57 protein-coding genes and 1 pseudogene (1 of these 58 running past the window's edge) are annotated in these 57,671 nt (G+C 42.9%); 31 read left to right on the top strand and 27 right to left on the bottom strand.

Translation table 11 applies throughout. The annotated features are described in order from the left end of the window. From BM232_RS12835 to BM232_RS12810, 6 genes are all read left to right on the top strand, one after another. A protein-coding gene (locus tag BM232_RS12835) for an endonuclease/exonuclease/phosphatase family protein (protein WP_091715414.1) crosses the window boundary here: on the top strand, positions 1–19 show its 3' portion. The gene continues 737 nt to the left of window position 1, outside the view; 19 of the gene's 756 nt are visible here — the last part of the coding sequence; the start codon falls outside the window, past its left edge; its stop codon occupies positions 17–19. 6 nt (positions 20–25) lie between these two features. Beyond that, positions 26–421 carry a YkvA family protein gene (locus tag BM232_RS12830; RefSeq protein WP_091715412.1) on the top strand — a complete coding sequence of 132 codons (396 nt, stop codon included), beginning with the start codon at positions 26–28 and terminating at the stop codon, positions 419–421. 109 nt (positions 422–530) lie between these two features. Next, positions 531–809 carry a YrhK family protein gene (locus BM232_RS12825; RefSeq protein WP_091715410.1) on the top strand — a complete coding sequence of 93 codons (279 nt, stop codon included), beginning with the start codon at positions 531–533 and terminating at the stop codon, positions 807–809. A 26-nt stretch (positions 810–835) separates the two neighbouring features. Beyond that, entirely contained in the window at positions 836–1,720 is an 885-nt protein-coding gene (gene gluQRS, locus BM232_RS12820) for a tRNA glutamyl-Q(34) synthetase GluQRS (protein WP_091715408.1), read from the top strand. Positions 1,721–1,818: 98 nt separating this feature from the next. Next, positions 1,819–3,693 (top strand): methyl-accepting chemotaxis protein, encoded by a 1,875-nt coding sequence (locus BM232_RS12815; protein ID WP_091715406.1) that lies wholly within the window; start codon positions 1,819–1,821, stop codon positions 3,691–3,693. A gap of 99 nt (positions 3,694–3,792) precedes the next feature. After that, positions 3,793–5,097 (top strand): YbaY family lipoprotein, encoded by a 1,305-nt coding sequence (locus tag BM232_RS12810; RefSeq protein ID WP_091715403.1) that lies wholly within the window; start codon positions 3,793–3,795, stop codon positions 5,095–5,097. A 12-nt stretch (positions 5,098–5,109) separates the two neighbouring features. Here BM232_RS12810 and BM232_RS12805 read toward each other — a convergent pair whose 3' ends face one another. Together BM232_RS12805 and BM232_RS12800 are read right to left on the bottom strand one after the other, a co-directional pair. Beyond that, entirely contained in the window at positions 5,110–8,274 is a 3,165-nt protein-coding gene (locus tag BM232_RS12805) for an efflux RND transporter permease subunit (protein WP_091715401.1), read from the bottom strand. 61 nt (positions 8,275–8,335) lie between these two features. Beyond that, positions 8,336–9,511: an efflux RND transporter periplasmic adaptor subunit gene (locus tag BM232_RS12800; RefSeq protein WP_091715399.1), complete on the bottom strand. Its 1,176-nt coding sequence runs from the start codon at positions 9,509–9,511 to the stop codon at positions 8,336–8,338. 284 nt (positions 9,512–9,795) lie between these two features. Between BM232_RS12800 and BM232_RS12795 the strand changes: the two genes are divergently transcribed. Next, positions 9,796–10,443, top strand: coding sequence for a TetR/AcrR family transcriptional regulator (locus BM232_RS12795; RefSeq protein ID WP_091715396.1), 648 nt, complete (start codon positions 9,796–9,798; stop codon positions 10,441–10,443). A gap of 4 nt (positions 10,444–10,447) precedes the next feature. On the opposite strand, the gene thpR is transcribed toward BM232_RS12795, so the two are convergent. Genes thpR through BM232_RS12775 form a run of 4 tightly spaced genes read right to left on the bottom strand, consistent with a single transcriptional unit; the run spans position 10,448 to position 13,550 of the window. Continuing rightward, positions 10,448–10,960, bottom strand: coding sequence for an RNA 2',3'-cyclic phosphodiesterase (thpR, locus tag BM232_RS12790; RefSeq protein WP_091715394.1), 513 nt, complete (start codon positions 10,958–10,960; stop codon positions 10,448–10,450). Positions 10,961–10,969: 9 nt separating this feature from the next. Continuing rightward, a complete protein-coding gene (locus BM232_RS12785; protein ID WP_245752944.1) occupies positions 10,970–12,397 on the bottom strand; it encodes a diguanylate cyclase in 1,428 nt (475 codons plus the stop codon). Positions 12,398–12,414: 17 nt separating this feature from the next. Continuing rightward, a complete protein-coding gene (yaaA, locus tag BM232_RS12780; RefSeq protein ID WP_091715388.1) occupies positions 12,415–13,185 on the bottom strand; it encodes a peroxide stress protein YaaA in 771 nt (256 codons plus the stop codon). A 44-nt stretch (positions 13,186–13,229) separates the two neighbouring features. Continuing rightward, complete coding sequence (locus tag BM232_RS12775) at positions 13,230–13,550, bottom strand: DUF4389 domain-containing protein (protein ID WP_091715385.1); 321 nt, start codon at positions 13,548–13,550, stop codon at positions 13,230–13,232. Positions 13,551–13,697: 147 nt separating this feature from the next. Between BM232_RS12775 and BM232_RS12770 the strand changes: the two genes are divergently transcribed. The 3 genes from BM232_RS12770 to BM232_RS12760 all read left to right on the top strand — a co-directional run bounded on the left by BM232_RS12770 (position 13,698) and on the right by BM232_RS12760 (position 17,816). After that, positions 13,698–14,222, top strand: a complete 525-nt coding sequence (locus tag BM232_RS12770; protein WP_091715383.1) for a TRAP transporter small permease subunit — start codon at positions 13,698–13,700, stop codon at positions 14,220–14,222. After that, positions 14,222–15,529: a TRAP transporter large permease gene (locus tag BM232_RS12765; protein WP_091715381.1), complete on the top strand. Its 1,308-nt coding sequence runs from the start codon at positions 14,222–14,224 to the stop codon at positions 15,527–15,529. The genes BM232_RS12770 and BM232_RS12765 overlap by 1 nt, the downstream gene beginning before the upstream one ends. A gap of 163 nt (positions 15,530–15,692) precedes the next feature. Then, the gene (locus BM232_RS12760) at positions 15,693–17,816 is read left to right on the top strand and encodes a TonB-dependent siderophore receptor (RefSeq protein WP_245752943.1); all 2,124 of its coding nucleotides are present in this window, start codon (positions 15,693–15,695) and stop codon (positions 17,814–17,816) included. Positions 17,817–17,867: 51 nt separating this feature from the next. Here BM232_RS12760 and BM232_RS12755 read toward each other — a convergent pair. The 3 genes and pseudogenes from BM232_RS12755 to efp all read right to left on the bottom strand — a co-directional run bounded on the left by BM232_RS12755 (position 17,868) and on the right by efp (position 20,423). Further along, positions 17,868–18,806 (bottom strand): annotated as a pseudogene (locus tag BM232_RS12755) (GGDEF domain-containing protein). Between the two features lie 58 nt (positions 18,807–18,864). Beyond that, on the bottom strand, positions 18,865–19,845 hold the full coding sequence (gene epmA / locus BM232_RS12750; protein WP_091715377.1) for an EF-P lysine aminoacylase EpmA: 981 nt from the start codon (positions 19,843–19,845) through the stop codon (positions 18,865–18,867). A gap of 8 nt (positions 19,846–19,853) precedes the next feature. After that, complete coding sequence (gene efp, locus BM232_RS12745) at positions 19,854–20,423, bottom strand: elongation factor P (RefSeq protein ID WP_091715374.1); 570 nt, start codon at positions 20,421–20,423, stop codon at positions 19,854–19,856. 51 nt (positions 20,424–20,474) lie between these two features. Between efp and epmB the strand changes: the two genes are divergently transcribed. Then, positions 20,475–21,482 (top strand): EF-P beta-lysylation protein EpmB, encoded by a 1,008-nt coding sequence (gene epmB, locus BM232_RS12740; protein WP_091715371.1) that lies wholly within the window; start codon positions 20,475–20,477, stop codon positions 21,480–21,482. Here the strand turns inward: epmB and BM232_RS12735 are convergent, their stop codons facing one another. The 14 genes from BM232_RS12735 to BM232_RS12670 all read right to left on the bottom strand — a co-directional run bounded on the left by BM232_RS12735 (position 21,483) and on the right by BM232_RS12670 (position 35,489). Beyond that, positions 21,483–22,640: a citrate synthase gene (locus BM232_RS12735; RefSeq protein WP_091715369.1), complete on the bottom strand. Its 1,158-nt coding sequence runs from the start codon at positions 22,638–22,640 to the stop codon at positions 21,483–21,485. A gap of 110 nt (positions 22,641–22,750) precedes the next feature. After that, positions 22,751–24,016, bottom strand: coding sequence for an NAD(P)/FAD-dependent oxidoreductase (locus BM232_RS12730; RefSeq protein WP_091715365.1), 1,266 nt, complete (start codon positions 24,014–24,016; stop codon positions 22,751–22,753). A gap of 324 nt (positions 24,017–24,340) precedes the next feature. Then, positions 24,341–25,297 carry a lipoyl synthase gene (gene lipA / locus BM232_RS12725; protein WP_091715363.1) on the bottom strand — a complete coding sequence of 319 codons (957 nt, stop codon included), beginning with the start codon at positions 25,295–25,297 and terminating at the stop codon, positions 24,341–24,343. Continuing rightward, on the bottom strand, positions 25,294–25,908 hold the full coding sequence (gene lipB, locus BM232_RS12720) for a lipoyl(octanoyl) transferase LipB (protein WP_091715361.1): 615 nt from the start codon (positions 25,906–25,908) through the stop codon (positions 25,294–25,296). Before lipB ends, lipA begins: the two co-directional genes overlap by 4 nt. A 5-nt stretch (positions 25,909–25,913) precedes the next feature. After that, positions 25,914–26,189: an HP0495 family protein gene (locus BM232_RS12715; protein ID WP_091715358.1), complete on the bottom strand. Its 276-nt coding sequence runs from the start codon at positions 26,187–26,189 to the stop codon at positions 25,914–25,916. After that, complete coding sequence (gene dat / locus BM232_RS12710) at positions 26,186–27,034, bottom strand: D-amino-acid transaminase (RefSeq protein ID WP_091715356.1); 849 nt, start codon at positions 27,032–27,034, stop codon at positions 26,186–26,188. The genes BM232_RS12715 and dat overlap by 4 nt, the downstream gene beginning before the upstream one ends. A gap of 5 nt (positions 27,035–27,039) precedes the next feature. Beyond that, positions 27,040–28,188, bottom strand: coding sequence for a D-alanyl-D-alanine carboxypeptidase family protein (locus BM232_RS12705; RefSeq protein WP_091715353.1), 1,149 nt, complete (start codon positions 28,186–28,188; stop codon positions 27,040–27,042). 23 nt (positions 28,189–28,211) lie between these two features. Beyond that, positions 28,212–29,042, bottom strand: coding sequence for a septal ring lytic transglycosylase RlpA family protein (locus BM232_RS12700; RefSeq protein WP_091715351.1), 831 nt, complete (start codon positions 29,040–29,042; stop codon positions 28,212–28,214). Beyond that, positions 29,039–30,016 (bottom strand): lytic murein transglycosylase B, encoded by a 978-nt coding sequence (mltB, locus tag BM232_RS12695; protein WP_091715349.1) that lies wholly within the window; start codon positions 30,014–30,016, stop codon positions 29,039–29,041. The genes BM232_RS12700 and mltB overlap by 4 nt, the downstream gene beginning before the upstream one ends. Then, positions 30,013–31,143, bottom strand: coding sequence for a rod shape-determining protein RodA (gene rodA, locus BM232_RS12690; RefSeq protein WP_091715346.1), 1,131 nt, complete (start codon positions 31,141–31,143; stop codon positions 30,013–30,015). The genes mltB and rodA overlap by 4 nt, the downstream gene beginning before the upstream one ends. Further along, the gene (gene mrdA, locus BM232_RS12685; protein WP_091715343.1) at positions 31,136–32,989 is read right to left on the bottom strand and encodes a penicillin-binding protein 2; all 1,854 of its coding nucleotides are present in this window, start codon (positions 32,987–32,989) and stop codon (positions 31,136–31,138) included. The genes rodA and mrdA overlap by 8 nt, the downstream gene beginning before the upstream one ends. A 7-nt stretch (positions 32,990–32,996) precedes the next feature. Continuing rightward, the gene (gene mreD / locus BM232_RS12680; RefSeq protein WP_091715341.1) at positions 32,997–33,476 is read right to left on the bottom strand and encodes a rod shape-determining protein MreD; all 480 of its coding nucleotides are present in this window, start codon (positions 33,474–33,476) and stop codon (positions 32,997–32,999) included. Further along, entirely contained in the window at positions 33,460–34,362 is a 903-nt protein-coding gene (mreC, locus tag BM232_RS12675; RefSeq protein ID WP_281248304.1) for a rod shape-determining protein MreC, read from the bottom strand. Before mreC ends, mreD begins: the two co-directional genes overlap by 17 nt. Positions 34,363–34,442: 80 nt before the next feature. Then, entirely contained in the window at positions 34,443–35,489 is a 1,047-nt protein-coding gene (locus BM232_RS12670) for a rod shape-determining protein (protein WP_091715336.1), read from the bottom strand. 121 nt (positions 35,490–35,610) lie between these two features. Here BM232_RS12670 and gatC point away from each other — a divergent pair, with 121 nt between their 5' ends. The 11 genes from gatC (at position 35,611) to mutM (ending at position 45,642) form a co-directional block, all read left to right on the top strand. Further along, positions 35,611–35,898 carry an Asp-tRNA(Asn)/Glu-tRNA(Gln) amidotransferase subunit GatC gene (gatC, locus tag BM232_RS12665; RefSeq protein WP_091715333.1) on the top strand — a complete coding sequence of 96 codons (288 nt, stop codon included), beginning with the start codon at positions 35,611–35,613 and terminating at the stop codon, positions 35,896–35,898. A gap of 18 nt (positions 35,899–35,916) precedes the next feature. Next, on the top strand, positions 35,917–37,371 hold the full coding sequence (gene gatA, locus BM232_RS12660) for an Asp-tRNA(Asn)/Glu-tRNA(Gln) amidotransferase subunit GatA (RefSeq protein WP_091715330.1): 1,455 nt from the start codon (positions 35,917–35,919) through the stop codon (positions 37,369–37,371). Positions 37,372–37,475: 104 nt separating this feature from the next. Continuing rightward, a complete protein-coding gene (locus BM232_RS12655; RefSeq protein WP_091715327.1) occupies positions 37,476–39,107 on the top strand; it encodes an acetolactate synthase large subunit in 1,632 nt (543 codons plus the stop codon). A gap of 6 nt (positions 39,108–39,113) precedes the next feature. Further along, entirely contained in the window at positions 39,114–39,611 is a 498-nt protein-coding gene (locus BM232_RS12650; RefSeq protein WP_091715324.1) for a TlpA family protein disulfide reductase, read from the top strand. Positions 39,612–39,736: 125 nt separating this feature from the next. Then, positions 39,737–39,973 (top strand): 50S ribosomal protein L28, encoded by a 237-nt coding sequence (gene rpmB / locus BM232_RS12645; protein ID WP_007146527.1) that lies wholly within the window; start codon positions 39,737–39,739, stop codon positions 39,971–39,973. Between the two features lie 11 nt (positions 39,974–39,984). Next, positions 39,985–40,140 (top strand): 50S ribosomal protein L33, encoded by a 156-nt coding sequence (rpmG, locus tag BM232_RS12640; RefSeq protein WP_007146528.1) that lies wholly within the window; start codon positions 39,985–39,987, stop codon positions 40,138–40,140. Positions 40,141–40,885: 745 nt separating this feature from the next. Continuing rightward, positions 40,886–41,827: an ABC transporter ATP-binding protein gene (locus BM232_RS12635; RefSeq protein WP_091715321.1), complete on the top strand. Its 942-nt coding sequence runs from the start codon at positions 40,886–40,888 to the stop codon at positions 41,825–41,827. Then, entirely contained in the window at positions 41,820–42,563 is a 744-nt protein-coding gene (locus BM232_RS12630; protein WP_177207332.1) for an ABC transporter permease, read from the top strand. The genes BM232_RS12635 and BM232_RS12630 overlap by 8 nt, the downstream gene beginning before the upstream one ends. Next, the gene (locus tag BM232_RS12625) at positions 42,563–43,936 is read left to right on the top strand and encodes a GldG family protein (RefSeq protein WP_091715316.1); all 1,374 of its coding nucleotides are present in this window, start codon (positions 42,563–42,565) and stop codon (positions 43,934–43,936) included. The genes BM232_RS12630 and BM232_RS12625 overlap by 1 nt, the downstream gene beginning before the upstream one ends. Beyond that, complete coding sequence (locus BM232_RS12620) at positions 43,933–44,817, top strand: DUF4340 domain-containing protein (protein WP_091715313.1); 885 nt, start codon at positions 43,933–43,935, stop codon at positions 44,815–44,817. The genes BM232_RS12625 and BM232_RS12620 overlap by 4 nt, the downstream gene beginning before the upstream one ends. Before the next feature lie 6 nt (positions 44,818–44,823). Beyond that, a complete protein-coding gene (gene mutM, locus BM232_RS12615) occupies positions 44,824–45,642 on the top strand; it encodes a bifunctional DNA-formamidopyrimidine glycosylase/DNA-(apurinic or apyrimidinic site) lyase (protein WP_091715310.1) in 819 nt (272 codons plus the stop codon). On the opposite strand, the gene BM232_RS12610 is transcribed toward mutM, so the two are convergent. Further along, on the bottom strand, positions 45,643–45,939 hold the full coding sequence (locus BM232_RS12610) for a c-type cytochrome (protein ID WP_091715308.1): 297 nt from the start codon (positions 45,937–45,939) through the stop codon (positions 45,643–45,645). Between the two features lie 72 nt (positions 45,940–46,011). Here BM232_RS12610 and rluD point away from each other — a divergent pair, with 72 nt between their 5' ends. The 9 genes from rluD to BM232_RS12565 all read left to right on the top strand — a co-directional run bounded on the left by rluD (position 46,012) and on the right by BM232_RS12565 (position 55,270). Then, positions 46,012–46,974 carry a 23S rRNA pseudouridine(1911/1915/1917) synthase RluD gene (gene rluD, locus BM232_RS12605; RefSeq protein WP_091715306.1) on the top strand — a complete coding sequence of 321 codons (963 nt, stop codon included), beginning with the start codon at positions 46,012–46,014 and terminating at the stop codon, positions 46,972–46,974. Positions 46,975–47,101: 127 nt separating this feature from the next. Then, entirely contained in the window at positions 47,102–48,655 is a 1,554-nt protein-coding gene (locus BM232_RS12600; RefSeq protein WP_245752945.1) for a glucan biosynthesis protein G, read from the top strand. Next, positions 48,655–50,769, top strand: coding sequence for a glucans biosynthesis glucosyltransferase MdoH (gene mdoH, locus BM232_RS12595; protein WP_091715300.1), 2,115 nt, complete (start codon positions 48,655–48,657; stop codon positions 50,767–50,769). Before BM232_RS12600 ends, mdoH begins: the two co-directional genes overlap by 1 nt. 26 nt (positions 50,770–50,795) lie before the next feature. After that, positions 50,796–51,590: a metallophosphoesterase family protein gene (locus tag BM232_RS12590; RefSeq protein ID WP_091715298.1), complete on the top strand. Its 795-nt coding sequence runs from the start codon at positions 50,796–50,798 to the stop codon at positions 51,588–51,590. Next, entirely contained in the window at positions 51,580–52,488 is a 909-nt protein-coding gene (locus BM232_RS12585; RefSeq protein WP_091715295.1) for a diacylglycerol/lipid kinase family protein, read from the top strand. The genes BM232_RS12590 and BM232_RS12585 overlap by 11 nt, the downstream gene beginning before the upstream one ends. Beyond that, on the top strand, positions 52,485–52,946 hold the full coding sequence (locus tag BM232_RS12580) for a DUF4112 domain-containing protein (protein WP_091715292.1): 462 nt from the start codon (positions 52,485–52,487) through the stop codon (positions 52,944–52,946). The genes BM232_RS12585 and BM232_RS12580 overlap by 4 nt, the downstream gene beginning before the upstream one ends. A 31-nt stretch (positions 52,947–52,977) precedes the next feature. Next, complete coding sequence (locus BM232_RS12575) at positions 52,978–53,136, top strand: YqaE/Pmp3 family membrane protein (protein ID WP_007146542.1); 159 nt, start codon at positions 52,978–52,980, stop codon at positions 53,134–53,136. 154 nt (positions 53,137–53,290) lie between these two features. Next, positions 53,291–53,857, top strand: a complete 567-nt coding sequence (locus BM232_RS12570) for a glycine cleavage system transcriptional repressor (RefSeq protein ID WP_091715289.1) — start codon at positions 53,291–53,293, stop codon at positions 53,855–53,857. Between the two features lie 39 nt (positions 53,858–53,896). Next, positions 53,897–55,270 carry a PFL family protein gene (locus tag BM232_RS12565; protein ID WP_091715288.1) on the top strand — a complete coding sequence of 458 codons (1,374 nt, stop codon included), beginning with the start codon at positions 53,897–53,899 and terminating at the stop codon, positions 55,268–55,270. A 26-nt stretch (positions 55,271–55,296) separates the two neighbouring features. Here the strand turns inward: BM232_RS12565 and BM232_RS12560 are convergent, their stop codons facing one another. The 3 genes from BM232_RS12560 to BM232_RS12550 all read right to left on the bottom strand — a co-directional run. Continuing rightward, positions 55,297–56,355 (bottom strand): acyltransferase family protein, encoded by a 1,059-nt coding sequence (locus BM232_RS12560; protein WP_091715285.1) that lies wholly within the window; start codon positions 56,353–56,355, stop codon positions 55,297–55,299. A gap of 102 nt (positions 56,356–56,457) precedes the next feature. Then, positions 56,458–57,348, bottom strand: coding sequence for an acyltransferase family protein (locus BM232_RS12555; protein WP_091715282.1), 891 nt, complete (start codon positions 57,346–57,348; stop codon positions 56,458–56,460). Further along, a partial coding sequence (locus BM232_RS12550) for an integrase core domain-containing protein (protein ID WP_143092295.1) occupies positions 57,345–57,671 on the bottom strand: 327 nt, incomplete at its 5' end. The genes BM232_RS12550 and BM232_RS12555, both read right to left, overlap by 4 nt.

The following is a 57,671-nucleotide window of genomic DNA, read 5'->3' as shown; positions in this document are numbered from 1 at the left end:
TGCTTTTGACTTACCTTAAGTTAAAATGACTATCAGCGAGAAGCTCAAAAAGTGGGCATCGTTATTAAAAAACCAACTCACAGCTTTATATATCGCTTACCAGCGGCCTGATGTGCCCCTGCTAAGTAAAATAATTATTAGTATCGTTATAGCGTATGCCGTCAGCCCGATTGATTTGATTCCTGACTTTATTCCCATCGTGGGCTGGCTGGATGAACTGCTACTGTTACCGATTGGCTGCTGGTTAGCGATTCAATTGATACCGGAAAATGTCTGGCAGGATTGTCAGTTAAAAGCACAGCAGAACCCAATTCAGCTTCCGCATAACCGCTGGATCGTATGGGCTATTATCATAGTTTGGTGTTTGCTTACTGTTTGGCTGCTATCGGTTGCCTGGCCACACTTTGAACAGTATTTCTAAGACCATATAGACTTGCAGGAAGTATGTAATTTTCATTTAATGATACGCATCCAGCTGTATCAACAGTTGCCTTATCTCTGAAAAAAAACCGTCTTTAACTGAGGTCAAAATGTCTGAGTCAACAAAACTCGATAGCCCTATTACCTTCACAATAGGACATGAACAATTACAGATCCGTCGACGCTATGAAGTAGCCAGTATTTTTAATGATTTTCTGATCGCTCTCTGGTTTTTGGCTGGTAGCATTTTATTCCTTTTTCCAAGCTATGAGACTGCTGCTATTTGGTTTTTTATTATTGGCAGTTTTCAGTTTTTATTACGCCCCTCTATACGTTTAGCATCACATATTCACCTGCAACGTATCCCTGAGTCTGAGTGGGAAAAGTAGTCAACCGTTAACAATATCATTCCACTATGAACGACTATATTGGACGCTACGCTCCTTCCCCAACCGGCCCTCTCCATTTTGGTTCACTGGTCACCGCCGTTGCCAGCTATCTTGAGGCTAAAACACAGTCAGGCAAGTGGTTATTACGCATGGAAGATCTGGATAAACCCAGAGAAATGCCGGGAGCAGCTGACGATATTTTACGCACCCTCGAGGCTTATGGTTTTGAATGGGATGGTGAGGTCGTTTATCAAAGTGAACGCAGTGATCTTTATCAAGCGTATCTTGAAAAGCTTAAAGACCAACAACGTGTTTATCCCTGTAACTGTAGCCGCCGCGAAATTGCCGATATCGCCCATGCAGGTCTAGAGGGGCCTGTTTATCCCGGTTACTGTCGTGATGGTCTGTCATCTGAACGGCAACAAATTGCCTGGCGTCTTCGGGTGGATAACGATCATCTGGTTTTTACCGACAAGCTTTATGGAGACATCCATCACCATTTGCAGACTGACTTTGGTGACTGTGTATTAAAACGTGCTGACGGCCTTTTTGCCTATCAATTAGCCGTTGTCGTTGATGATGCCGAGCAAGGTGTCAATCATATTGTCCGTGGTGCAGACTTATTAAACTCCACCAGTCGTCAGATTTATCTACAGCAACAACTGGGACTAATCACACCTCATTATTGTCATATTCCCCTTGTCAAAAATGTCCAAGGCGAAAAGCTAAGCAAACAAACCGCCGCGCCAGCTATCGCTATCAATGATGCATCGGAACAGCTAATAAACGCACTTTGTTTTCTGGGATTTGATGTATCAGCACTGTCTCCGGATATGAACGTCTCAGCTATTTGGCAATGGGCTATCAAACACTGGCAACTTATTGTCACTAAAAAGAAAATAATGAAATAAGTATCGAAAAAAACTAATGAACCACTGAGTTGAACCGTTAACGTGGATACCTTAACGATGGAAATGAATTACTCATATATTTTCAAGGGAAAAATTCCATGATCAATCAACTCACAGTCAAAAAGAAGCTCTTCATTTTGTCGATATTGGTCGGCGTCACAATACTGGTGATGATTATTCTTGGGCAGGTATTCCTATCCAAAATTATTCACTTAGAAACGGCCTCTCACGAAGCGGTGAAATTAGAAACGAATATGTTGATGTTACGTCGACATGAGAAAGACTTTCTCAAACGACTTGATTTGAAATATCAGGACGAATTTCATAAAACCCATCAGATTTTTCTTAGTAATCTTGACCAGCTCTCTCAGTCACTGAACAAGCTTGGTCAATCGCATGAATCCGTCGACGCACTGCATGATGTGCTGCTTGAATATGGGGCAAAGTTTGATGAAATTGTGGCCGTTGAAAAAACCATAGGACTAACACCAACCGATGGTTTGTACGGCAATCTTCGTAAAGCAGTACACCAGGTTGAAGAAACCATTAACAGCTTTAACGATGATACGTTACTGGCCGCCATGCTGATGCTGAGACGCCATGAAAAAGACTTTATGCTGCGTTCAGATACTAAATATGTCAGTAAATTCGAAGAATCCTATACTGACTTTAATCGTCGTATGGAAGATAGTTATATCTCCTTAGATATGAAAAAACAGATCCGCGATGAAATGGAAATATACCGTGCTGATTTTCTGTCTTTAGTGAAAGGATATGAAACACGCGGCATGACTTCTGACTCAGGCTTACTGGGTGAATTACGTAGCACTATTCACCAAAGTGAAGGTGAACTTGATACGCTTGAACAGCATATTAGCAGCGAAATCCCTAAAGCGATTCGAAATGCAGAAATCACTGTATTTGTTATTGCATTGGCACTGGCAGCATTAATTCTATGGCTTATCAGATTATTGAGCCAAAGCATTATTATCCCACTTCATAAGCTGTCTGAGACAATGCAAGAAGTCGAAAAAAATCGTGATTTAAGCTTACGTGTTAATGATAGTGGTAAAGATGAAATCGCCGAAATGGCACACTCCTTTAACTTGATGACAGCCTCATTTCAGAAACTGATTCAGCAAGTCATGACTTCTGCTCTCACCGTCAGTGCCGCAGCAGAAGAACTTTCTGTGGTCGCTGAGCAAACCAAAAAAGGTGTTATCAACCAACAAAGCAGTAGTGAACAAGTTGCCACTGCCATGAATGAAATGACAGCAACTGTGCAGGAAGTCGCACGTTATGCTGCTGAAGCTGCCAATTTATCTAAAAGCTCAGATAGCGAGACCAGTCAGGGACAGATGTTAGTCAAAGATACGATTGACTCTATTAAACAATTAGCTGACCAGAGCTCGACAAATGCCGATGCGATTAAAAACCTGCAAGCTGAAAGCGAAAATATTGGCACCGTGTTAACCGTGATACAAAGTATTGCTGAACAGACCAATTTATTAGCCTTAAATGCTGCTATTGAAGCTGCGCGTGCTGGCGAGTCTGGACGAGGTTTTGCTGTTGTTGCAGATGAAGTCAGAACGTTGGCCCAGCGCAGTAAAGAGTCTACAGAAGAAATTAAAAGCATTATTGAACGTTTGCAGACAGAAGCTAATCAGTGTGTTGCTGCTACCATAAAAGGTAAAGAATATGTGGAAGCGACAGTCACTAAAGTTGGGGCAGCTGGGGTGAGTCTGACGACTATTTCTGAAAGAGTCAGATCGATTATGGATATGAATACGCATATCGCCAGTGCTGCCGAAGAGCAGAGTGCGGTTGCTGAAGATATTAACAAAAATGTCAGCCATATCGCTCAAGTAGCGGAAGAAAATGCAGAAAGTACATCGCAGACAACAGAAACCAGCCTGGGGCTTGCTGGACTTGCAGCAGACTTGCAAAAGCTGATCAGTCAGTTCAAAGTCTGACATAACAATGCGTCAAGGATGACGACTATCAACTGTGGCATTACAGTACTGGTTCACATTATGATGCATACTCAGGATTAATATTCAGGATGACATGTTATGCCCTTGTACCGTTTCTTCATATTTGTGTTAATCAGCCTGACGGTGGCTGCATGTGATTCAGATTCGGCTCAACAAACACTCAAACAACAACAATTGAACATTAGTGGTCAGATAAGTTACCGCGAACGAATTGCTATTCCTGATAAATCCCAACTCATCATTAAACTGGAAAATATCACCAGTGCACAAAAAAATGGTGAAACCATTGCCGAAAAAACGATATCGCTTGGCAATCGCCAGGTGCCCCTCGACTTCCAGTTACAGGTGTTTAAGGATCAGCTGAATAAAGATGAAAATTATGCACTGCGTGCCTCTATTCAAGATAAAGATGGGGAATTACTCTGGACTACCGATGAACTCCACCTGATTCCTGTTGATACCGATCAGGTATCGCTGGGTGTGCTCAATCTGATGAAGATTGAAGAGCCAGAAAATGACAATAACCACATAGTGATGTTTCAGTGTGGTGAACAACAGATCAAAACTGTGATCAAAAATGAGTCGATGCAACTCAAAATGAACGATGATTTGTATCTGCTATTTCAAGTGCCCACCGCCTCAGGTGCCAAGTACCAGTCCAAAGATAAATTAGTGAGCTTCTGGAATAAAGGGCATCAGGGAATTCTGACCATTGCTGATATGAGCTGGAGTCACTGTACAGTGGTTAATCAGGATCAAGTAGAACAACTGCCATTTCGTGCTCAAGGTCACGAGCCGGAATGGTCACTTTCTGCCACTTATGATCAAGTGATTATGACGTGGGATGAAGGTCAGAAACAGAGCGTACTTGCAGAAACTGAACTGAATACTTACCACACCGGTTTTGAACTAAAAGCCTACTCTGACACCCGTTATATCAAAGTAGAAACCTTGGCTACCTTATGCCGTGATGATATGTCTGGGTTACCCTACCCTTATCAGGTCAGTGTTCGTCTGGACAATCTCGATTTTCATGGTTGTGGAGGTCACAGTCGCGATTTACTCGTCGGACAGGAATGGGTAATTCAGGACTTAAATAAACGTGGTGTAATTGATTTTTCACGGTTAACGATGTCATTCGATGATCAAGGCCGTTTATCAGGCTTCACCTCATGTAACCAATACAGCACCGCTTATGAGTTTAATGAACGCCTGGATATCGCCTCTGCAATTACTACGCAAAAAGTGTGTCCGGTCGCGATTATGAATCAGGAAAAATTATTTTTGTCGATCTTGGCCGATGTAGAATCACTGGATATCAGCATAAACGGCGCTTTGATTTTGAAAACAGCAGACGGGCGGACGATAACCGCCCGTCGCTGATAAAGCCGGGCTTTATTTTATTACCACATGATTGTGACTGTGGTAACGGCGTTTACCTTCCAGCTTCCTTAACATCACATAGAAAACCGGGGTAAAGAACAAGCCGAAGAATGTGACCCCGAGCATGCCTGAGAAAACGGTGACACCAATATCGTTACGCATTTCAGAACCTGCACCGGTAGATAAAACCATCGGTACAACCCCCATAATGAACGCAAAGGATGTCATCAAAATCGGTCTTAAACGCATACGACTGGCTTTGATTGCCGCTTTGACTGTTTCCATACCATCGATTTCAAGTTCTCGTGCAAACTCAACTATCAAGATGGCATTTTTACTGGCTAGCCCCGCCAGCACAAAGAAACTTATCTGGGTGAAGATATTGCTATCCCCATCAGTTAACCAGACACCTGTTACCGCTGCCAGAATAGATAATGGCACGATGGTAATGACCACCAGCGGCAAGATAAGACTTTCATACTGCGCAGCTAACACCAAGAACACCAGTAACAAACATAATGGGAAAATAAATAAAGCCGTATTCCCACTAATAACTTGTTGATAGGTTAAGTCAGTCCATTCAAATTCCATTCCCGAAGGCAATGTTTTCTTCAGGATCTCACTAATCGCATCTTGTGCCTGACCACTTGAATAGCCAGGAGCGGCATTACCATTCAAGTCAGCAGCCAGATAACCATTGTAGTGAGCGGCACTTTCCGGACCATAGCTTTCTTCCATTTTCATTACGCTACCCAATGGCACCATCTCGCCTTTGTTATTACGCACTTTTAAATTCAAAGCATCATCCGGTGCATTACGATAATTAGAATCCGCCTGAGCAATAACCTGATAGGTTCGACCAAACTGGTTGAAATCATTGATATAAAGTGACCCAAGATAGATCTGCATGGTGTCAAAAATATCTTTGATATTCAGTCCAAGTTGTTTGGCTTTTGTCCGATCTAAATCAGCATAAAGCTGTGGTACATTAATTTTATAGTTTGAGTAAACGCTGGTCAGCGCCGGACTTTGCCATGCCTGTCCCTGCACTTGAGCGACTACTTCAGCCAGCTTTTCATAGCCTAAATCTGCACGATCCTCAATCTGTAATTTAAACCCACCTGTGGTACCTAAACCCCGGACCGGTGGTGGTGGGAAAATCGCAATAAAGGCTTCTTCCACTTGGGCAAATTTAGCTTGTAAACGCCCGGCAATAGCTGCCGCAGATAAATTCGGTGAAGTACGTTTATCAAACGAATCCAAGCTGACAAATACAATCCCTGCACTTGGACTATTGGTAAAACCATTCACTGATAAGCCAGGAAACTGAACAGCACTTTGAACACCAGGCTCACTCAAGGCAATGCGTCCCATTTCCTTGATAACCTCTTGTGTACGCGCTAAAGAAGCACCATCTGGTAACTGGGCAAAACTGATTAAGTATTGCTTATCCTGTGCAGGTACGAAGCCTTTTGGCAGGATATTCAGACCATACACCGTCATACTCAACAAAATGATATACATAAATGACATGATGACTTTATGTTTCAGTAAGCCTGCTACTGAACCGGAATAGCCATTCGATGCTTTTTTAAATGTCTTATTAAAGATGTTAAAGAACCAGCCAAACAGAAAATCCATGATTCTGGTCAGTCTGTCTTTAGGCTCATCACGCCCCTTTAATAATAAAGCGGATAGAGCTGGACTCAAGGTCAGTGAGTTCACAGCAGAAATCACTGTGGAAATCGCAATCGTTAAAGCAAACTGCTGATAAAACTGTCCTGTCAGACCACTAACAAAGGCAATAGGTACAAACACTGCCACCAGTGTCAGAGAAATAGCCACAATCGGGCCACTGACCTCACGCATAGCCTGATAACTGGCTTCTAGAGGGGATAAACCGTTCTCGATATTCCGTTCAACATTTTCTACCACCACAATGGCATCATCCACCACGATACCTATGGCCAGCACCAGCCCGAATAACGACAAGGTATTGATCGAAAAGCCAAACACATGCATCAGCGCAAATGTACCGATAATCGAAACCGGCACAGCCAATAAAGGAATTAATGAAGCACGCCATGTCTGCAAGAACACCACGACAACAATAACCACTAATACCAGCGCTTCCAGTAAGGTTTTAATTACCGCATGAATAGAATCACGTACGAATACCGTCGGATCGTATACCACGCTGTAGTCGACCCCTTCCGGGAAGTTCTTTTTCAGCTTGGCCATAGTGTTGCGAATATTGTCTGAAATCTCGATCGCATTGGCACCAGGTGACTGGAAAATAGGAATAGCCACAGCAGGCTGGTTATTTAATAATGAGTCCAAGCTAAACTCTGCCGCCTGAAGCTCCACTCTGGCTACATCTTTCAGACGTGTTACCTGACCATCACTACCCGCCCGAATAATGATATTGCCGAACTCTTCGGGTGATTCCAGTCGCCCTTTTGCATTGATAGGTAACTGCACATCAACGGGTTCGGTCATTGGTGCACCACCAATTGTACCTGCAGCGACCTGGACGTTCTGATCTTTGATGGCTGCCACGATATCCATGGCCGTCAAGCCACGTTCAGCGACTTTTTCAGGGTTAAGCCAAATACGCATAGCATAGTCACCAGAGCCAAACAGACGAACCTGTCCTACCCCTTCAACTTTCGCTAATTCATCTTTGACATGAAGCACAGCGTAGTTACGCAGATACAACTCATTATAACGTTTATCCGGAGACGTTAAATGCACTACCATCGTCAGGTCAGGTGAGCTTTTTACCACCGTCACACCCAGTTGTCGGGTCACCTCAGGTAAGCGTGGTGTTGCCTGAGTTACACGGTTTTGCACCATTTGTTGAGCAAGATCCGGATCGGTTCCAATCTTAAAGGTTACCGTCAATGTCATTCGACCATCTGAGGTCGCCTGAGAAAACATATAAAGCATGTTTTCTACACCACTTAGTTGCTCCTCTAGTGGTCTGGCAACCGTCTCAGCGATAACTTTAGGGTTGGCCCCTGGAAATTGTGCATTGACGACAACAGAAGGTGGCGATACTTCTGGGTACTCGGAAATTGGCAACTGAAACATTGACAATAAACCGGCAATAAAAATAAGCGTGGATAAAACACCTGCAAAAATGGGCCTATCCACAAAAAACTTGGAAATATTCATTGCGTTCCTTCGTTACGCTATAAAGCGATTGAACATACTGTCAGAGTGTTACATGAACAGCTTAATCATCTGTTTCGGACATGGGTTTGGGTGAAACAACCATATCTGCTCTGATATGTGAAAGACCATTTACAACCACTCTGTCACCGGCTTTTAATCCTGATAACACAATACGTTTACCCTGATAATGTCCACCAAGTACCACGCCTTGATAGGTCACTTTGTTTTCATCATTAACAACAAAAACAAACTTCTTATCCTGGTTAGTACCTATGGCACGGTTTGGTATTAACAATGCTTCTTCCTTGTTGGCAGAACCCACTTCAATGTTGGCATACATACCCGGAGTCAATGCACCATCTTTATTATCGAAAATAGCACGCGCACGTATGGTGCCACTGTCGATATCAAGTTGGTTATCCAAAGAATAAATATGTCCCTGATAAACCACACTTTTATCTGCTGCAAGTGTCATATCAACAGGCATTTTTTGCATGTCCTTATTATTTCTCATCATTTTGATATAAGTTTGCTCATCAATATCAAATTCAGCATAAAAACGGTCATCGGCAACAATCGTGGTTAATACTGGCGCACTCGGTGCTGTTTCAATAATATTACCTACCGTTAACTCAGCACGGCTGACACGGCCAGCAAACGGAGCACGGATATAACAATAGTCGAGGTTAAGTTTTGCTTGTGAAACGGCGCTCTCTGCTTCACTAATAGCAGCGATTGAAACCTGAGATTCATTTTTTGCCGCATCAAACACACTCTCTGACACTAATTTATCTCGAACCAGTTTTTGTGTACGAGCCAGCTCATCTTTAGCCAGAGTTGCTTTAGATTTAGCTGATGCCAATTTTGCTTCTGCACTAGCTAAAGCGGCTTTATATGGACGGGGATCAATCACAAACAGTAGTTCATTCTTATCGACTAATTGGCCATCCTCGAATAACACTTTCTGAAGTTCGCCACCGACTAAGGGTTTAATATCCGCTTTATCTACAGCAGTTAAGCGGCCAGAAAAATTGGTCCAGATACGGACTTCTTCCGGTTTTAGCGTGATGACCTCAACTACTGGTGGTGGCGGTGTATTGGGTGCAGCTGCCTGAGTCGCTTTCCCATCTTCTTTTGCATAGGTCATATATGCCGCCCCAGCCGCAAGACAGACAAGAATAAAGATGATGAACTTTAACCAGCCACGACTTTGACGGTTTGATGATACTTCAGACATGGAAATCTCCGTGAGCCAGACAAGCCTGGCAGGTCCTTGATAAAACTATCCTGAGCAGGATAAACCGCAATAGAATACATACCGACCGGTATGTTAGTCAATATGACTGAGGAAAATAGTCAACTTTTCCACAAGTTTTATATAAAACAAGGATCTAAACCATAAAAATAGTAAGTCATCTTAGCTAAAGTATGATTTCATCTTGGATATATTCTTGTAAGAAACTTGTCACACAAACCGAGCGGTATCTATACTATCTTATTACATAAATGGTTTATTAAGAAATGTCTGTCACAGAAACTCGTGAAAAGCTCTTGACAACAGCATTGGAGCTGATTTGGCAAAGCAACTACAATTCCGTTGGCGTTAATGATATTTGTCGCCAGGCAGGTGTTACCAAAGGTGCGTTTTATCATCACTTTGACTCTAAAGCATCCTTATTCTGTGAAGCAGCAGGTTATTACTGGCAAGTCATAAAAACCGATCTGGATGCTGTTTTCTCCCCTATCAACTCCCCGCTACAACAACTTGAGAATCTCATCGAGTTTGTTTTCAAATCAAAAATCAGTACACGTAATAAACCGATACCAGGCTGCCCCTTCTTCAATGCCGGAGCGCAAATTGGTACTGATGATGAGAAGGTTTTAGAAGCCTTACGCTCTTTGTCACAAACGGCTATCAATTATGATATTGCACTGGTCAAAGCGCTGGCAGCGGCTGGTTATCTTAACTACAAAACCGATCCGGAAAGTTTAGGCCGTATGATGTACAACTACATTCATGGTGTGATGAGTTTTGCACACCTTCAGCCTGATATATCAACAGTGAGAAAAGATCTGCCCGAGGGTTTGTATCGCCTTCTCGGTATAAAAGAAGAATACTGGTTCACGGAATCAGCTACCTGGAATATTGAACCCGTGTTAAGTAAGTAATTTATCAGCTAGGCAGTGGCCAACTTTCTAAAACACGATACTCGACACCGTCAGTGGTGGATATCGACTCTACCAAAGCAAACCGTTCAGCTGATAACCGCACTGGCTTAAAAGTCATATCTGGTCGGTATTTTGCTTTTCTTGCTAAGGTTATATGTGCACGAAATGGACGTGTCTCTCTTGTTATCGGTAAGCCTGACATCATCCTATTTAGTGCATTCACTAAATGATACAAAGAAGAAGGCTGTTTCTGACAAGTCAGACATAACACCTTAGGTTTTCGCCAATAATCCAACTCGTTAAACTCAAGCGATATTGGGAATGAACGGATACTTTTGGCTCTATCAAGTAAGGTCACGACAATATGATCTTCAACATTACCCACAAAAAACAATGTCATGTGAAAATTAGACGGCTTTAATTTTCTTAATCCAGGCTGCTCAAATTGATCGGACAAGTAACTAAACCTGCTTCGTATATCGTCATCAGGCCATAATGCAAAAAAAACGCGTCTCATGCTCAGAATTTAAAACACAATGGTTTTATTTCTTCCCAGCTCTTTAGCACGATATAAAGCCATATCTGCCCGTTTGATACATTCATCTACCGATTCATTTTTATTATATTCTGTCACACCAAAACTCGCGGTGATATTCCCCGGTTTCAGACCAAAATCTGCATCTGCAATGAGTTGTCGCATATGTTCTGCTACCGCCTTAGCACCTGCATTATCGGTCTCAGGACAGATAATCAAGAACTCTTCCCCGCCCCAGCGACCAACGATATCAGTATCACGCAAGTTGTCAGATAACATATCTGCAATTTTTTTGATAACCTCATCCCCAACCACATGGCCATGGGTATCATTTACTTTTTTGAAATAATCAATATCAATAATGATCACAGAAAACTGATGCTGATAGCGATGGTAGGTCTGCAAAGCTTCCTGAAACGCTTCATGCAGATAATAACGATTAGGTAATCCGGTTAACTGATCATTTTTTGACATATGAACCAGCTTTTTATTGACCGCTTTTAGCTCAGTATTATGTCGATGGATAACACGATATCGGTATAGAGACAGCATGAGTATGATGAATAAACCAGCAAGCAATTTCCATAACAAACTGTAGTCAGCATCATATTGCAGTTGGACCGACAGCCAGTTATTCAGAATTTGTTGACGCTTCTCCTCACTTGTTGCATCGATCACCTTGTTATAAATCGACAATAACAAAGGAAGATCTTTACGAACACCAACAGACATATTGTAGTGTTCAATAAGCACACCACTAATTTTCAGATGAGAAATACCATGTGCCAGCATTTGATAATTGATACTTGGCACGGTATCAATAAAAGCGAAAGCCATGCCTCTCTCAACAAGTTTCAGTCCTTCAACAGCGCTATTTACTTCGACAATATTCAATCCGGGATAATTGTTCTTGATAAGTTTTATAGCGGCATAGTCTTTAACCATGACAAACTTTTTATCTTTCACCTGAGCTAAATTAATAATAAACGGAATATCAGGATGAGTAGCTAAGGCAAGTGAATAACTTATATAGGGATTTGTGACAGATAGATAATCACGTCTTTCAGGTATATCCTGAGCGCTTGATAGCACATCACATTTTTTTTCTCGGATAAATTTCAGTGATTCATCCCAGCTACTTGTTTTCACCAGGACAACAGGTTTGCCTATCATTTCAGACCATACCTGGTGAAAACTCGACATGATGCCAGTGTACTGACCATATTTATCTATACCTTCATACGGCATCCAATCAGGATCAGTACAAAGATGGATCTCGTCGAGTTTATCAAGGAAGGTTTGCTCTGACGCTGTCAGATTAAGTATTTGTTGAGCATACAACGGAGCTGAAACTGAGATACAACTACACAGCAGCAGTAAAAACTGCAAACCCACCTTCATCTTCCTTGATAATCTCATATCATTACATCATCGAATCATTCATGGTTACGAATAAAAACCCACTCATCTTTTTTCGACATATCGGCGCTATAACGATAACCATCTGTGTCAAAATCCTTGATTCTATCAGGATCTTGTATCTGATGTTCAATGATATAGCGGCTCATCATACCTCGTGCTTTTTTGGCATAAAAACTGATCATTTTGTACTGACCGTTTTTCCAGTCTTTAAACACAGGGGTAATAATTCGTGCAGTCAGCTTTTTTGCTTCCACGGCTTTAAAATATTCATTTGAAGCCAGGTTTATCAGCACGTCATCTTGTAGTGATTCTTCAGCCTGTAATGATTCACGAATCTCGCTGCCCCAGAATGAATACAGATCCTTACCTTTTGCACTTTCTAGTCTGGTCCCCATTTCCAGACGATATGGCTGAATCAAATCTAATGGTTTTAATACACCATAAAGGCCAGACAGAATTCTGAGATGCTGTTGAGCAAATGCCAGCTGTTTTTCATCCAGGGTCTCAGCCTCCAATCCGGTGTATACATCACCTTTAAATGCTAAAACTGCTTGCTTAGCATTCTTCAAATCAAAGGGAGTACTCCACGATTCGTACCTGGCTACATTTAACCCAGCCAATTTATCACTGAGCTTCATCAGACTGGCAATATCAGCCACATTCAACTTACGCAGCGTATCAATGAGTTGTTTTGATTGAGTCAAAAACCGGGGTTGTGAATGAGTTTGTGTGGTTGGCGGCGTTTCAAAATCCAGGGTTTTCGCCGGAGAAATAACTGTCAGCATAAATTTTCCTGCTTAATTCAAAAAGATAAATAAGATTCTAGAGACTAATTAATATCATCTTGCTGAGATTTCACCTCAGTTGAAAAAGCATTGCCCTTCCAATCGTTGAATGGAAAAGGACGTTGCTCGCTGGTATAGGTTAAAAATGCCACAACACGATAGACGTATTGAGACAAATCCGCTGCAAAATCAGCAATATCGTGGTTTGGCTTACCAGTAAACAAGGCAAACAATAACTGCACAAAAACCACCAGCCAAACCACCATCATGCTCAAATAGAGAATGATGGCAAATAACACCATATATATAATCCGTGTCCATTGATTTTTATTACTAATATTTTCTTTTAATTGTTCATTATCCATATCTTCTCTCCTTATATTACCCGTAGATAAACTTTATCACTTCCAGTTTTATCTGAGTAAACGCATTTCATTTATCTATTGAAACTAGAGCTAAAACGATATTTGTGGGACACTTATTTAATTGTGACAAAGATAAATTAAATCAACATGAAGACACTTCTAGAGCCCATCATTAACGGCATTGAATACTTTATTGATCTGACCGGGCGAGCTGTCTCATGGTTGATCCTGGCGATGGTTCTGCTTATTTGTTATGACGTAGCCATGCGCTATTTATTCAATTATGGCTCTGTGGCACTACAAGAACTGGAATGGCATTTATTTGCGCTAGTTTTTTTACTCGGCGGTGCTTACACCTTGCGTCATGACGCGCATGTCCGCGTTGATATTTTCTATCAGAGTCGATTTGTTTCTGATTTAGGGCGAGCTTGGATATCACTGTTGGGAACACTCCTCTTTTTATTCCCATTTTGCATAATGATTGTGCTGACTGCCTGGCCCTTTGCTGAAAATGCTTTTTATTACAATGAAGGCTCACCCGACCCCGGAGGTCTCCCCTATCGTTTCATTCTCAAAGGCGCGATATTAGTCGCCTTTGTTTTGATCATGCTGCAAGGTGTTGCTGACGTACTTAAGAACTTGAAAATCATCTGCAACAAGGAGTCCAAATAATGGAATATTGGGCTCTCGCCATGTTTCTGGTGTTATTTTCACTGCTGTTAATTGGTTATCCAGTCGCTTTTACATTAGGTGCTATAGCTCTTGGTTTTGGCAGCATCTTTTTAGGCTTTGAGTTTTTTAGTCTGTTACCGCTCCGTATCTGGGGCGTTATGACCAACTTTACTTTACTCGCTGTACCGCTTTTTGTATTTATGGGGGTGATTCTCGAAAAATCTGGTATCGCAGAAGAGTTACTGGATACCATGGGCCGCTTGTTTGGCTCTCTACGTGGCGGATTAGCTATTTCGGTGGTTGTTGTAGGTGCACTTCTCGCAGCAACAACAGGGGTGGTTGGCGCTTCTGTGGTAACAATGACCGTTATCGCTTTACCATCAATGTTAAAGCGTGGTTATTCACCCGCTTTAGCCAGCGGTACGATCGCTGCCTCTGGTACCTTGGGACAGATTATCCCACCCAGTATCATTCTGATTTTATTAGGTGATGTGGTCGGCGTGCCAGAAGGTGAATTATTTATGGCAGCGGCTGTGCCAGGTGCGATGCTGATTCTGGCTTATATACTGTACGTAGTCTGGACAGCATGGCGAAACCCTGACGCTGCACCAGCAGTAAAAGATATCGATAGTCAGTCAGCCAATCTATTGTTCAGTGTGATTAAAAGTCTGTTGCCACCATTATTATTGATTCTGGCGGTCTTGGGTTCTATTTTCTTTGGTATCGCCTCGCCTACAGAGTCGGCTGCGGTTGGTGCTCTCGGTGCTATCGTACTGGCTGCCATGCATAAACGTATGAATATAAGTAACTTACGTGAGGCGCTTCAACGTACTACCCGATTAACCAGTATGGTATTTATTATCTTTATTGGTGCAACTGCATTTGGCCTGGTCTTTGTTGGTATGGGTGGTGACAACCTGATTCTTGATTTATTTACGGCTCTACCCGGTGGTAAGTGGACATTTTTAATCGTCAGTATGCTGCTCATTTTCTTCTTGGGTTTTTTCCTGGACTTCATTGAAATTTGTTTTATCGTAGTTCCGGTTATTGCGCCAGTTGCTCTTCATATGGGTATTGACCCATTATGGTTTGCCTTATTGATTGCATTAAACTTACAAACCTCATTTCTGACGCCACCTTTCGGCTTTTCATTGTTTTATTTAAAAGCCAGTGCACCACCTACATTAAAACTCGACTCCATTTACCGAGGTATTATGCCTTTTGTCATCATACAAATAGTGGTTTTAGGTTTAATCATTGCGTTTCCGCAAATTAGCCTGTGGCTACCCGCACTTATGTCCAAATAAGCTATGGTGCAGAGATATAGCTTTCCACCGCTATTCTCTGCACCTCTCGCCTATAAGCCGCTATAACTCACCGTCATCAGCCAATTCATCATGATTTATGATTGTAAACTTTTATTAAAAACTCTATATTGTTAATAATAACTATTAACATTTAGATTAAAAAATGAAACCAATAACTCCCGTACTTTGCCTGAGCTGTGGCTTATTCTCTTTTCAATCGGTAATGGCTGAAGATAACTCCGCTTCTTTATCAACCCTTGTTGTAACAGGTCAACAAACACCCTATATCCGACTCTCGGAAACAGCGACCAAAACCGACCAAGACTTATTAGACACGCCATTCAGCGTCAATATTGTTAACCAAAACTTCATTCAGGATTTACAAGCTGAAACACTGGCTGATGTGTATCCATATGTTGTAGGGCTCAGTCAATCTGGCAACATCGCCAACAGCTTCACCTTACGCGGGCTATCTTCCAGCTTACAGAATGTGCAGATTGATGGTTTACCGGGTCTTGCTTCACGCTTTGGGTCGCCTTCCACTGCCAATATCGAACGCGTCGAAGTACTCAAAGGTCCAGCTTCTGTGTTGTATGGATTGATGGAACCGGGTGGACTAATCAATATCGTCACGAAAAAACCACAGGCAGAATCTCAAACCAGTCTCAGTTTCAGTGGCCGTAGTTATGCTTCCAGTGACTCCGGATTTGGCTCGGATGTTGGTGGCACATTTACCTATGACTCTACCGGAGCATTAACTGAGGATAAGGATTTACTCTATCGCTTTATTGGCAGTGTCGAAAATATTGATTCCTTCCGTGATGGCGTCAATGATAATAATGTGTATCTCTACCCCACCCTTTCCTATCAGATTAATCCAGATATGAATGCCACCATCGGCATGGAATATATTCGTGAACGCCGTGATGACGACGATGGCCTGGTTGCAGTCAATAACGATATAGATCAGACCGCTTCACTCTCCACTCGCTATCAAAGGGATGGTGATTCAAGTAATGATGATGGCCTGGCGTTATTTGGCCGTCTGGAAAACCAGATTAATGACAGCACGCTATTCCGGCTCAACCTGAGAAGTGTCTATCATAAAGATGACCGCGAACTCTATGAAAATAATAAAGTGAATGATGCTGCCACAACATTAACGAGACGCGACCGTTATCAAGTTAATAAACGCCAATACCATTTCTTTGATGCCAATCTGTCCCATAAGTTTGAAACGGGTGAGTTATTCCATAACACGCTGATTGGTATCAATGGCGGTTTTGAACGTTCTGATTTTGACAGAAAACGTTTTGGTTCCGTGATAATACCAGACATTAATGTATTTCATCCTTTGTCTAACAGCGGTACACCAAAAGCCCTAAAACCTAGCACCCACCGCATTACCGATGATTACAATTTAGGTCTGTATGCACAGGATACAGTTGAGCTGAATGATTATGTGTCAGTGATGCTGGGTGGGCGGTTTGATACACAGCGAACACGCTATACTGAAAAAGATGTCGGTAAACCAGACAAATTTGAAAAACAAAATACCAAAAAATTCTTGCCTCAAGCTGGCCTTGTTTTCAGGGCAACAGATGAAGTATCACTCTATATGAGTCACTCTGAATCATTTACTCCCAACAGTATTCAAAGAAGAAATACCGATGGCAAAAGTTTTGATCCAGAGTTAGGTAAACAAAATGAGTTTGGCATTAAAGCCGCCTTATTGGATGACAGACTGAACTTCACTGCATCCAGCTTTAAAATCACCAAAACCAATATTACTGAAAAAGATGACCTTAATAAGGAATACAAATTAGTAGGCGAACTGGAAAGCAAAGGCACAGAGTTTGAAATACAGGCACTGCCCATCGAAAACTGGCAGATTCGTATAGGTTACGCCAACACTGACTCATTCATCTCCCATAGCCTTGAAAGTAAAACAGAGGGTAATAGAAATGCCTTTGCTCCCAAACATAATGGCTTTATCTGGACACGATACAATATTCCTAAGCCTGTCTGGGGTGGCAATGTCGGCACCTCATTGGGACTAAACTATCAATCTTCACAATACACCAGTTCGGATAAAGCAACTCGGGTTGAGCTGCCAAGTCATACACGTGTCGATCTGGGATTTTATTACGATATCAAGCAATATCGTTTTGCTTTAAATATCGAAAATCTGTTTGATGAAACCTATTACACAGGTGGTTCGAAAGATACAATAATTTATCCTGGTGATCCGCGCTTAATCACCTTGTCGTTTAAAACTACCTTATAAAGACAGTTCTGAACCGCTTAAACAGGTTTGAAAGCCTTAGCTCAAATCTGTTTAGGCGGCTTGTATACAATTGCGTCCTGACTCTTTTGCACGATACAAAGCCTGATCCACTCGCTCTGCAAAATCGACCATCTGATCGGTTTGACCTGGAATGATGGTATCGATGCCGATACTAATTGTTAACAATTATGAAATCTCAGATCCCTCATGGCTAATTTGTAATTTCATTATTAATTGCTGGCAGCGCTCAGCAATTTTTACAGCAGCGGCTGCATCGGTTTCTGGCAGTAACATTACAAATTCCTCACCGCCAAAACGGGCAAAAAAGTCTCTGGAGCGGGTGGCTGCAGTGGATAGCGTCTGAGCTACCTGTTTAAGACAATCATCTCCCTGAATATGGCCATAACAATCGTTATATTGCTTAAAATAATCAATATCAATAAGCAATATCGAAAGCGGTTGTTGGTGGCGACTGGCTGTCATCCACTCTTCTTCGAAGACGCGATCCAGCATACGTCGGTTAGGTACGCCAGTCAGACCATCTTGAAAAGACAACTCTTCCAGCTCTTTTTGTAGATCCAGCAACTTTTGTTCAGTTTCTTTGCGTTCAGTGATATCAAACATAAAACCAATTAACGCTTCCACTTCACCCTGCTGGTCTCTGACCACATGTACAACATCACGAATCCACACATAATGACCATCTTTAGTCATTGCCCGATAATCGGCTTCGTGATCAACACCCGCTTTTGATTGTGCAACACAAAAATCAACCACCCACTGTTGATCTTCTGGATGCATTCTTTCAGCCCATTCATTGACCGTTTCCCAACTTTCTGGTGTCCAGCCTAATAACTTCTCAATTTGTGGTCCGATATAGGAAAACTGCATGGTTTTCCAGTCAATGCGCCAAGGAATTGCCTTGGTTGACTCTAATAATGTTTTATAAACGTCATTGTCCTGAGAAATAGAAGTACTATTACCACTCACTGGTATCATCCTTTTATCAAAACTCTTTATCGAGCAGCATCTAAGAAGTTCTTAGTCATTAACTCTGTTCAAATCTAAAACTGGTGACATCATTAATATCTTTTACACCCAGCTTTAACATCAACAATCTATCGACACCGATAGCTACCCCGGTACAAGCAGGCAAACCGGAATTGATAGCTGCCATTAAATGCTGATCAATTGGCATCGTGGCTTTACCTTGCTGTTGTCGGATAAGATTATCTTCTGTAAATCGCTGACTCAACTCTTCTGCATCCAGACACTCATCATAGCCATTCGCCAGTTCCAGTCCTTGTGCATAAACTTCAAATCTGGCCGCGACAGTGTTTCCATCTTCTGAACGATGTAATTTTGCTAATTGTGCCTGCGAGGCAGGAAAATCATAAATAATATATGGGCAACCGGATGATGCTAACTGCGGTTCAATTAACTCGCTCATTAATAGTTCAAGCCAACCATCTTTATCAGCTTGCCAGTCTTCAGGAAGGCTCGTTAATCTGGACATGGCAAGTTGTTTAAGTTGCTGTTCACTGACAGTGCTGACATCAATAGCGAGGTACTCAGAAAACACCTGCTGATAGCTCATCTTAATCGCCGCAGGCAACGCCACGACGCTTTGTAATAAGTCATCTACTTCAGCCATAAGCTGATGATAACTCAGGCTCGGTCGATACCATTCCAGCATCGTAAACTCAGGAGAATGATGTCTGCCCTGCTCACCATTACGAAACACTTTTGCGATCTGATAAATATCTCCCAGACCAGCAGCTAACAGCCGCTTCATCGCAAACTCTGGTGAGGTCTGTAAATAACACGGTGTTTTCTGACCACCTGCCGCAATGTATTGCGTAGTGAAGCTATCCAGATAAGGCGCTGTTGGTGCCGCATGAGAAAGGATGGGTGTGTCGACTTCCAGCACATCTCGCTGATAAAAAAAACGACGGATCTCAGTCAGAAACTGAGCCCGTCGTTTTAAATGATCCAGACTTGCAGAAGGTTGCCAGTCTTTATCGTACATATTGGGATTTAGTCTTTTGCGCGTTCAACATAGGATGAAGAGCGAGTATCGACTCTGAGGACTTCACCAATTTCAATAAACAGAGGAACACGAACAACCGCACCTGTTTCCAGTGTCGCTGGTTTACCACCGCCACCTGAAGTATCACCACGAACACCCGGATCGGTTTCAACAACAGCCAGATTAACGAAGTTAGGTGGTGTCACCAACAACGGTGTGCCATTCCATAATGTCACGGTGTAGACATATTGCTCTTTCAACCAGTCTTTACTTTCACTGATAGCATTTGCGTCGGCACCATATTGTTCAAATGAAGTTGGATCCATGAAATACCAAAACTCACCATCAGTGTAGGAGTATTCCAGGTCGGTTTCGATAACGTCAGCGCTTTCAACGGTATCACCAGATTTAAACGTCCGCTCATTCACTCGGCCAGTTTTCAAGTTACGGAACTTAACACGATTAAATGCTTGGCCTTTACCTGGTTTTACAAACTCGTTTTCGATGATGCTGCATGGATCACCATCAAGCATAAACTTCAGGCCGGATTTGAATTCATTTGTACTATAACTTGCCATCTTAACCTCTTTTAGGGGACGATCTTCGCTTGCTTCAAAATAAAAGCCACTATGATACCGCAAACCACCACCGTAAAGACAAAACAAAACTGGCAGCACTCACTCGCCAACGCAGTCAATGATGCTGAGCAATTATTAGCGCTATTAGGGCTTAGCGGACAACTATCAGCGATTGATAAAGACAAAATACGTCAGTTTCCTGTGCGCGTTCCGCTCAGCTATATTAAAAAGATGCGCTACGGTGATGTAAGCGATCCCCTACTTCGTCAGGTCTTTCCTTTGATTGATGAAGGTTTTCAAGTCGAGGGGTTTCATAGTGATCCAGTAGGTGATCATTTGGCCGTTAAGTCGCCCGGCATTTTGCAAAAATATCAGGGACGGGCTTTATTACTGATGACAGGTGCCTGTGCTATTCATTGCCGATATTGTTTTCGTCGTCACTTTCCTTATTCAGAAAGTAATCCACTTGCCGGTCAATGGCAGCAATCGTTGGATGTATTAAAAGCCGATGCATCCATTACTGAAGTTATCCTCAGTGGCGGCGATCCATTGTCTCTAAGTGATGAAAAGCTGAATACTGCGATAAGTGATCTAAATAAGATATCCCATTTAAAACGACTACGAATTCATACCCGACTGCCAGTGGTATTGCCAGAACGTATCACCGGCTCACTATTGGCCTGTCTGCAAAATACCCATCTGAAAGTGGTGATGGTGATTCATGCTAATCACGCCAATGAAATTGATGAAGAAGCTGCACAGGTGCTGAATGACTTAAGGCAAACTGGCGTGCAATTACTCAATCAAACGGTCTTATTAAAAGGTATCAACGATAGTGTAGACGCATTGGCCACATTGAGTGAACGCTTAAATGAAGTCGATGTGCAGCCTTATTACCTGCATTTACTGGATAAGGTGGCAGGTGCTCATCATTTTGATGTGGAAGAAAAAACGGCTGTGAATTTGATTGAGGAGTTGAGAAATCAATTACCTGGCTACCTTGTGCCCCGTCTGGTACGTGAGCAACAAGGTGAAGCCAGTAAAACGGTAATTAGTTAATTACCGTTCTTCGATAGGTGTGTAGTCACGCATATCACTACCGACATAGATTTGTGTCGGTCTATAAATGCGGTTATCAGAAATTTGCTCACGCCAATGCGCTAACCAACCTGCTGAACGCGCTACAGCAAATAAAGCGGTAAATTCATCTTCCGGAATACCCATTTCGCTATAGAGAATGCCTGAATAGAAATCAACATTCGGGTAAACACCTTTATGTCCCAAACGATCAGCACACACTTCTTCCAGTTTTAAGGCAGTATCGAACATATCATCAAGATGACCACCACGCTCTGCGACTAACTGTTCAACCAGTTTATGCAGAATCGTCGCCCGCGGATCTTTGACCTTATACTCACGGTGACCCATCCCCCAGATCACTTCTTTATTCTTCAGCTTCTCATCAACCCAACTTTCGACATTCTTCGGTGAGCCGATTTCTTGCAGCATGCCAACAACACGTTGATTAGCGCCGCCATGTAACGGGCCTGACAAGGTACCGATGGCAGCTGAAATAACGCTGTAAGGTGTGGCTAATGTGGAGCCTGCAACGAGTGCAGCAAAGGTAGAAGCGTTTAAGGTATGTTCTGCATGCAGAATCAAACACACATCCATAATTTTTGCCATTAATGGATCCGGTTCTTCACCGTTAAACATGTATAACAGGTTTTCTGCAACTGACAGATCGTGTTTTGGATTGACTGGGTCCCAGCCATTACGAATGTGTTCCCACATCGCGACCAAGGGTGCCATTTGCGCGATGATATTCACCGTCATATTACGCACGTAATCGAGGTCTTCACAGCTATTGGCATCTGTCAGACATTCCGTTCCCGGATAGAACATCCCCAGACTGGATACCGCTGTTTGTAGCATATCCATAGGATGGCCGGTATGGGGGAAATGTCGCATCATCTGACGGATATGATATTTGATGCGGTAATTGTCTTTTAACTGTTGGGAAAAATCGTTTAATGCTTTCTTAGTTGGTAATTCACCATCTAATAAAAGCAAGGTGGTCTCTTCAAATGTACTGTTTTCAGCAAGAGTTTCGAGGGGATAACCTCGATAACTCAGTATGCCTTTTTCACCATCAATAAATGAAATGGCTGACTTTGTTGCGGGTACACCTTCCAGGCCTGGTAAAAAATCACTCATCTACAACCTCATAATTATCTTGATGGTGGAGATTATCGGAAAAGCTGGCATTATACTGCATTGCAGATACAGCAGCATCACCGATGTTGTTAACTACTGATTTTATGGGGTTATCTGAGAATATCTGACCAGATATTATGTGCCCACGCATCGGCAAACTCGCCTTCTAACAACGTAGGTACTGCTGTTATTCCCCCACCTGGCATCACCGCCATTTTCTCCGTCTTTGGATCATATCTGAATACAGCCGCGACATGGCCTGCTTTTTCTCCGTCTGTAAAACTATAACAGGTATTGCCAAATACCGGTTCAGGTTCGACTTCCTGCTCATGTAATAATGCGATAACCGCCGCAGCACAGACTTTTGCCTGCACATTCGCAATATGACCCGATTTAGGTAAGGTCGATGCCACTGCATCACCTATGACGTGAACATCCTTAACTGCGGTTGACTCATAAGTTCTGAAATCGACTTCACACCAGCGTTTATCCACATTAATCACACCGGCCAGTTCAGCGACCTTACCGGCTCGCTGTGGCGGTATAACATTCAATACATCGGCCTGAACACTATCAAATACACTCTCGATGGTTAGGGTATCAACATCAATATTTTCCACACCATTACTAGGTTGATACTCAATAATATCAGCATACAGATCATCCCAAACACCTTTAAACAAGGCTTTCTTAGAGACAATATCACCATTGGCATCAAGGATAATTAATTTGGCTGTGGGATTATGTTGTTTTAAAAATAAAGCGATTTGGCAAGCGCGTTCATAAGGGCCGGGGGGACAACGAAACGGCGCTTGTGGAATAGTCATCACCACTTTGCCACCTTTAGGCATGGCTTTTAACTGCTCATGCAACAACTGTGTTTGCGGCCCGGCTTTCCAGGCATGAGGAATTTTAGTCTCAACAATCTCCGGCGTGAGCATGCTTAACTGGTCATAAATAAAATCAACACCAGGGGCAACGATAAGGCGGTCATACTGAACCACTGTGCCATCATCAAGACGCACATTTTTATTATCAACATCCACCGCATTTACCGTGGCCTGAATCATCTTTACACCGTAGTGAGAACTCAGGGCATGATAATCAAAGGTCAATTGCTGTAGGGTTCGGTGACCACTTAATACGAGATTACTTTGTGGGCAGGAAACAAAAGCCGTTTTTTTCTCAATCAGAATCACTTCAAGGTCCGGCGACCACATGCGTATATATTTGGCAGTAGTGGCGCCAGCAAAGCCACCACCAATAATCACAACACGTCTCTGTTGTTTGTTTTTTGCCGTAGCTATCCCAGAGAAAATAGCCAATGAACTTGCAAGCACAGTTGTTTTAATAAATGCCCTACGCTTTTCTTGCATGACCTCTCCTTACTTTATGTCTTACCAGAGAAGTCAGATACAATCGATAACGCGAATTTACCTTACCAAACTGGCATCAAACCTAACACTAATAAGCGCTGATACTTTAATGACAATCATTCTTCAGAAAAAGTCATAATCTCATATAAAAGACAATCATAGAAATCTTAATAAAGGACAATAAAATCCTTTCATTCCAATACGCCACATCATCCAGTGCAGGCCAGCATCCAGCCGAAGCATTAAACTTCAGCTAAGGTTTTGATATCAAAAACCACGGTATACAGCTCTTCTTAACAGTCTATAAACACATCAACTCAATGATTAAGAGACATGCTCACCCTGTGCCTGTAAATCAGCATGATAAGAAGAACGCACCATTGGACCACTGGCGACATGCTCAAAGCCCATTTGTTTGCCTGCCACAGCTAGTTCATCAAATTCGGCTGGCGTGATAAACCGTTCAACCGGTAAATGATGCATGCTCGGTTGCAGGTATTGCCCTAAAGTGAGCATACGACAACCATGATCACGTAAATCCTGCATCACTTGTTTGACTTCATCTATGGTTTCACCCAAGCCCAGCATCAAACCAGATTTAGTCGGTACATCAGGATGTATCTCCTGAAAACGTTTGATTAAATCCAGTGACCACTGGTAGTCAGAGCCAGGTCTGACCGCTTTATATAAACGTGGAATACTTTCCAGATTATGATTAAAAATGTCGGGCGGGCTTTGCTTGAGAATATCCAGCGCCACATGCATCCGACCACGAAAATCTGGCACCAGTACTTCAATATTAGTTTGTGGTGACTGCTGACGAATTTCATCAATACAACGGACAAAATGTGCCGCTCCACCATCACGCAAATCATCACGATCAACAGAGGTGACGACAACGTGCTTTAGTTGCATGGCAGCAATAGTTTTGGCCAGATGCGCTGGCTCATTCTCATCAAGCGGATAAGGACGACCATGAGCCACATCACAAAACGGGCAGCGACGGGTACAGATATTCCCCATAATCAGAAAAGTCGCCGTACCATGAGAAAAACATTCGCCTAAATTAGGACAAGCAGCTTCTTCGCATACCGTGTGTAGCTTATGTTCGCGAAGCATATCTTTAATATGTTTCACTTTTGGATCGGCATGTGATTTTGCCCGAATCCATTCTGGTTTACGCTTTGGCTTGCTTGGCTCAATTTTTATCGGAATACGGGAAACCTTTGATTCGCCCTTAAGAGCGCGAACGTCTCGTCTTCCGTCTACTGTTTCAGTCATGCATTATTTCCTAATTGTGTCAGTTGCTGAAAAGCGGACACAAATTGTTGTTTCGCTTCTGTCATTGTTATATCAATGCCCAGCGATCTCATATCAATTACTTCCATGCCGGCATAGCCGCATGGATTAATGTAGCTAAATGGTGTTAAGTCCATATCAATATTCAAACTGACGCCGTGATAACAGGAGCCACGTTTGACACGTAAACCCAGTGATGCAATTTTGCGTTCGTTGACATAAACACCAGGAGCATCTTGTCTGGCATAGGCATCAACACCATATTGCGAGAGCATATTCACCACAGTCTGCTCAATATAAGTGACCATCTGTCTGACGCCAATTCCTGCCCGTCGCAGATCAACCAGCGTATACACCACCAGTTGCCCAGGACCATGATAGGTTACCTGTCCGCCACGATCTGTGGTCACAACAGGAATCGCAGATTCCATCAAAATATGGGTAGGATCACCATTTGCCCCTTGGGTAAAGACTGGATTGTGCTCAAGTAACCATAAGGCGTCTTCTGTGTCAGCCTGTCGCTCGAGCGTGAAGGACTGCATGGCATCCACTGTTGGCACATAGTCAACCAGCCCCAGATCGTTAATCTGCATGAAGGCTAAAGTACGTATTTGATGGCGTCGTGATCACTTAAATCCTGATAGATCGCATCGAGCTGAGGTTTACTTGTTGCTCTTATGGTCACGGTAATCGATGTGAATTTACCACCAGAACTTTGTTTCTGGCTGACCGCTCCTTCAGCAATATCATCAACATGACGTCTGACAATTTCGACCACAATGCTATCAAGTTCTTCACTGGTCTCGCCCATGGCTTTGATAGCAAAGTCACAGGGAAATTCTAATAATGTTTCTTGTTGTTCTTGTTCACTCATTTATTCGCCTCCAACTTATCACGTTGGTAAAGTTCATCTAGTTGCTGCCAGATAGGTCCCGGAATTCCTAGCCCTACAGGCTTATCATCCAGCGTCGTTACCGGCAATAACTCTCGCGTTGAGCTACTAATCCAAATCTCGTCCGCCTGGCTTAGTCTGGCTGCAGTCACCGATTCTTCTTTGTATGGAATATTCGCCTTTGCGGCCAGCTCTAGTACAAAGTCACGGGTGATGCCAGGTAACACCGTATTATCTTTTGCAGCGGTGTAGATAACACCATCAAACACAGCATAACTATTACTGGCAGAACCTTCCGTCATCACACCATCACGAATCAAAATAGCTTCACCAGCACCCTGCTCATGAGCCTGCTGTCTCAGCATGGTGTTTGGTAACAAAGCTATGGCTTTAATATCGCAACGCTGCCAGCGAATATCGTCAACCGTGATCGCTTTAATCCCTTGTTCTTTATATGATTCGGGCACCGAATTAAGCGGGTTGCTCATCATAAATACAGTCGGCTTAACACCTTCCGGGAAGACATGTTCACGCGGCGCTACACCTCGTGTTACCTGCAAATAAACGGCCTGATTATCGCTCTCATTCTGCTCAATCAGCTGGGTGATTAATTGTGTCCAACGCGCTTTATCAAACGGATTGTTTAAATGAATACCATCCAGACTATTTTGTAGTCGGGATAAATGTGCCTGTAAACGAAAAGGTTGACGACCATAGACAGGGATTACTTCATAAACCCCGTCACCGAATAAAAAGCCCCGGTCATAAACGGATACCTTTGCCTGCTCAGCAGGCAAAAAAGTATCGTTTAAGAACACAGTTGCCATGGAGTTTAGCCCCAAATCCACAACATGATTTCATCAATCAGGCGACGCCACCAGCTACCTTGTTCAACATCATTTAAGGCCACTAATGGTTGTTTTGCTACCACTTCATCACCAAGACGAATATCCACTTCGCCCAAAACTGTACCGGCTTTAACGGGTGCAATAACCGGTTGTTGAATATTGGTTGTCGCTTGTAACTGGTCATACTGACCACGTGGCACGGTGACAGATAACGGTTTAGCCAGACCAAGTGATAACTGATCCGTTGCGCCTTTCCATACTTTAGTATCAATAATGCCAGTATTGGTTTTATATAACTGATGTGTTTCAAAGAAACGGAAACCATAGTTCAGTAATTTTTGTGTTTCCTGAGCACGGGCATTTTCACTGCGTGTGCCTAAGACCACAGAAATCAAACGCATATCACCACGTTTCGCTGATGCTGCAAGGCAATAACCGGCTTCTTCTGTGTGACCCGTTTTTAAACCATCAACACTATTATCACGCCATAACAGCTTGTTACGGTTATGCTGAGTAATGCTGTTATAGGTATATTCTTTTTCTGAATACCATTCGTAATGTTCTGGGAAATCACGAATCAAAGCGGCTGATAAAATCGCAATATCATGAGCTGTTGTGTAGTGATCAGGGTCAGGCAAACCCGTGGCATTCATATAGTTGGTGTTGTACATGCCGAGCTGCTGAGCATACTGATTCATCATCTGTGCAAAGGTTTCTTCACTACCGGCAATATGTTCAGCTAAAGCGACAGCCGCATCATTACCTGACTGCACAATCATACCGCGCATTAATGATTCCAGACTGACCTTGGTATTCACCTCCATAAAGCTGCGTGAGCCTTGCATACGCCAGGCTTTTTCACTGATCAGCACTTCATCATCCAGATGAATATTGCCTGCATGCAGTTCATGAGACACCACATACGATGTCATCAGTTTGGTAATACTTGCCGGTGGTAATTTTTCATCTGCATTTTTTTCAGCAAGGATTCGACCACTGTCATAATCCATCAAAATATAGGATTTTGCCGCCACAGTTGGTGGCGTTGGTTGGGGTGTAATGGCGCCAGCAAAAACCTGCGTAAATGCAAATAAGAAGGACAGAAATAAAACAACTTTCGTGTTTTTCAGCATATTAACTCTCTGAATCTAAATGTTTAATCAATAACAATGTGCGAATTGGGAAACCCAAGACTAGTTAATTTCGTTGCAAGGCTATCACCCTGTTCAACGTTACTTATTGGCCCTATACGCACACGATATAAGGTTCCCTGCGAACTACTAAAAGGCGTAATCGTAATTACCCCTGTCACCTCATGCTGTAATTTCCGTTTAATTTGCTCAGCACGACTCAGGCTACTAAAAGCCCCCACTTGCAGAAACATTTCTGCTGAGCTTATCGACTTTACCGAGGCTGTCACCTCAGGTGAAGGCGCTTTGGCTGGCTGTGTGACACTGGCTTTACCCGGTGTTGTCAGCGCACGAATTTCAACCAGTCCCGTTCCCTTTGCGATGATGCCGAGTTTGGTTGCTGCACTATATGATAAATCAATCAGACGGTTTTCGTGAAATGGACCGCGATCATTGACCTTCACAATCACTTTTTTGCCATTTTCAAGATTAGTCACTTCAACATAGGTCGGCAAAGGCAAAGTCTTATGTGCTGCCGTCATTTTGTACATATCGTAAATTTCACCACTCGAGGTTCTGCGTCCGTGAAATTTAGTGCCGTACCACGAGGCGATACCTTTTTCATGGTAGCCCTCAGCACTGCTTAGTGTGTAATAGTTTTTACCTAATACTTTGTACTGACGTGGATTACCATATTTACTTAAGGGTTCGTTTTTAGGAACGGCATCAGTCACATTGCTGAGATCTGGAACACGTGTCGGCGCTTTATCTTGCTCAACAACGCCAACACCACCTCCACAAGAACTTAAAAGACCGATCAGCAATAACAGCCCTGCGCGGTGTAACACCAACCTCATTTTGTATTATCCATTTTTTCTCGAATAGCTTGTGCTAATTGATATACAGCCATGGCATACATTCGGCTGTGATTGTAACGGGTAATCGCATAAAAATTTTGCCGACCTAACCAATATTCTTCGCCGTCCGGTTGCGTTAATCCAATAACGGATAACACATCATCACCTTCTGGCACCTGTGACAGCGAAAAGCCGGCTTGCTCAAGCTGCTGCCGTGTAAATGCGGGCTTAAGATCATTCGCCAACATAGCTTCTGGAAGCGGTTTAGTCGCTTGAGTACGATGCACAATCGACTGACCAGCAACCCAGCCATGTAACTTCAAATAATTGGCAATACTACCGATAGCATCGGTTGGATTGGTCCAGATATCACGATGGCCATCGCCGTCAAAATCAACAGCATAAGCAAGGTAACTGCTTGGCATAAACTGCCCGAGCCCCATGGCACCAGCGTATGAGCCTATAGGCTCAAGCTCTGATATTTTCTCTTCATGTGTCAAAACTAAAAACTTTTCCAACTCACTACGGAAGAACGGGCTGCGTGGTGGATAACGGAAAGCCAAGGTCGATAAGGCATCAATGACTCGATAGCCACCCATATGCTGACCATAACGGGTTTCAACACCTAATATTGCGATAATGATTTCAGCAGGCACACCGTACTGTTGTTGAGCTGCTTCCAAGGCTTCTTTATGTTGCTGCCAAAACTCATAGCCGCCATTAATACGCGAATCAGTAAGAAAGATATTCCGGTACTCGTACCAGGGTTTGCTCTTTTCAGCCGGTCTGGAGATGGCTTTAAGAATGGCATCCTTCACTTCGACCTGGTCAAAGACATTTTCTAACTCAGCACGCTCAAAACCGTGTTTGGTGACCATTTCATCGATAAATTGCTCGACGTCGGGCAATTGGTCATTGGCTTGCAGATTAAGACTGGCAAGCAGCAGCAAAGAACTGAATAGCGTTTTTTTCACGGTGACATCATCCTTCGGTGAGTATGAATAGACATCAGGATACCGAAGCCTGCCAGCAGGGTCACCATTGATGTTCCCCCATAACTGATCAAGGGCAACGGCACCCCTACAACTGGTAACAATCCCGTTACCATCCCAACATTAACGAACACATAGACAAGGAAAGTAATAGAAATACTTCCTGCCAGTAATCTAGCAAAGCTGCTTTGTGCCTGACTGGCAATATACAGCCCTCTGCTAGCAACCAGTAAATAGATAAATAATAAAATGGCGACACCGATCAGACCGAACTCTTCTGAGATAACCGCAAAGATGAAATCGGTGGATCGTTCAGGCAAAAATTCGAGATGTGATTGTGTCCCTTGCAACCAGCCCTGACCAAATAAGCCACCAGAACCAATAGCAATTTTGGACTGGATAATATGGTAGCCAGCACCCAGAGGATCATTTTCCGGATTTAAAAAAGTTAGTACACGACGCCGCTGATAGTCGTGCATGAAATACCACAATACCGGTGCAGCAGAGGCACTTGCCACTAAGAAGCCAATGATAATTTTCCAGCTTATGCCGGCTAAAAACAGTACAATCAATCCTGAACTGGCAATCAGAATCGCCGTGCCCAGATCCGGTTGTTTAGCGATTAAAAACGACGGTAAACCTATCAATATCAAACCGCATAAAATCCGCCATGCTGATGGTGGCAGAGGACGTTCAGCAATATAAGTTGCAATTAAGATAGGTACGGCTAACTTGATGATTTCTGAAGGCTGGAAACGAAAGAAACCCAGATTAAGCCAACGTTGTGCGCCTTTGCCTTCATGACCAAATAACAACACCGCAATCAATAAAATTAAACCAAAGCCATATAACCAATAGGCATTATCCCGCAGCCTATCCGGATCAATTTGAGCAATCGCTATCATCACGGTTAAAGCCATACCCATCCTGACCAGCTGTCGCAGAATGATGCCAAAGTCCTGTCCACCAGCACTAAACAACATCATTAGTCCGGCCCCGAGCAACACCAGCAGGCCAAGCAATAACAAAGGATCGATATGGAAGCGTCTCAGTATCGATGACAATTGCCATTGATGAGATTTCCTTCCGTCACTTAGCAAGCTACTCATCGACTTTAAGTCCAAAATATTGTTGAATTAATTTTCTGGCAATTGGCGCAGCCACTTTACTACCGCTACCACCATTTTCGACGACCACCACCACGGCAAACTCTGGCTTATCTGCTGGAGCAAAAGCGATAAACAAAGCGTGATCGTGCAGCTTTCGCTCTAAAGTTTCAGCATCGTACTCTCCATCCTGAGCGATACCAAATACCTGAGCAGTCCCCGTTTTACCGGCCACTTTGAACGGCATATCTTTTCCGACGGATCTGGCTGTGCCTCGCGCGCCATGAATGACTTCAACCATGGCCTGCACCACATCTTCCCAGTTCTGACTGTTTTGCATCGGCAAGTTGTTCATGATCTCGCTATTTCTGAGATTCATATCTGCTTGCCCGGCAGGACGGGTTGCTCTCACTACCTGTGGTTGCATTGAAATACCACGCATAGCGAGTGTTGCAGTAGCATGAGCCAACTGTACTGGCGTGGTTTGGTTAAAGCCCTGTCCAATACCAGAAATCAAAGTCTCACCTGGGTACCAGGCCTGATTCCGGCTGGCACGTTTCCACTCACTGGAAGGTGATAGGCCTTCACTTTCATTAGGTAAGTCAATACCGCTTCGATGGCCAAAGCCAAAATAGTCTAAGAAGTTATGTAAGCGATCAATACCTAATGTATGTGCCAGATCATAGAAGTAGACATCACAGGATTGTGAAACGGCGTCTTTCATATCCACCATGCCATGACCATAACTCTTCCAGCAACGATAGCGATGGCTGCTGCCCGGCAAGCTATACCAGCCAGGACAATAGGTTTTAGAATGTACATCCACTACGCCAAGCTCTAAGCCTGCAAGTGCAACAAAAGGTTTTAACGTTGAGCCTGGAGGATAGTGACCACGAAGTGCCCTATCAAATAAGGGACGATCAGGAGAGTCTCTTAATTCACTATACTCTTTGCTACTGATGCCTGAAACAAACGAATTTGGATTATAGTCGGGCTTACTGACCAGCGCCAAAACGCCACCATTTCGCGGATCAATTGCCACAACAGAGCCGTTATAGTCGCCCAGAGACTCGGCAGCCACCCGTTGTAAATTAATATCCAGATTCAGAAATAAATCATCACCCGATTGTGATGGGACCGACATGAGTTCACGAACAATCCGCCCCTGCACATTGGTTTCAACTTGCCGATAGCCAACGCTGCCATGCAAGGTATCTTCATATTGCTTCTCAATACCTGTTTTACCTATTTGAGATGTGCCTTTGTAATCTTTCTGATCAATGATTTCCATATCACGTTCATTGATACGACCAACATAACCGACAGCATGTGCAAACAGATTATTTTGTGGATAGTGACGAATCAAACGACCTTCGATGTCAACACCAGGAAAACGATAACGGTTAGCAGAAAACCTGGCGACCTCTTCTTCCGTCAATCGTTGCCGAATAACTACATGATGAAAACGGCGTTGACGCTTGACCCGATCTTTAAAAGCCTCAATATCCTCATCAGACAAGGCTAACAACTTGCTTAGTTCTTTCAGTGTCTCGTCAACATTCGGCACTTTTTCCGGCACCATTTCCAGACTGAATGTAGGAATGTTTTCAGCAAGCAGAACACCGTTACGGTCATAAATCAGCCCACGCTGTGGCGGTAACGGTTCGATATCAACACGATTACGGTTAGATAAATAATCGAAGTGTTCATATTCAAACACTTGCAGATAGACTAGACGAAAGATAACGATGCCAAAAATGATTACCGACAACAGCCCGGAAAATAATAAACGTCCGTTTACCAGGCGGCTTTCACGAAAATGATCTTTAAGAGTGAACTTTGATGCCATATCAAGTTCACGTCACCTGGAATGTGCGACGGATTTTACGTAACACCGCATACATTAATGGCCAGAGAAGTGTACTGGTCAAGACTGGCATCCAGCTCTCCCAGCGTAATGTTGTTCGCGCCACGGCGACATCAATAAATTCGACTAAAAACACAACAGATAGAATGGTTAATGCCTGCTGCCATAAAGGGTACTGGCGTAATTGCAGATGGAAGCGCGCAATAAGATAAATAGCCAATGCGTAGCTGAAAGCCATCACACCCAGCATACCGCCCATAGTGACATCCATAATAAATCCGGTACACCATGCCACACCGATACTGACACGATGAGGTAAAGCCATTGCCCAATATATAAGTGTCATGACTACCCATTCCGGCCGGAAAAAGCGGGCAAAGTCGGGTAATGGCAGCAACATCATCATGATTGAAATGATCAGTGTAATAACGATCACAAACCCGTTACGCGTTTTAATTGTCGTCGCCATGCTCTATCTCCGCTTTTGACGACTCAACATCCGCTTGTTTGGTTGGTACACGCTCTGTTTGAATTTTTTCACCTGGGAGCACCAGCATTACCTCACGACTGGTAGACAACTTCGCAGCAGGTTCGACTTTAATATCGGCAAAAGGTTTGCCTTGAGGAAATTCAACCGATACCACTTTACCTACAGGGTAACCGACTGGAAAACGCCCACCAAGGCCGGATGTCACTAATAAATCACCTTCACGGACATCAGCATTGTGAGGCAAAAAGTCCATCTGTAAATATTCACCTAAGCCACGGCCTGTCACAACGGCTCTCAGACCATTACGATTAATTTGCACCGGTATACTGTGGCTGGGATCGGTTAATAGCACAACTCGACTTGAAACTTCCGATGTTTCAGTGACCTGCCCCATTACCCCTGTGGCGTCTAATACGGGCTGACCAACATAAACACCATAGTTTTCACCTTTGTCGATCACTACCTGTTGCGAGAAGGGATCAAGGTCGATAGTCAGTAACTCCGCAACCTGTACTCTTTCCTGCAAGCGAAATGAAGAGCCTAATAACTCTTTCAATCGCATATTTTCTCGTTCTAAAGACTGGAGTTTCTGTAAGCGAATACTCTGCAGCATATTATTCGCTTCCATAGCGGTGATTTTTTCACGTAGTTGTTTACGATCCTGAAAAAAGTCATTAACCCAATCAGTTAAATCGGTTGGTAAGGAGGCAGCCGCCTGCATTGGATAAACAGCCGTCGACAAAGCCGAACGCACTGGCTTGAAATAATCCAGGCGCGTATCAAGAAAAAACACCAGAATCGATGCGACAAGAGCCAGCAACATCCGGGTATTTAAAGAAGGTGTATGGGCGAATAAAGGTTTAATAACTCAAAGTCCAAAAACTAAAAGACCTTCGCAAATGAATAACACTTGCAAAGGTCTTACTACTCATTATCTAGTCAAAATTACTCAAAGGTAAATACGTCAGTACCTTTTTCATCAATCATCTCAAGTGCACGACCACCGCCACGAGCAACGCAGGTCAGAGGATCTTCCGCAATAATCGCCGGTAAGCCGGTTTCTTCGATTAGTAAGCGGTCCAAGTCACGTAATAATGCACCACCACCGGTTAATACAATACCGCGTTCAGCGACATCCGCACCAAGTTCAGGTGGTGTTTGTTCCAGCGCCGTTTTAACTGCAGCTACAATGCCAGAGAGTGGATCTTGCAAAGCTTCAAGAATTTCGTTGCTGTTTAATGTAAAGCTTCTTGGCACACCTTCAGCCAGGTTACGTCCACGTACTTCCATTTCACGAACTTCATTACCTGGATAGGCTGAACCAATTTCTTTTTTAATTTTTTCCGCGGTTGATTCACCAATCAGTGTGCCGTAGTTACGACGAACATAATTGACAATCGCTTCATCAAATAAGTCACCACCGATACGAACTGAAGCGGAATAAACAATACCATTTAAGGAAATAACCGCGACTTCTGTCGTACCGCCACCGATGTCTAGTACCATAGAACCACTGGCTTCATCAACTGGCATACCTGCACCAATCGCTGCAGCCATTGGCTCTTCAATCAAAAACACATCGCGGGCACCAGCACCAGCAGCAGATTCGCGGATCGCGCGACGTTCAACTTGGGTAGAACCACATGGCACACAGACTAAAACGCGCGGGCTCGGTTTTAAAAAGCGTCCCTCATGCACTTTACGAATAAAATGCTGCAACATTTTTTCCGTTACGGTGAAATCAGCGATAACACCATCTTTTAATGGTCTGATAGCAGTGATATTGCCTGGCGTTCGTCCCAACATGCGCTTGGCTTCGACACCAACCGCAGCTATAGAGCGAGGGCCACCTGGACCTTTATCCTGACGAATAGCAACAACAGAAGGTTCATCTAAAACGATACCTTTGCCGCGCACATAAATCAGCGTATTCGCTGTTCCAAGATCGATCGACAGATCGTTGGAGAAAATTCCACGTAAACGTTCAAACATTGAAGAAACCACACCTGAAAGGGGTAAAATAGATACTTTAGCAATGCTCTGGGCTGTTGGGCAAGCAACTAATCATTTAAACTTACTGCTTTGTTGAAGCAATTAACCTTTGGAACTGTCGATGAGTTTAGATAAACACGATGTAGAAAAAATCGCGCACCTCGCACGCCTGTCGATACAGGAAGACGATATCCCTCATTATGCACGGGATTTAAATAATATTCTCAATTTAGTTGACCAGTTGAGCGCAGCTGACACTAACGGCATACTTCCTATGGCTCATCCACTCGATGCGCATCAACGTTTGCGCCCTGATACAGTCACGGAAATCAATCATCGTGAAGCTTTCCAGGCTATCGCTCCCAAAACTGAAGCCGGTGTCTATCTGGTTCCTAAAGTTATCGAATAAAGCAACACAGGCAAACACATGCATAACAAATCACTTTCAGAATTATCGGCAGCCCTGCACAACAGTGAAATAAGCAGTGTTGAACTCACTCAGCATTACCTTGATCGCATCAATCAGCATAACGGCACTTTAAATGCCTTTATCACTGTGACCGAAGAGCGAGCATTGGAACAGGCAAAAGTCGCAGATAAGTTATTGGCAGAAAACAAAGCGGGTGTTTTAACGGGTATCCCTCTCGCCCACAAAGACATTTTCTGCACAAAAGGTGTCCGCACCAGTTGCGCATCAAAAATGCTGGATAAATTTATTGCACCGTATGATGCCACTGTCGTCGAAAAGATTGACCAGGCCGGCATGGTCACCTTGGGTAAAACCAATATGGACGAATTTGCTATGGGCTCGTCTAACGAAACCAGTTGGTACGGCCCTGTTAAAAACCCATGGGATACGGATCGTGTGCCAGGTGGTTCATCAGGTGGTTCTGCGGCCGCCATGGCAGCACGTTTAGCACCTGTTGCCACAGGTACAGATACCGGTGGTTCGATTCGCCAACCCTCTTCTCTATGTAATCTGACAGGCTTGAAACCAACTTATGGTCGTGTTTCGCGCTATGGCATGATTGCGTTTGCCTCAAGTCTGGATCAAGCCGGACCAATGGCTAACAGCGCAGAAGATGCTGCCTGGCTGATGAACGTTATGTCAGGTTTTGATGAGAAAGATTCCACCAGCGTTGATCGTGACGTGCCTGATTACACGGCCAACCTGAATGATTCTCTGGAAGGTTTAACTATCGGCCTGCCCAAAGAATATTTTGGTGAAGGTCTTGACCCTCGTGTAGCCGCCACAGTGGAAGCAGCCATTAAAACGTATGAAAAAATGGGCGCCACATTAAAGGAAATCACCTTACCGAATACAGGTTTAGCTGTGCCTACATACTACGTAGTGGCTCCGGCAGAATGTTCGTCTAACTTATCAAGAATGGATGGTGTACGTTTCGGTCACCGTGCTGAAGATCCTAAAGACTTAATGGATCTCTATACACGCTCACGTGGCGAAGGTTTCGGTGAAGAAGTTAAACGCCGCATCATGATTGGTACTTATGCCCTATCGGCTGGTTACTACGATGCTTACTACCTAAAAGCACAGCAATGCCGTCGCCTTATCAGTAATGACTTCCAGGAAGCATTTAAAGAAGTTGATGTCATTATGGGACCGACAGCCACCAATCCTGCTTTCCGTTTTGGTGAAAAAACCGATGATCCAGTTGCGATGTATCTGGAAGATATTTACACCATCAATACCAATCTGGCTGGCTTACCTGGTATGTCTATTCCAGCCGGTTTTGTTGAAGGCTTACCAGTGGGTTTACAGATTATTGGTAACTACTTTGATGAAGCGAGATTATTAAATATCGGTCATCGCTATCAACAAGAAACAGACTGGCATCAACGTATTCCTGATGCATTTAAATAATGACAATCTAAGGGGCTAACAGCCCCTTTTTTGTATACGCCTGAGTATCACTATATCTGTTATTCTTGCAGCTCAAATCAAACAGGGTATAAGGAAATCGCTCGATGAAAGCAGCAGAGCTATTTGTCAAAGCGCTTGAAAATGAAGGCGTTGAATATATTTTTGGCATTCCAGGTGAAGAAAATCTGGATGTAATGGATGCCTTGCTGGATTCACATATCCAGTTTATTACCACACGTCATGAACAAGGCGCCGCTTTTATGGCCGATGTTTATGGTCGTCTTACTGGTAATGCCGGTGTTTGTATTGCCACTTTAGGGCCAGGCGCGACCAATCTTATTACTGGTGTTGCCGACGCTAATATGGATCACGCCCCTTTAATTGCTATTGCAGGGCAAGCGTCGACACATCGTCTCCACAAAGAGTCGCATCAAGTGCTGGATCTGGAAGCGATGTTTCGACCGATTACCAAATACGCCTCACGTATTGTCAGCCCTGAAGTCATTCCAGAAGTGGTTCGTAAGGCATTTAAAGTCGCTCAAACAGAAAAAACCGGAGCCTGCTTTATTGAGTTTCCAGAAAATATTGCGGAAATGGAAATTGATGATGTGCCATTACGTGTCAAAAATGCTTCCGCACCGGAACCTGCTGCAGAAGAAATAGAACGTGCGGCAGAAGTGATTTCTAATGCAAAAAGTCCGATTATTTTGGCCGGAAATGGTGTTATTCGTGCTAATGCCTGCAATGAATTGGCTGAATTTTCTGAAAAATTAGGCATTCCCATTGCCAATACCTTTATGGCAAAAGGTGTGGTGCCCTTCCGTCATCCAATGGCTTTAGGTAGTGTTGGTCTGCAATCGAATGACTATGCCAACTGCGGTTTTGCAAATGCCGATGTGATTATCTGTATTGGTTACGATATTGTGGAATATCACCCTTATTTATGGCATCCATCACGTGACCGCACCATCATCCATATCGATACAACCCATGCTGAGGTGGATGGACATTACAGTATTAGTCTGGCTGTTGTTGGTAATATTCGACATAGCCTTAATCGAGTTGCAGCCCTAACAACACCTCATCAAGGCAAGGCTATGCGTACTCTGCGTGATAGCCTGATCACTGAGATGAATATGCATCGTGATGATCTGGAGTTTCCGGTTAAGCCACAGAAAATCATCTGGGACTTACGTACTGCGATGGATTTACAGGACATCGTGATCTGTGATGTTGGCGCTCACAAAATGTGGATGTCACGGATGTTCCGTTGTGAATATCCCAATACCTGCATCATATCGAATGGCTTTGCCAGTATGGGCATTGCTGTGCCAGGCGCTATTGCCGCTAAATTAGCTAATCCTCAACGCAAAGTTGTTGCGGTAACTGGTGATGCCGGATTTTTGATGAACTCACAAGAAATCGAAACTGCCATGCGACTGCATATTGGTATTGTTATTCTGATATGGAACGACGCCAGTTATGGCCTGATTGAGTGGAAACAACAAAATCAATTTGGTCGAACCAGTCATGTACAATTCACCAATCCGGATTTTGTTCAGTATGCGCAATCTTTTGGCGCTGTCGGTGTCAGAGTTGAGAAGACAGAGCAACTGATGCCGATTCTGAAAGAAGCATTAGAAAGAGATACAGTGACCATCATTGATTGCCCTGTTGATTATCGAGAAAACCTCAAATTAACAGAAGCACTTGGCCAACTAACTTTAACGATTTAACTTCAAATGACACAGTTTATAAAACCCGCTATTGGCGTCATCGTTCTTGCGATAATTGCAGTACTTATTTTTAATGTCGTGCAGACAAAACAAGGACTACCAGAACAAACCTTTACTGACTTGGATGGCAAAACACATTCATTTGAGGATTTTAAAGGTAAACCAGTATTAGTTATTTTCTGGGCGACGGATTGTCCTGCCTGTGTGCAGGAGTTACCAGAACTCAAAGCCATTTATAAAGAATACGCACCTAAAGGCTTAGCTGTTGTCAGTATCGCTTTAGCACACGATAAACCTGAACACTTACTGGCAATGCGACTTGAAAAGCAAATCCCCTATCTGATTAGTTGGGATAAAACGGGTGAACTGGCAGACGCGTTTAATAATGTGCGGGTTACCCCTACTCACTTTTTATACTCCGCTGATGGTGATGTTGTTATGCGCAAAATTGGTAGTGTCTCAAAAGAGATGTTGAGCGAGAAACTCAGCAGTATGGGCCTCTAAAAGAATGTAGTATATATACACTACACTTCTATAGTCTTATATGGTATAAAGTACGGCTTTGTAAATGCAGGCAGGGACCAAAATCGGCGCCCTGTGGTAAAAGTGTATCAGGAGCAGGTTTCAAAATGGCCAGAGTATGTCAGGTAACGGGCAAGCGCCCAATGAGCGGTAACAATGTTTCACACGCTCATAACAAAACAAAACGTCGTTTCTTACCCAACCTTCACTCACACCGTTTTTGGGTTGAGTCTGAAAATCGCTGGGTTAAGCTGCGTGTCAGCAACCATGGTCTGCGCATCATCGATAAGAGAGGGATTGATTCCGTCCTTACTGACATCCGCGCCCGTGGCGAAAAAATTTAGGAGAGTAAGACATGCGCGATAAAATTAAATTAGTCTCATCTGCGGGTACTGGTCACTACTACACCACAGATAAAAACAAACGTACCATGCCTGAAAAATTAGAGATCAAAAAGTTTGATCCTGTTGTGCGCAAACACGTTATGTATAAAGAAGCTAAAATCAAATAATGTTGCTCACAACATTATTTTAGAAAAACCCGCTCATGCGGGTTTTTTTATATCCGAATTCTCACTATTATGATCACTCCTTTTTATAAGCTGTGATATACAATTTTTCTGCCGCCCCGAAATCATTAAAGATAAACCCATTCCTGATAATAAGCTTAAGTTTGTTGAGTTATTAGGTAAATTACAGAACGCTGATATTGAATTTAAAACGATAGAAGCTATCATTCGTCAGAATCCCGGTATTAGTTTGAAATTATTACGGTTACTTAACTGCTGCAATAGGGGTTCCAAGACATATAAACTCGCTGCGTGAAGGCCTTGTTACCTTAGGTTTAAAATCCATAAAAACCTGGACAAGCTTAATTGTGATGAGTGAAATGAGTCCCGGACCAACAGAACTAATTCATGTGACATTGGTCAGAGCAAAAATGGCTGAAAAGATAGCGCCTGAATTTACGCTGTAATCCTGATGCAGGATTTTATTGGGCCTGTTTTCAACTATTGATATGATGCTGACAAAACCTATGGACGAAATTGTTAAATCAATTCCGCTCAGTAATGAATCAAACCTTGCTCTGATTAGTCGTGGTGGTATAAAAGGCTAACTACTAAACAGCATCATTAATTACTGCGAAGGACATTGGAGTAAGATAGCTGAGAGCGGACCATCACTGGAAAAGATGAACAATGCTTATATTGAAGCCAACCACTGGGCCACAATTACTCTTGATACAATTTAGTTTTAATGACTGATTCCAAACTCCTACTCGAAGCAAAAGAGCTTTCCCGTTTCTTCGGCGACACGCTGGCGGTTAATAATGTCAGCTTTAATATCAAACAAGGTGAAGTACTGGGTTTTTTAGGCCCCAATGGCGCTGGAAAAAGTACCACTATGCGGATGCTGACCGGGAATCTTGCCCCTGATAATGGTCAGATAATTATCAATGGCATTGATTTACTGGATAACCCTAAACAGGCTAAAGCCTGCATCGGATATTTACCCGAAACCCCACCCTTATATAAAGAGCATACCGTCACTGAATTCCTGCAGTTCTGTGCCCGCCTGAATGGCATCGCAAAAAAGCAGCAAAAAACAGCTGTAAATAACGTGATTGAACGTTGTGGCTTGACCGACGTCAGCAAACGATTGATTGCCAATTTGTCTAAAGGCTTTCAGCAACGGGTTGGTATTGCTCAAGCGATTATTCATGCACCTGCAGTAGTGATATTGGATGAACCCACATCAGGACTTGATCCGATTCAGATCCGCGAGATACGTCAACTTATCCGTGATATTGCTAATGAACACAGCGTCATTCTGTCCACCCACATCCTGCCAGAAGTGCAAATGTTATGTGACCGGGTGCAAATCATTTCAAAAGGACAGTTATTGTTTAATGACAGCCTGCAAATGCTAACCGAGCAAATGCAATCAACCGCTATTCTGGTCGGCTTTTCACAACCAATCGATACACAAGCACTGAATGCAATTAATGGCGTTAATAATGTAGAAAAGATCGATGAACAGCATTTCAGACTGTCTTATCTACCTGAACAGAACCCAACCCAGGCCCTGTTAAAAAATGCGGTTGAAAATAACTGGCCATTAACGTCATTAATGCCAGAACAGCATTCTTTAGAAGATGTCTTTATGAAAATTATTCGTGAAGAAGATGCCCATGTTTAACATCGCTCGTAATGAATTACATCGCTTATTCTTATCACCACTGGCATGGGTAATATTGGCGTTAAGCCAGTTATTGCTGGCTTATCTGTTTTTAACACATATGGATTATTTCAATAGTATCCAGAGTCGAATTTCCGCCATTCCGGGTGCCCCCGGAGTGACAGAACTCATTGCTATGCCGCTGCTGAGTAATGCCGCTATTATTGCTTTGCTTATCAGCCCCTTATTAACAATGCGTACCTTTGCAGAAGAAAGGCGCAACGAGACATTGCCCCTGCTTTCATCTGCTCCTTTGAGCATGTTTGATATCGTCATCGGAAAATTCTTCGGGACTTTAGCCTTCTTCCTGTTAATGACATTACTCACAGTATTAATGATTAGTTCATTGGCCATTGGCACTACATTGGATTTTTATCAGCTAAGCTCCGGTGTACTCGGGCTTATTTTATTAGTGGCCAGCTTCAGTGCCGTCGGTATTTATATGTCCAGCCTCACCAGACAACCGACCATAGCGGCCATTAGTACCTTCGCGATTTTATTTTTGTTTTGGATCATTGATTGGGCAAGTCACAGTACTACTGAATTTTCCCTGTTTAGCTGGTTATCGCTACTAAAGCATTTTGAACCGATGATGCAGGGACAGATTAATACTCAAGATATCAGCTACTTTTTACTCATTATTTTTGCTTTTCTATTACTGACTGTCCGCCGCCTGGATAGAGAGCGTTTAGACTAATGAAAATCACCAAACGCGCACAACACCTTATTCGTTTTCAGCAAGTTATTTTCTATGCATTATTAATTGCTGCCGTTGTCTTATTGAGTCAATTGTCTATTTCAACTAATAAACAGTTTGACTGGACTCAAAATCATCGGCATACCTTGTCTGATACCAGTGTCAATATTCTCGATAATTTAAAAGACAACCTCACTATTCAGGTCTTTGTTAGCCCTGACTATGAGTATCGTTCAGCTATCGTTGAATTATTACAACGTTATCAACGACACAGCGATAAACTGAAAGTCCAGTTTGTTGACCCCAGCTTTTCACCAGATATAGTCAGACAATTTAATATCCAGCAGCAAGGTGAAATGGTGGTAAGCCGTGGCGAACAAAAACAGCATGTGTTTGATCTTTCCGAGCAATCACTGACTAATGCCATTGTTACTGTTTCCAGACAATCGCAACCCTGGCTAGTATTTATTGAAGGCCATGGTGAGAGAAGCCCTTATGACAAAAGTGATTTTGGTCTCGACACACTGGCGAAAAACTTAGAGAGTCAGGGTATTAAAATCCGTTCACAGAATCTGTTGGAAACACCCGATATTCCAGACAATACAGCAGCCTTAGTAATTGCTAGCCCAGAAAAAGACTGGCTACCAGGTGAAATCAATATCGTTCGCGAATATTTAGACAAAGGCGGCAACCTTTTGTGGTTAGCTGACCCGACTCAAACAAAATCATTAGCCCCTTTGGCTGAACAATTAGGCATTGAATTTATACCTGGCACAGTGCTTGACCCTAATTCCAGTATGCTGGGAGTTCAGGATCCCCGATTTGTTCTGATTACTGATTATGCTAATCATCCTGTCGGACAAGCAGTGAAAAACGTGACCTTATTGGCAGAAGCGACGGCCATACAAAAACGTGATGAGAACACAGAGAGTCCATGGCACTACATCAACTTGCTGAACAGTCAGCCTAATGCCTGGGTAGAATCAACACCTATCACGCAAGCAAATCTCAGCCAGCAAAAATATAATGAAGGCGCTGATGTGTCTGGTCCCGTTTCACTCGGCATGTTAATGGACCGTGACAAAGACAAAGATGATGGCCAGCAACAACGCATCGCAGTTATTGGTGATGCTGACTTTGTGGCTAATAGTTATATCGGTAACGCTGCCAATCTGGACTTAGGTATGGCAATTATCAATTGGTTAGTTGAAGATGATGGCCTTATCTCTATTCCGATAAAAACCAGTATCGGCACACAGCTGACCCTATCAAAAACACAATCTATTATTATTGGTTTTGGCTTTTTGTTTGCTGTGCCATTACTCCTTCTCACTATTGGTCTAACGCTGTGGTGGCGGAGAAAACGTCGATGAAAAGCAGCTATTTTACAAACTTCATTTTGTTGTTATTAGTCGTCGGCTTATTCTGGTTTTCTCAGCATAGTACTAACAAAGATACTGACAACAACTCAGTCCATTTATTAACCTCTTTAAACCCAGCTGATATCAACACGATCGATATCCAGCAACGTCAAAAAAATGATATCAAACTGATACGTAATAATACGCCCTGGCAACTGATGTCGCCTTACCCTGCTCCCGCTAGTCAGACACGCATTAATCTTATTCTGAGTCTGTTAAAAATGCCGGTACACGGTGAATTTCAGCCAATGGATACCGCATCACTTGCCCAGTTTGGTTTGGATAGACCTACTGTCATTGTCAGTATGAATAATGAGAGTTTTGCCTTCGGTGATGTAGAGTCGATTAGTAAACGTCGTTATGTCCTTTATCAGCATATGATTTACCTGATTGACGATGATGTCACTCCCTTATTAACAGCCAATGCCGATAGTTTTATTGATAACAGGCTGATTTCTGAACATAATACGATTGAGAAAATCAGTCTTCCTCACTCGCTGGATAATTCAGATATTCTGCAGATTGCTAATGTCGATGGACAATGGCATAGCGATGATAAAAAACTAACCGCTGATCAATTGAAAATACTGATCGATAGCTGGCAGTTTGCCTACGCTACTCAGGTCAGAAAACTCGCACAAGAGACATTAGCTGCATTGCCTGGTCCGCAAATAAAAGTGTGGCTCAAGGGCCAGCAACAGCCTGTTTCTCTTATCCTGCAAACTACAGCGAATAACTTCACACTGGTTAATCCAGATTTAGGTTTAGAATATATTTTCCCTATGGCAATGAGTACTCAATTGTTGCCTGATACAACTACTCAAACAAATTAAGCAACTATGCCTGAACTACCAGAAGTCGAAACCACCAGACGTGGTATTCAACCTTTTATTGAAAACCAGTCCATAAGCAAAATGGTGGTGCGTCACCGGGGATTGCGCTGGCCGATTCCTGAAGGTCTGGAAACCATTGTCAAAGATCAAACTGTGCATACCATAGAGCGCCGGGCAAAATACTTGCTCTTACACTGCGACACAGGCACCTTAATTATCCATCTGGGTATGTCCGGACGTTTACGTGTTCTCGATAATGATGACAACATCAATAAACATGATCATGTTGATATCTTTTTTAATAATGGTTATGTGCTGAGGTTTACCGATACCCGCCGTTTCGGTGCCATCTTATGGACAGAAGAGTCTTATGATCGTCATGTACTTATTACTCATCTAGGGCCAGAGCCATTATCAGATGCTTTTGATGCCAGCTATCTACACCAACGTGCCAAAGGCCGGACCAGCCCTATAAAAACATTTATTATGAATGGCGAAGTAGTTGTTGGCGTCGGTAATATTTACGCCAATGAAGCCCTCTTTATGGCGGGTATTCACCCGACAACTCCTGCCGGAAAGATCAGTAAAAAACGACTCGCTGAATTAGTCGATGCCATCAAAAATGTGTTAGAAAAAGCCTTGCTCGCCGGCGGAACAACCTTACGTGACTTCAGAAAAAGTGATGGCAATCCAGGTTATTTTGCACAAGAACTGCATGCTTATGGGCGGGAAGGACAAGCATGTTTACGCTGCCACACCCCGATAACTAGTATCAGACAGGCACAAAGAGCCACTTATTTCTGCAGCCAATGCCAGCCTCGTTGATTACTTTTGTTCTGAAAAATATTGGCCCAATAAGCGAATCTCTTTCTTAGTGTAGCCAGAGGCATGCTGCCTCATTACAGTCGCATCGCGCTGTCCGTCTTTGAAAGCCAGCATTTGCTGAATAAAGTAATCTTTATTTAAGCCTGCAAGACTCGGTGTACCACCTTGGCTATGACCGTTTGTACCATGACAAACAGCGCATGCAGATGCCAATAATGCAACATTACGGGGATCAGCCTGTGCGGTATGAATTGAAATCAACATGATCCCAGCCAATATAAAATAAGAAAAACGCATTTTTGTCTCCATATTTCAACGCCAGTTATAAGCCTACGTTATAATGTCTCTTTAATCATCAGCTAAGTTTCCATGTCAGAAAAAATTCAATTAGAAGATATCATTCCAGACGAATTAATCGGTATGCGTATTGATCAGGCGCTTGCCAAAATGTTTCCGGAATATTCACGCGGACAACTGACAAAGTGGCTGAAAGCAGGTGACGTTCTGGTCAATGGACAAATACTCAAACCTAAAGAAAGTATTCAGGGTGGCGAGAAAGTCACTATCGGTACTGAACTACAAGTGCAGGATGAAAGCTGGCAGGCAGAAACCATCGCTTTAGATATCATTTATGAAGACGATGATGTCATCATTATCAACAAACCTGCCGGCATGGTCGTACATCCCGGGGCGGGAAATCATCAGGGCACACTGGTCAATGCTTTACTGGCCCATACACCTCAATTAGCTAATATTCCTCGCGCTGGCATTGTGCATCGTATCGATAAAGGCACAACCGGCTTATTGATGATCGCCAAAACATTAACGGCTCATAACTCGCTGGTGTCTCAACTACAAGCACGTTCAGTCAAACGTGAATATCAGGCTGTCGCCTGTGGCGTGTTCACAGCAGGCGGAACTGTTGATGAAGCTATTGGTCGTCATAGTATTGATCGAAAAAGAATGGCTGTGAGTGCAACAGGAAAACCATCTGTGACACACTATCGTGTAGAACAACGTTATCGTGCGCATACTTTAATTAAGTGCAAGCTTGAAACAGGTCGTACTCATCAGATCCGTGTACATATGGCACATATCAGACATCCTCTTTTAGGGGATCCTGTCTACGGAGGCCGGTTTAAACAAGCAAAAGGCATGACTGATAACTGCCGTGAAGTTATTCAGAATTTCCGCAGACAAGCACTGCATGCCGGTTTACTTGGCTTTATTCACCCAACGACTGGGGAAGAAGTGTCATGGCAAATTGATTTACCTGATGATATGCAACAGTTAGTTGATGCCCTGGCAGCAGATGCAGAAATAATTGACTGACTTTAACCTATGACATTGCATTGAATTCTATGTCGTGGAGAATACTCCACAGTCATAAGTAAATTCACACATCAGTTGATGCGCCACTAGTATTCAGGTTATCTCATCAAGGAGACAAGACAGCGTGATGACTGTTAATCATCCATATCCGTCTATATCTGTGTTTATCAAAGCAGGCCTTTGTACTTTTCTACTTTTTGTTGCTATGCCCAGTATGGCATCGCCACAAGATGTAAAAGAGACAAATTTCAGTCATCAAACAGTCCTTGATCTAGCCAAGAAATTAGCGAAAAAGCCCTATAAGCTTCCCAAGCAAGCACCCATTTCACTTACCCGACTGGATGCCAAGACCTATCAGAAAATCCACTTCCAGCAACATGCTGCTATCTGGGGTAACTCACCCTCGCCCTTTTCTATTCAGCTATTTGCACCCGGTTTTTTATATAAGAATCTGGTAAATATTGATATTGTGGAAAGCGGAAAAAGTGTACCGATTAATGTCACAGAATCTTCGTTCAAAGTCCCTAATCCGGAAATAGCAAAAGCCCTTGCACAAGTTGGCAAATATGCCGGATTCCGTCTTCACTACCCTCTAAATAATACTCAGGATAAAAATGAATTCATTATTTTTCAGGGAGCCAGCTACTTTAGAGCTGTATCGAAAGGTCAGAGATATGGCATTTCTGCCAGAGGTCTGGCTATTGATGTGGCAGAGCCAAAAGGTGAAGAGCATCCGATGTTCACCCACTTCTGGATTGAGCGGCCAGGCAGAGAGCAAAAAGCAATTGTAGTTCATGCCTTGCTTGACAGTAAAAGTGTCACCGGTGCATACCGGTTTGGGATTTACCCTGACGATCCTACTCATATGGATGTCAAAGTCACTTTATTTCCACGCGTTGATATCCCACACATCGGTTTAGCCCCACTGACTTCCATGTTTTTACATGGTGGAATGGTGCCTGCAAAATCACCTGATTACCGGCCAGAAGTACATAATTCACAAGCACTGGCTATTACTACGGGAAATAATGAACACTTGTGGCGACCACTTAATAATCCTAACTCACTGCAAATAAGTGGGTTTATGGATCAACACACGAAAGGCTTTGGTCTCATTCAGCGTGATCGCCAATTTGTGAATTATCAGGATCTGCACGCGCATTATGAACTTCGTCCTTCTTTGTGGGTAGAGCCCATTGAAGATTGGGGTAAAGGCCAGGTTCAACTATTTGAAATTCCTTCCAATGCTGATAGCAATGACAATATCGTGGTTTACTGGCGTCCCGAAGGTGGTTTAAAGAAAGGTCAGACTTTCAATTACAACTATCGTCTTATCTGGTTGAATGATATCAACCCCATGTCAGGCAAAACAAAAATTGTACGTAGCGCTAAAGGAAAACCAGCAGACGATGGCAACAGAGTCATGATTATCGACTTTAGTAACATTAATGATGAACAGTTGAAAACCCTTAGTGTTAATGCGTCCAGCAATCATGGCAAGATCGTGAAAACAAAACTGATTGCTAATCCCAATATCAATGGTGCACGAGTATTTTTAACCTTCAATCCCGAAGATGCAGACATTGCTGAGTTGCGTTTGCAGTTAATGAACAAAGATACCCCTATCAGTGAAACATGGCTTTACCGTTGGATTAAGCCAAGTCTATTTACAGGCGAATAATGAAAGCACACAAAGTTTTGCCCGAACACGCGCCATTGGATATGCCACGTCATCGTGTTAATGAACGTGGTCATGCATTACGTCAGCACACACACTCCTTTTTTTATTCATTAAGCACGACTCTATCTCGCTTATTTATTTTACTGGTAACAGTCGGCTTATCCGGCTATGGCATTAGAGAAATGCACGGTGTGCTCAGCACTAATAGCATTACCTCATTGCAGTGGGTGTTTTTATTTTTATTCAGTCTGAATTTTATCTGGATATCATTTGCCTTCTCACAGGCTTTCTTAGGTTTTTTAATTAACCTTAAACCAAGACTTATCAAAAAAGCCGAGACCAACCCAACATTTAAAACAGCCATATTATTTCCTGTTTACAAAGAAGAGCCCGGCCGGATTGTGGCAGCCATAAAAGCGATGCGTGAGGATTTATTAAAACTGGCGCCAGGCAAATATGCCTTTTTTATTTTAAGTGATACCAATCAGGCAGGTGCATGGCTCGCAGAAGAAAAAGCGTTTATTGAATTATTTGAATCTCAGCATGAGGACTGCCCTGTTTATTATCGTCGCCGTGCCAATAATCAGGAACGTAAAGCAGGTAATATCGCACATTGGGTTACTAACTGGGGCGGCGCTTATGACGCCATGATCGTGCTTGATGCTGACAGTCTGATGAGTGCACAAAGCATGTTGACATTATCCCGCAGACTGGCAGCAGCCCCCGGTGTTGGCCTAATCCAGACATTACCCACCCTGATTAGTGCCAGCAGCCTGTATGGTAAGTTACAACAATTTGCCAATCATTGCTTTGGCCCTATTTATGCTGAAGGTCTGGCTGCCTGGCATGGTCTGTCTTCTAACTTCTGGGGACATAATGCGATTATCCGTACCCGGGCTTTTGCTGAATCGTGTTCATTACCGATATTGCCGGGTAAAGCTCCTTTTGGTGGTCATATCCTCAGTCATGACTTTATTGAAGCCGCTTTATTACGTCGTGCCGGCTGGGGAGTCAGATTCGACACCGATATTCAGCACTCTTATGAAGAAGCACCGCCTTCATTAACCGATGTAATTGTGCGTGACCGTCGCTGGTGTCAGGGTAACTTGCAACACGGTCGTATTTTGCTCGCTCATGATTTAGCTTTCCCAACCAGACTGCATATTTTTTCTGGCATGATGTCATACCTAAGTGCCGTGCTCTGGTTATCATTAATCATGGTCGGTTTGGCCATTGCTATTCAGGCTCAGTTCGTTCGCCCCGAATATTTTGCTAATCCATCACTCTTCCCTCTCTGGCCAGTATTTGATGCTGAGCGGGCACTCGATTTATTTGTAGTCTCTATGGCGATTGTTCTGGCACCGAAATTCTTTGGCTGGTTTGCCGCTTTAGTAAACTGGCGGCGTTGCAAACAATTTGGTGGACCAATTCTGCTGACGTTTAGCACGCTGCTCGAAACCCTCATGTCAGCACTTTATGCACCCATTTTGATGGTTGCTCAGTTTGGCGTGGTCTGTCATATCCTTATGGGTAGAGATAGTGGCTGGAACCCTCAATCGCGTGATGATGGCGCCCTGAGTTTAGGACAAGTGACCCGTGCACATCGTGGGCATACTCTGTTTGGTTTTATTCTGGCAGGTATTTCTTATAGCTTAAGCATCGAAATGTTTTATTGGTTATTACCTATATCCGGCGGACTTATGTTGTCTATTCCTCTCTCATGGTTAAGTGGAGGAGCCAAGCGGGCAAGACCTTTTACGATTTTTGGTATGCTGCGGGCACCAGAAGAAAAACGCCCAAGCGCCATCGTAAAAAGTCTACTTGAACAGATCAAAAAGACGCCTCCTCAAGAACCTGTTCATTCGCCACTTATTTCTCTGGATCAACATGCCGGACTCTGTAAATGGCATCTGGCTCAATTACCGTTAATCGATGCTCCGAAGACCGATGAATTCCACGCCCCGACAGTGACGGCTGAGTGGAAAATCAGACATGCATCCTCTTTACAACAACTGGAAAAGACACTGGAACCCGTTGAATTGATCGCCTTGCTATCTCAAGAATCAGCGGTTAAACAACTCAAAACGCATGGATTGGTCAAACATCATGATTAAACCAACAAACTAGTGCTTAGCCTCCTATGACAACACTTTTACATATATCCGACTTACACTTTGGACGTATTCTGACTGATGTCTTAGAAGGCTTAGGACGTAGTATTCGCACTTTAACGCCTGAAATGATTATTATCAGTGGTGATCTGACCCAACGTGCAACATCAAAAGAATATCAGCAAGCAGCCGACTTTCTTAACTCTCTCAAGACACCTTATTTTATTGTTCCTGGTAATCACGACCTGAGCACATTCCGGATTGTGGAACGTTTTTTTTGGCCATGGCGTAATTGGAAAAAATGGATTCAGTCTGACTTAGAGTCTCAGTTTTCTGCTGAGAATTACCAGCTTATTGGCATTAACACCGCCAGAAAAGCCGGTTTTTATATGGATTGGTCCAGAGGGCGAATCAGCCCTTCCCAAATACAGCACGTAACGCAGCAGATAAGTCATGCACCTCAAGATCAACTGCAACTGCTTGTCGCCCACCACCCCTTCTGGTTACCACCACAATATGAAGCACGGCATCTAATTGGTGGTCGCGATCACGCATTGGCTTCGTTTAAAGGCAGTGGTCTTGATGTCATACTCAGTGGCCATGTGCATCTCGATTATTGTCATGTGATGAATGGCATGATTATCTCTCATGCTGGCACCACAACATCGGACAGACTTCTACCAGACACCCCAAATAGTTTTAACCTTATTCAAGGTGACAAACACAGTTTAACTATTGCCCGTCACCATTGGCACCAAGGTGAATTTCAGCTATCACAATCACAGGCTTTTCATCGCAAGAACGGGCAATGGTATGAAACATAATCAGGGCGAAACCCCTGCCCTCAAAATACCCGTTTTTGTGAATAAACATGCTGGCAGTGCCGAGGCTGTTATAAATAGCTTAGCAGGACGAGACGATATTACTGTCCACACGCTATTAGCCTCTGATATGCAAGTGGCTATTCAGACCGCTATTGATGATGGACATAAACGCGTTATCGTATCTGGTGGTGATGGTACGCTGGCTTTAGCCGCTGGAATACTCACGGACACTGAGACAGAAATGGCGATTATTCCGGGTGGCACGCTCAACCATTTTGCCCAGCGTTTGCTCATCCCGACCGATATCTCATCAGCAATCGAACTTGCTATGCACGGTAAGGTAGCCAGCACCCATGTTGCTTATGTTAATAATCAGATATTTCTTAACACAAGCTCCGTTGGTGCCTATGTGACTTTTGTTCGTACCCGTGAATATCTCGAACGAAAGATGCAATATATGACGGCCAGCATATTGGCGGGTATCAGAAGGCTCTATCATTTTCGTCATACTCACATTATTCTGAATGAACAAAAAATCAAAACACCGCTAGTATTTGTTGGTGTTGGTGAGCGCGATCTTCAAATCCCATCAGTAGGCCAGGTTAAACCCGATGGTCGTGAAGGTCTGCACCTTATCGTTATTCGTTGCCACAGTAGCTGGTCAGTCATCAAACTCGTTTTTAGTGCCATGTTGATGGGAATTGATCCCTTAACTAAAGCCAAGCTTGTCGATAATGCCATTATTGATGAAGTGGAAGTGACTCTGCGCTCACGTAAGAAATCGCTGACTGTGGCTGTAGATGGAGAATTAATCAAACTCAGACCACCATTACAATACCGTTTCAAACGCGATAGTCTGAATGTGGTTGTTCCAGAGGCTAAAGGTGGAGATAAATGAATAATCGAAAACGCTTTATACACCGACTCAGCTGGTTTTTAGATGAATCTATTACCTTACCGGGTGGCTATAAAATCGGTGCTGATGGCTTTATCGGCCTTATTCCTGGCTTTGGTGATTTTATTGGTGGCCTGCTTTCCAGTGTCATTATTTATCAGGCTCATCAGATAGGAGCCCCAAAAACAATTTTGTTAAAAATGGCTATCAATATGTTAATTGATACCACCTTGGGTGCTATTCCAGTCATCGGTGATGTTTTTGATTTTGTCTGGAAAGCGAACCGGAGAAATGTCGCTCTACTTAGCGAGTATGAGCAACAACCCCGGCAGGTGTATCGTAAAACATTGCTGGAAAATATCGCTATTATTCTCATATTAGTCACAATGATTGGCCTTGCGGTAGCCTTTGTCGGTTGGATTATCAGCTTAATCTGGACGGCATTGTTTCAATCATACTGAGAAAAACAACTATCAATAAAAGGGAGTTATTATGGACTTAATACGAATTCTGATTGCTATTTTGTTGCCACCACTTGGGGTATTCCTACAAGTCGGCTTTGGTGGTGCTTTCTGGCTGAATATCCTGCTGACTATTCTTGGTTATATTCCAGGTATTGTTCATGCAGTATGGATTATTGCCAAGCGTTAATAAGGAGTATGATGCCGTTTGATGTCACGGCATCACGTCAAAATCGAAGTGTTTTGATGCCGGGACTTATCCCGGCATTTTTGTATTTGTTTATGATCAATAATATTGCGATCATATAACACGCTCGATCCTGCAAACATCTCTAAGGTGAAAAATGAATAAAGTATTAATTTCTGTTCTGGGAAGTGATCAGCCTGGAATTATGGCCGTTATTGCAGATGTGATTAATCAGCGCAATGGCAATATTGAAAACCTGAGTCAGACCCTTCTCAATTCAGTATTCGGCGCCCTGCTGCTTGTTGATGTTCCCCATGATGAAAAAGCGGAAGAACTTCAGACAGCATTAGAAAATGCATGCAATAACATGGGACTGTTTATTCGTGTACATCCATGGAATGAAGAAGCTTCCGACTGGTATCAAAATAAACCAGAGGTTCAACCCTATATTGTGACGGTCATTGGGCCAGATCGTCAGGGCATTGTGGCTGAAGTGGCTGGACAACTCTATAAACACGGTGTGAATATCACCAATATGCAAGCCATTTTCAAGGGGGGTAAAAACCCTATGGATAATTTGATGGTATTTGAAATTGATGTACCTAAAGCCACGATCATGAATGATTTACGTGATGCGTTTGTAGAAATCTCACAACGACTGGATCTGGAAGTCAGTGTGCAACATCGTAAAATTTTTGATTCCGTAAGCAATATACTTAATTAATCGCCGTTATATTCTTACCCGTTCAAATCAGGACATAAAATGATTAATCCCAAAGACATTATTTCTACCTTACAAATGGTACGTGAAGAGAATCTGGATTTACGTACTGTGACCGTAGGGATCAGTCTGGCTGATTGTGTCAGTGATGACATTAATACCTTTAAACGTAAAATCTACGACAAAATCACCCGTATTGCAGGCAATCTTGTCAGTACTTGTCATCGTATTGAAAGACGCTACGGTATCGAAGTCGCTAATAAACGGATCTCTATCAGCCCTATCGGTGTGGTTGCTGCCCCTTTCAATTCTGATCAAATGGTGGAAATTGCACTTACTCTTGATAAAGCTGCCGCTGAGTTGGGTATCGACTTTATTGGTGGATTCACTGCTCTGGTGGAAAAAGGCATGACTCATGGTGACAGAGCTCTCATAAATGCCATTCCTCAAGCCTTAACCGAAAGCCAACGCGTCTGCTCCTCAGTCAATGTCGCCAGCACCCGTGCCGGTATCAATATGGATGCCATCAAAGATATGGGCGTCACCATCAAACAAGCCGCTGAGATGACAGCAAAAGATGATGGCCTGGCAGCAGCAAAACTGGTTGTGTTTGCTAATATTCCGCAAGACGTCCCTTTTATGGCTGGTGCATATCTTGGCATAGGTGAAGCCGATGCTGTTGTGAGTGTGGGTGTCAGTGGTCCTGGCGTGGTCAAAGCGGCCCTGGAGCGTGCACTCAAAGAAGAAGATGGTATGGACTTAAGCCGTGCAGCCGATGTCATCAAACAAACCGCAGCACGCCTCACACGGGCTGGCGAATTAGTTGGCCGCGAAGTCGCTCAGTTATTAGGTTTACCGTTTGGTATTGTCGATTTGTCTCTGGCACCGACACCAAATAAAAACGATAGCGTCGGTGAGATTTTTGAGGCTATTGGTTTACCGGCGATAGGCGCACCAGGCAGTACTGCCTTTTTATCTATGCTGAATGATGCCGTTAAAAAAGGCGGCGCCTTTGCCAGCTCACATGTCGGTGGGCTGAGTGGTGCCTTTATTCCGGTTTGTGAAGATTTAACTATTGCTGATTCAGCAGTGAATGGCACTTTATCATTAGAAAAACTGGAAGCCATGACAGCCGTATGTTCTGTAGGACTTGATATGGTGGCAATACCTGGCGACACCTCTGCAGAAATGATTTCAGCCATTATTGCAGATGAAATGGCTATTGGTGTTATCAACAAAAAAACCACTGCAGCACGCCTTATACCTGCACCAGGTAAAAAAGCAGGTGATCATGTTGTTTATGGTGGTTTATTAGGTGAAGGTCCAGTCATGGCCGTCAATATGGGAAGCCATGAAAACCGTTTTGTCCGCCTCGGCGGCCGTATACCATCACCAATACAAAGTCTGGTTAACTAAATGTGAATTATGAAAAAGAACTCATATCATTGAGTTCTTTTTTCAAGGCTTTTGCCAAAATGTATACCTTTTAATTCAATAAACCTATATACAAAAAAGGCAATAATCGCTACACCAACAAATAATCCTGTTGTGGATATCATCCATTCGCTATTGTCGAGTTTGCCGTTACTTAAAGCCACGGCAAAAAATGGCAACATAAAAATCAGATGAAAAATATAAATGGAATAAGATATATCAGCGAGAAACTTTGAAGAGTTATGTCTGAAAATAGCTGCAATTGTCTTAATTAGCCTATTGTTTTCATTATGCGGTACACATACCCACCACCAAGAAAATAAGAACAATATTGAAATATGTAATGTTCGGTTGAGTTTATAAGCAATCAACGCGGTGATCAAAACTAAGAATATAGAGTAGATACGTGAGTAATTTTTTCCCTCTAATAATAAATGCGCGAGAATCATACCTGCAGCAAAATTATGAAACTTTATTGGTAAAAAACTTGGCATTGGATAATGAATATCAAAGTGATATGAAATTCTCAGAATGGCCTGCATTACTAAGATAGAAAGGATAATAAAAATAAGAAAGTGCTTACGCAAAAAAATAAATAAGACTGGAAAAATCAAATAAAACTGCATTTCCAAACCTAAACTCCAGTCTGGTAATGGCGTACTAAAAGCATACTCTGGTAGTAACCCGAAAACGAATGAAAGATGAAAAAATAAGTTTTTTATAGGCTGTTCTATATAATATCTTTCCATACTAGTCATTGTATGAGGCAGAATCTGTGCAATTCCTTCCCTAGCTTCTCCAAGATAACCAGCAACAAATAATGTAACTATTAATGCAACATAATATGCAGGGGCTATCCTAAAATATCTTCTTATATAGAAGTTTTTAACACCATTGAAAGTCGTCATTCCCTCGTAGCTCTTACTAATAGATGCTTGGAAATAAATTAAGAAGCCCGACGCTAACATAAATGCATTAACAGCCTCTTGTCCAATACGGCCACTTAAAAAAACGGGCCCGCCCCCAAAATAGCTGCATGATGATAAAACACAAAAAGAGCCGCCCATCCCCTCAAAAAATCAAACAAAGTTATTTCATGTTTTATAATCGATTCCATTAAATTGCTACCAAGTTTGAACAATGATTTGAAGTCATAATTTCTTATACAATTAACCCGTTAATATCATTTTTATATTCTTGATTGTTGTTTTATTTCTCACTTTTGGAATAAGTACGTTACTTACTATCCATACTTGTAGAAAAGCTATACAAGTTGCACCTATATACACACATCCATACTTTGCCACAAAATTTGTATCTAAATATTTAATGAAAGGTATATGCCATAAATATATCCATATCGAGTTTTGAGAAATAAAAAGCATAATATTTTCAAATCGTAGATAGCTAATTACATTTAATATTCTCTCAGCGAAAAGCCATAATAGGGCCGAAACAAAAATTGCATAAGAAAGGTAATAAACTGAAGGTGGATATTTCATTGCCTGTGTTAAGACAACATGTCCTTCTTTTAGATATAAAATAATTCCATAAGTAACCAATATAAATAAGGCACTTAAAATCGTAACTACAAGTGCCCGATTACTCATCACCAGCATTCTTAGCCCTAGTAAGTACACTAAACCATAAGGTATTGCGTAATGCGTCACCAACGCAATATATTTGAGAAAACCATGATTGATATAACCATAAGATATGTATCGAAGAACTTCCCAAGAAAAAACAGCGACTAGAACAAACAGGTAGAATAAACGTATTGAATCTATGTTTTTATTAATTTTGTATATAAAAGGCGCGATCAAAGCAACGATCAGAAAAACACGAATAATCCAAACATAGCCTATGCCTCCTAATAGTGTAAATGAATCAAAAATTGTTCTTATATTAACTTGGGTATCAGAATTATTAACAAAATAAACACTAAGGAAATATCCAGTTAAAAATAACCAGACTGGTAAAACTAACCTTTTAAACCTTTTCCATAAATAAGAAGTATATGTTCCAGTTTCTCTATAACTTAGCCCGTATGTAGTGGTCAACTAATTCCGGACACGGGTTTAGACAGAACTTCCGCCTTTGCAGGTGGACATCCATCGTTAAATTGATGCGGCCGTTGCCAGTTATAATAATTCATCAGGTAATAGCTCACATCACGCATTGCCTCACTTATGTTTCGATACCCCAGTCTCGGCAGCCATTCAGCCTTAAAGCTCCGAAACAAACGCTCCATGGGCGCATTATCCCAGCAGTTACCACGTCGGCTCATGCTCTGAGTCATGCGATAGCGCCATAACCGTTGCCGATATTTTCGAGAGCTGTATTGGCTACCCTGGTCGCTGTGGAATAACACATTCTGAGGTTT

It is taken from the genome of Methylophaga sulfidovorans (assembly GCF_900114205.1).
Taxonomy (GTDB): domain Bacteria; phylum Pseudomonadota; class Gammaproteobacteria; order Nitrosococcales; family Methylophagaceae; genus Methylophaga; species Methylophaga sulfidovorans.
This window is presented reverse-complemented; position numbering and strand designations above follow the sequence as displayed.

Excerpts from the sequence above, each read along its gene's own strand:
- BM232_RS12670 (WP_091715336.1), bottom strand. The coding sequence starts at position 35,489 with ATGTTTGAACGTTTACGTGGAATTTTCTCCAACGATCTGTCGATCGAT.
- BM232_RS12730 (WP_091715365.1), bottom strand. The coding sequence starts at position 24,016 with ATGCAAGAAAAGCGTAGGGCATTTATTAAAACAACTGTGCTTGCAAGT.
- BM232_RS12620 (WP_091715313.1), top strand. The coding sequence starts at position 43,933 with ATGAAAAGCAGCTATTTTACAAACTTCATTTTGTTGTTATTAGTCGTC.
- thpR (WP_091715394.1), bottom strand. The coding sequence starts at position 10,960 with ATGAGACGCGTTTTTTTTGCATTATGGCCTGATGACGATATACGAAGC.
- mreD (WP_091715341.1), bottom strand. The coding sequence starts at position 33,476 with ATGGCGACGACAATTAAAACGCGTAACGGGTTTGTGATCGTTATTACA.
- rluD (WP_091715306.1), top strand. The coding sequence starts at position 46,012 with ATGTCAGAAAAAATTCAATTAGAAGATATCATTCCAGACGAATTAATC.
- yaaA (WP_091715388.1), bottom strand. The coding sequence starts at position 13,185 with ATGCTGACAGTTATTTCTCCGGCGAAAACCCTGGATTTTGAAACGCCG.
- BM232_RS12630 (WP_177207332.1), top strand. The coding sequence starts at position 41,820 with ATGTTTAACATCGCTCGTAATGAATTACATCGCTTATTCTTATCACCA.
- BM232_RS12785 (WP_245752944.1), bottom strand. The coding sequence starts at position 12,397 with ATGAGATTATCAAGGAAGATGAAGGTGGGTTTGCAGTTTTTACTGCTG.
- gatC (WP_091715333.1), top strand. The coding sequence starts at position 35,611 with ATGAGTTTAGATAAACACGATGTAGAAAAAATCGCGCACCTCGCACGC.
- mrdA (WP_091715343.1), bottom strand. The coding sequence starts at position 32,989 with ATGGCATCAAAGTTCACTCTTAAAGATCATTTTCGTGAAAGCCGCCTG.
- BM232_RS12735 (WP_091715369.1), bottom strand. The coding sequence starts at position 22,640 with ATGAGTGATTTTTTACCAGGCCTGGAAGGTGTACCCGCAACAAAGTCA.
- epmA (WP_091715377.1), bottom strand. The coding sequence starts at position 19,845 with ATGTACGATAAAGACTGGCAACCTTCTGCAAGTCTGGATCATTTAAAA.
- BM232_RS12560 (WP_091715285.1), bottom strand. The coding sequence starts at position 56,355 with ATGGGCGGCTCTTTTTGTGTTTTATCATCATGCAGCTATTTTGGGGGC.
- BM232_RS12715 (WP_091715358.1), bottom strand. The coding sequence starts at position 26,189 with ATGAGTGAACAAGAACAACAAGAAACATTATTAGAATTTCCCTGTGAC.
- BM232_RS12775 (WP_091715385.1), bottom strand. The coding sequence starts at position 13,550 with ATGGATAATGAACAATTAAAAGAAAATATTAGTAATAAAAATCAATGG.
- BM232_RS12770 (WP_091715383.1), top strand. The coding sequence starts at position 13,698 with ATGAAGACACTTCTAGAGCCCATCATTAACGGCATTGAATACTTTATT.
- BM232_RS12700 (WP_091715351.1), bottom strand. The coding sequence starts at position 29,042 with ATGAGGTTGGTGTTACACCGCGCAGGGCTGTTATTGCTGATCGGTCTT.
- efp (WP_091715374.1), bottom strand. The coding sequence starts at position 20,423 with ATGGCAAGTTATAGTACAAATGAATTCAAATCCGGCCTGAAGTTTATG.
- BM232_RS12580 (WP_091715292.1), top strand. The coding sequence starts at position 52,485 with ATGAATAATCGAAAACGCTTTATACACCGACTCAGCTGGTTTTTAGAT.
- rodA (WP_091715346.1), bottom strand. The coding sequence starts at position 31,143 with ATGAGTAGCTTGCTAAGTGACGGAAGGAAATCTCATCAATGGCAATTG.
- lipB (WP_091715361.1), bottom strand. The coding sequence starts at position 25,908 with ATGCAGATTAACGATCTGGGGCTGGTTGACTATGTGCCAACAGTGGAT.
- dat (WP_091715356.1), bottom strand. The coding sequence starts at position 27,034 with ATGGCAACTGTGTTCTTAAACGATACTTTTTTGCCTGCTGAGCAGGCA.
- BM232_RS12805 (WP_091715401.1), bottom strand. The coding sequence starts at position 8,274 with ATGAATATTTCCAAGTTTTTTGTGGATAGGCCCATTTTTGCAGGTGTT.
- BM232_RS12800 (WP_091715399.1), bottom strand. The coding sequence starts at position 9,511 with ATGTCTGAAGTATCATCAAACCGTCAAAGTCGTGGCTGGTTAAAGTTC.
- BM232_RS12825 (WP_091715410.1), top strand. The coding sequence starts at position 531 with ATGTCTGAGTCAACAAAACTCGATAGCCCTATTACCTTCACAATAGGA.
- BM232_RS12765 (WP_091715381.1), top strand. The coding sequence starts at position 14,222 with ATGGAATATTGGGCTCTCGCCATGTTTCTGGTGTTATTTTCACTGCTG.
- mutM (WP_091715310.1), top strand. The coding sequence starts at position 44,824 with ATGCCTGAACTACCAGAAGTCGAAACCACCAGACGTGGTATTCAACCT.
- BM232_RS12760 (WP_245752943.1), top strand. The coding sequence starts at position 15,693 with ATGAAACCAATAACTCCCGTACTTTGCCTGAGCTGTGGCTTATTCTCT.
- BM232_RS12600 (WP_245752945.1), top strand. The coding sequence starts at position 47,102 with ATGACTGTTAATCATCCATATCCGTCTATATCTGTGTTTATCAAAGCA.
- BM232_RS12590 (WP_091715298.1), top strand. The coding sequence starts at position 50,796 with ATGACAACACTTTTACATATATCCGACTTACACTTTGGACGTATTCTG.
- BM232_RS12565 (WP_091715288.1), top strand. The coding sequence starts at position 53,897 with ATGATTAATCCCAAAGACATTATTTCTACCTTACAAATGGTACGTGAA.
- epmB (WP_091715371.1), top strand. The coding sequence starts at position 20,475 with ATGATACCGCAAACCACCACCGTAAAGACAAAACAAAACTGGCAGCAC.
- BM232_RS12815 (WP_091715406.1), top strand. The coding sequence starts at position 1,819 with ATGATCAATCAACTCACAGTCAAAAAGAAGCTCTTCATTTTGTCGATA.
- lipA (WP_091715363.1), bottom strand. The coding sequence starts at position 25,297 with ATGACTGAAACAGTAGACGGAAGACGAGACGTTCGCGCTCTTAAGGGC.
- BM232_RS12655 (WP_091715327.1), top strand. The coding sequence starts at position 37,476 with ATGAAAGCAGCAGAGCTATTTGTCAAAGCGCTTGAAAATGAAGGCGTT.
- BM232_RS12610 (WP_091715308.1), bottom strand. The coding sequence starts at position 45,939 with ATGCGTTTTTCTTATTTTATATTGGCTGGGATCATGTTGATTTCAATT.
- gatA (WP_091715330.1), top strand. The coding sequence starts at position 35,917 with ATGCATAACAAATCACTTTCAGAATTATCGGCAGCCCTGCACAACAGT.
- BM232_RS12625 (WP_091715316.1), top strand. The coding sequence starts at position 42,563 with ATGAAAATCACCAAACGCGCACAACACCTTATTCGTTTTCAGCAAGTT.
- gluQRS (WP_091715408.1), top strand. The coding sequence starts at position 836 with ATGAACGACTATATTGGACGCTACGCTCCTTCCCCAACCGGCCCTCTC.
- BM232_RS12830 (WP_091715412.1), top strand. The coding sequence starts at position 26 with ATGACTATCAGCGAGAAGCTCAAAAAGTGGGCATCGTTATTAAAAAAC.
- rpmG (WP_007146528.1), top strand. The coding sequence starts at position 39,985 with ATGCGCGATAAAATTAAATTAGTCTCATCTGCGGGTACTGGTCACTAC.
- BM232_RS12810 (WP_091715403.1), top strand. The coding sequence starts at position 3,793 with ATGCCCTTGTACCGTTTCTTCATATTTGTGTTAATCAGCCTGACGGTG.
- BM232_RS12570 (WP_091715289.1), top strand. The coding sequence starts at position 53,291 with ATGAATAAAGTATTAATTTCTGTTCTGGGAAGTGATCAGCCTGGAATT.
- BM232_RS12575 (WP_007146542.1), top strand. The coding sequence starts at position 52,978 with ATGGACTTAATACGAATTCTGATTGCTATTTTGTTGCCACCACTTGGG.
- BM232_RS12650 (WP_091715324.1), top strand. The coding sequence starts at position 39,114 with ATGACACAGTTTATAAAACCCGCTATTGGCGTCATCGTTCTTGCGATA.
- mdoH (WP_091715300.1), top strand. The coding sequence starts at position 48,655 with ATGAAAGCACACAAAGTTTTGCCCGAACACGCGCCATTGGATATGCCA.
- rpmB (WP_007146527.1), top strand. The coding sequence starts at position 39,737 with ATGGCCAGAGTATGTCAGGTAACGGGCAAGCGCCCAATGAGCGGTAAC.
- BM232_RS12585 (WP_091715295.1), top strand. The coding sequence starts at position 51,580 with ATGAAACATAATCAGGGCGAAACCCCTGCCCTCAAAATACCCGTTTTT.
- BM232_RS12635 (WP_091715321.1), top strand. The coding sequence starts at position 40,886 with ATGACTGATTCCAAACTCCTACTCGAAGCAAAAGAGCTTTCCCGTTTC.
- BM232_RS12705 (WP_091715353.1), bottom strand. The coding sequence starts at position 28,188 with ATGCTGAAAAACACGAAAGTTGTTTTATTTCTGTCCTTCTTATTTGCA.
- BM232_RS12795 (WP_091715396.1), top strand. The coding sequence starts at position 9,796 with ATGTCTGTCACAGAAACTCGTGAAAAGCTCTTGACAACAGCATTGGAG.